The 56,080-nt window shown below is 61.2% G+C and carries 57 protein-coding genes and 3 tRNA genes (1 of these 60 cut by a window edge); 21 read left to right on the top strand and 39 right to left on the bottom strand.

Going from position 1 to position 56,080, the window contains the following annotated elements:
- On the bottom strand, positions 1-328 hold the 5' portion of the coding sequence (locus BAUR9175_RS15390; RefSeq protein WP_096179023.1) for a cupin domain-containing protein. The gene continues 17 nt to the left of window position 1, outside the view; the window shows 328 of its 345 coding nt (coding positions 1-328); it begins with the start codon at positions 326-328; its stop codon lies beyond the left edge, outside the window.
- A 158-nt stretch (positions 329-486) separates the two neighbouring features.
- On the opposite strand from BAUR9175_RS15390, the gene BAUR9175_RS15385 reads away from it, so the two are divergent.
- A complete protein-coding gene (locus tag BAUR9175_RS15385) occupies positions 487-1,086 on the top strand; it encodes a DUF2249 domain-containing protein (protein WP_009882385.1) in 600 nt (199 codons plus the stop codon).
- Between the two features lie 42 nt (positions 1,087-1,128).
- Here BAUR9175_RS15385 and BAUR9175_RS15380 read toward each other — a convergent pair whose 3' ends face one another.
- Together BAUR9175_RS15380 and BAUR9175_RS15375 are read right to left on the bottom strand one after the other, a co-directional pair.
- Positions 1,129-1,557, bottom strand: a complete 429-nt coding sequence (locus BAUR9175_RS15380) for a DUF1801 domain-containing protein (RefSeq protein ID WP_009882387.1) — start codon at positions 1,555-1,557, stop codon at positions 1,129-1,131.
- A 27-nt stretch (positions 1,558-1,584) separates the two neighbouring features.
- Positions 1,585-2,061, bottom strand: coding sequence for an Lrp/AsnC family transcriptional regulator (locus tag BAUR9175_RS15375; protein WP_101584321.1), 477 nt, complete (start codon positions 2,059-2,061; stop codon positions 1,585-1,587).
- A gap of 70 nt (positions 2,062-2,131) precedes the next feature.
- Between BAUR9175_RS15375 and BAUR9175_RS15370 the strand changes: the two genes are divergently transcribed.
- Together BAUR9175_RS15370 and BAUR9175_RS15365 are read left to right on the top strand one after the other, a co-directional pair.
- Entirely contained in the window at positions 2,132-3,352 is a 1,221-nt protein-coding gene (locus BAUR9175_RS15370; RefSeq protein ID WP_502799281.1) for a trans-sulfuration enzyme family protein, read from the top strand.
- Between the two features lie 93 nt (positions 3,353-3,445).
- Positions 3,446-4,210 (top strand): MerR family transcriptional regulator, encoded by a 765-nt coding sequence (locus BAUR9175_RS15365; RefSeq protein WP_101584319.1) that lies wholly within the window; start codon positions 3,446-3,448, stop codon positions 4,208-4,210.
- 6 nt (positions 4,211-4,216) lie between these two features.
- On the opposite strand, the gene BAUR9175_RS15360 is transcribed toward BAUR9175_RS15365, so the two are convergent.
- Genes BAUR9175_RS15360 through BAUR9175_RS15350 form a run of 3 tightly spaced genes read right to left on the bottom strand, consistent with a single transcriptional unit; the run spans position 4,217 to position 5,587 of the window.
- Entirely contained in the window at positions 4,217-4,621 is a 405-nt protein-coding gene (locus BAUR9175_RS15360) for an HIT family protein (protein WP_009882392.1), read from the bottom strand.
- Between the two features lie 55 nt (positions 4,622-4,676).
- Positions 4,677-5,147 carry a peroxiredoxin gene (locus tag BAUR9175_RS15355; protein WP_009882393.1) on the bottom strand — a complete coding sequence of 157 codons (471 nt, stop codon included), beginning with the start codon at positions 5,145-5,147 and terminating at the stop codon, positions 4,677-4,679.
- On the bottom strand, positions 5,144-5,587 hold the full coding sequence (locus BAUR9175_RS15350) for a DUF3052 domain-containing protein (protein WP_029416782.1): 444 nt from the start codon (positions 5,585-5,587) through the stop codon (positions 5,144-5,146). The genes BAUR9175_RS15355 and BAUR9175_RS15350 overlap by 4 nt, the downstream gene beginning before the upstream one ends.
- A gap of 262 nt (positions 5,588-5,849) precedes the next feature.
- On the opposite strand from BAUR9175_RS15350, the gene aceE reads away from it, so the two are divergent.
- The 6 genes from aceE (at position 5,850) to BAUR9175_RS15320 (ending at position 13,594) form a co-directional block, all read left to right on the top strand.
- Entirely contained in the window at positions 5,850-8,612 is a 2,763-nt protein-coding gene (gene aceE / locus BAUR9175_RS15345) for a pyruvate dehydrogenase (acetyl-transferring), homodimeric type (RefSeq protein ID WP_009882396.1), read from the top strand.
- 120 nt (positions 8,613-8,732) lie between these two features.
- Positions 8,733-9,932, top strand: coding sequence for a PucR family transcriptional regulator (locus BAUR9175_RS15340; RefSeq protein ID WP_009882397.1), 1,200 nt, complete (start codon positions 8,733-8,735; stop codon positions 9,930-9,932).
- Positions 9,933-9,987: 55 nt separating this feature from the next.
- Positions 9,988-10,893: an ACP S-malonyltransferase gene (locus BAUR9175_RS15335; RefSeq protein WP_069600113.1), complete on the top strand. Its 906-nt coding sequence runs from the start codon at positions 9,988-9,990 to the stop codon at positions 10,891-10,893.
- Between the two features lie 19 nt (positions 10,894-10,912).
- Entirely contained in the window at positions 10,913-11,914 is a 1,002-nt protein-coding gene (locus BAUR9175_RS15330) for a beta-ketoacyl-ACP synthase III (RefSeq protein WP_069600112.1), read from the top strand.
- A gap of 118 nt (positions 11,915-12,032) precedes the next feature.
- Positions 12,033-12,284, top strand: a complete 252-nt coding sequence (locus BAUR9175_RS15325; RefSeq protein WP_009882400.1) for an acyl carrier protein — start codon at positions 12,033-12,035, stop codon at positions 12,282-12,284.
- Between the two features lie 65 nt (positions 12,285-12,349).
- Positions 12,350-13,594, top strand: coding sequence for a beta-ketoacyl-[acyl-carrier-protein] synthase family protein (locus tag BAUR9175_RS15320; RefSeq protein ID WP_096160837.1), 1,245 nt, complete (start codon positions 12,350-12,352; stop codon positions 13,592-13,594).
- Positions 13,595-13,905: 311 nt separating this feature from the next.
- On the opposite strand, the gene BAUR9175_RS15315 is transcribed toward BAUR9175_RS15320, so the two are convergent.
- The gene (locus BAUR9175_RS15315; RefSeq protein ID WP_069601345.1) at positions 13,906-14,397 is read right to left on the bottom strand and encodes a DUF3145 domain-containing protein; all 492 of its coding nucleotides are present in this window, start codon (positions 14,395-14,397) and stop codon (positions 13,906-13,908) included.
- 230 nt (positions 14,398-14,627) lie between these two features.
- On the opposite strand from BAUR9175_RS15315, the gene BAUR9175_RS15310 reads away from it, so the two are divergent.
- Complete coding sequence (locus BAUR9175_RS15310) at positions 14,628-15,140, top strand: immunity protein CdiI family protein (protein WP_135447022.1); 513 nt, start codon at positions 14,628-14,630, stop codon at positions 15,138-15,140.
- An 18-nt stretch (positions 15,141-15,158) separates the two neighbouring features.
- On the opposite strand, the gene BAUR9175_RS15305 is transcribed toward BAUR9175_RS15310, so the two are convergent.
- The 6 genes from BAUR9175_RS15305 to BAUR9175_RS15280 form a co-directional block, all read right to left on the bottom strand.
- Positions 15,159-15,659, bottom strand: coding sequence for a GNAT family N-acetyltransferase (locus BAUR9175_RS15305; RefSeq protein WP_101584317.1), 501 nt, complete (start codon positions 15,657-15,659; stop codon positions 15,159-15,161).
- A gap of 18 nt (positions 15,660-15,677) precedes the next feature.
- Positions 15,678-15,754: transfer RNA gene (locus BAUR9175_RS15300), tRNA-Ile, on the bottom strand.
- A gap of 103 nt (positions 15,755-15,857) precedes the next feature.
- Positions 15,858-17,117: an EAL domain-containing protein gene (locus BAUR9175_RS15295; protein ID WP_009882405.1), complete on the bottom strand. Its 1,260-nt coding sequence runs from the start codon at positions 17,115-17,117 to the stop codon at positions 15,858-15,860.
- A gap of 84 nt (positions 17,118-17,201) precedes the next feature.
- Complete coding sequence (locus BAUR9175_RS15290; RefSeq protein WP_101584315.1) at positions 17,202-18,680, bottom strand: MFS transporter; 1,479 nt, start codon at positions 18,678-18,680, stop codon at positions 17,202-17,204.
- A 122-nt stretch (positions 18,681-18,802) separates the two neighbouring features.
- Positions 18,803-19,855, bottom strand: coding sequence for an LLM class flavin-dependent oxidoreductase (locus BAUR9175_RS15285; protein WP_096158709.1), 1,053 nt, complete (start codon positions 19,853-19,855; stop codon positions 18,803-18,805).
- Positions 19,856-19,975: 120 nt separating this feature from the next.
- Positions 19,976-20,048, bottom strand: a tRNA-Asn gene (locus BAUR9175_RS15280).
- Positions 20,049-20,272: 224 nt separating this feature from the next.
- Here BAUR9175_RS15280 and BAUR9175_RS15275 point away from each other — a divergent pair.
- Both BAUR9175_RS15275 and BAUR9175_RS15270 read left to right on the top strand, forming a co-directional pair.
- On the top strand, positions 20,273-21,184 hold the full coding sequence (locus BAUR9175_RS15275) for a DMT family transporter (protein WP_240689160.1): 912 nt from the start codon (positions 20,273-20,275) through the stop codon (positions 21,182-21,184).
- Positions 21,185-22,417, top strand: coding sequence for a glycosyltransferase (locus BAUR9175_RS15270; RefSeq protein ID WP_307722858.1), 1,233 nt, complete (start codon positions 21,185-21,187; stop codon positions 22,415-22,417). It abuts the gene before it with no gap.
- Between the two features lie 5 nt (positions 22,418-22,422).
- Here BAUR9175_RS15270 and gluQRS read toward each other — a convergent pair whose 3' ends face one another.
- The 13 genes from gluQRS to BAUR9175_RS15205 form a co-directional block, all read right to left on the bottom strand.
- Positions 22,423-23,352 (bottom strand): tRNA glutamyl-Q(34) synthetase GluQRS, encoded by a 930-nt coding sequence (gene gluQRS / locus BAUR9175_RS15265; RefSeq protein ID WP_009882430.1) that lies wholly within the window; start codon positions 23,350-23,352, stop codon positions 22,423-22,425.
- 47 nt (positions 23,353-23,399) lie between these two features.
- Positions 23,400-23,717, bottom strand: a complete 318-nt coding sequence (locus BAUR9175_RS15260; protein ID WP_009882431.1) for a GNAT family N-acetyltransferase — start codon at positions 23,715-23,717, stop codon at positions 23,400-23,402.
- A gap of 93 nt (positions 23,718-23,810) precedes the next feature.
- Positions 23,811-24,653, bottom strand: a complete 843-nt coding sequence (locus BAUR9175_RS15255) for an amino acid ABC transporter permease (protein WP_101556355.1) — start codon at positions 24,651-24,653, stop codon at positions 23,811-23,813.
- Positions 24,650-25,312 (bottom strand): amino acid ABC transporter permease, encoded by a 663-nt coding sequence (locus BAUR9175_RS15250; protein ID WP_009882435.1) that lies wholly within the window; start codon positions 25,310-25,312, stop codon positions 24,650-24,652. The genes BAUR9175_RS15255 and BAUR9175_RS15250 overlap by 4 nt, the downstream gene beginning before the upstream one ends.
- 67 nt (positions 25,313-25,379) lie before the next feature.
- Positions 25,380-26,279: a glutamate ABC transporter substrate-binding protein gene (locus tag BAUR9175_RS15245; RefSeq protein WP_009882436.1), complete on the bottom strand. Its 900-nt coding sequence runs from the start codon at positions 26,277-26,279 to the stop codon at positions 25,380-25,382.
- Between the two features lie 76 nt (positions 26,280-26,355).
- The gene (locus BAUR9175_RS15240; protein WP_050773352.1) at positions 26,356-27,105 is read right to left on the bottom strand and encodes an amino acid ABC transporter ATP-binding protein; all 750 of its coding nucleotides are present in this window, start codon (positions 27,103-27,105) and stop codon (positions 26,356-26,358) included.
- A 153-nt stretch (positions 27,106-27,258) separates the two neighbouring features.
- The gene (locus BAUR9175_RS15235) at positions 27,259-28,953 is read right to left on the bottom strand and encodes an AMP-binding protein (protein WP_101584313.1); all 1,695 of its coding nucleotides are present in this window, start codon (positions 28,951-28,953) and stop codon (positions 27,259-27,261) included.
- 33 nt (positions 28,954-28,986) lie between these two features.
- A complete protein-coding gene (locus BAUR9175_RS15230; RefSeq protein WP_096145520.1) occupies positions 28,987-30,663 on the bottom strand; it encodes an ABC transporter permease in 1,677 nt (558 codons plus the stop codon).
- A gap of 57 nt (positions 30,664-30,720) precedes the next feature.
- Complete coding sequence (modA, locus tag BAUR9175_RS15225) at positions 30,721-31,479, bottom strand: molybdate ABC transporter substrate-binding protein (RefSeq protein WP_035278442.1); 759 nt, start codon at positions 31,477-31,479, stop codon at positions 30,721-30,723.
- Positions 31,480-31,595: 116 nt separating this feature from the next.
- The gene (locus BAUR9175_RS15220) at positions 31,596-31,997 is read right to left on the bottom strand and encodes a TOBE domain-containing protein (RefSeq protein ID WP_096145519.1); all 402 of its coding nucleotides are present in this window, start codon (positions 31,995-31,997) and stop codon (positions 31,596-31,598) included.
- On the bottom strand, positions 31,994-32,416 hold the full coding sequence (locus tag BAUR9175_RS15215; protein ID WP_069600103.1) for a molybdenum cofactor biosynthesis protein MoaE: 423 nt from the start codon (positions 32,414-32,416) through the stop codon (positions 31,994-31,996). The genes BAUR9175_RS15220 and BAUR9175_RS15215 overlap by 4 nt, the downstream gene beginning before the upstream one ends.
- Positions 32,413-32,883 (bottom strand): cyclic pyranopterin monophosphate synthase MoaC, encoded by a 471-nt coding sequence (gene moaC / locus BAUR9175_RS15210; protein WP_009882445.1) that lies wholly within the window; start codon positions 32,881-32,883, stop codon positions 32,413-32,415. The genes BAUR9175_RS15215 and moaC overlap by 4 nt, the downstream gene beginning before the upstream one ends.
- The gene (locus BAUR9175_RS15205) at positions 32,880-34,145 is read right to left on the bottom strand and encodes a molybdopterin molybdotransferase MoeA (RefSeq protein ID WP_226839038.1); all 1,266 of its coding nucleotides are present in this window, start codon (positions 34,143-34,145) and stop codon (positions 32,880-32,882) included. The genes moaC and BAUR9175_RS15205 overlap by 4 nt, the downstream gene beginning before the upstream one ends.
- Positions 34,146-34,187: 42 nt before the next feature.
- On the opposite strand from BAUR9175_RS15205, the gene moaA reads away from it, so the two are divergent.
- Together moaA and BAUR9175_RS15195 are read left to right on the top strand one after the other, a co-directional pair.
- Entirely contained in the window at positions 34,188-35,276 is a 1,089-nt protein-coding gene (moaA, locus tag BAUR9175_RS15200) for a GTP 3',8-cyclase MoaA (protein WP_096145518.1), read from the top strand.
- Positions 35,277-35,522 carry a MoaD/ThiS family protein gene (locus BAUR9175_RS15195; RefSeq protein WP_009882448.1) on the top strand — a complete coding sequence of 82 codons (246 nt, stop codon included), beginning with the start codon at positions 35,277-35,279 and terminating at the stop codon, positions 35,520-35,522. It begins immediately after the preceding gene.
- 47 nt (positions 35,523-35,569) lie between these two features.
- On the opposite strand, the gene BAUR9175_RS15190 is transcribed toward BAUR9175_RS15195, so the two are convergent.
- Both BAUR9175_RS15190 and BAUR9175_RS15185 read right to left on the bottom strand, forming a co-directional pair.
- Positions 35,570-36,685, bottom strand: coding sequence for a ThiF family adenylyltransferase (locus tag BAUR9175_RS15190; RefSeq protein ID WP_096145517.1), 1,116 nt, complete (start codon positions 36,683-36,685; stop codon positions 35,570-35,572).
- Between the two features lie 20 nt (positions 36,686-36,705).
- Positions 36,706-37,887 carry a molybdopterin molybdotransferase MoeA gene (locus BAUR9175_RS15185; RefSeq protein ID WP_101584311.1) on the bottom strand — a complete coding sequence of 394 codons (1,182 nt, stop codon included), beginning with the start codon at positions 37,885-37,887 and terminating at the stop codon, positions 36,706-36,708.
- Between the two features lie 87 nt (positions 37,888-37,974).
- Here BAUR9175_RS15185 and BAUR9175_RS15180 point away from each other — a divergent pair, with 87 nt between their 5' ends.
- On the top strand, positions 37,975-38,823 hold the full coding sequence (locus tag BAUR9175_RS15180; protein WP_257944345.1) for a CPBP family intramembrane glutamic endopeptidase: 849 nt from the start codon (positions 37,975-37,977) through the stop codon (positions 38,821-38,823).
- A 77-nt stretch (positions 38,824-38,900) separates the two neighbouring features.
- Here BAUR9175_RS15180 and BAUR9175_RS15175 read toward each other — a convergent pair whose 3' ends face one another.
- Both BAUR9175_RS15175 and BAUR9175_RS15170 read right to left on the bottom strand, forming a co-directional pair.
- Positions 38,901-40,370: a peptide MFS transporter gene (locus tag BAUR9175_RS15175; protein ID WP_096145514.1), complete on the bottom strand. Its 1,470-nt coding sequence runs from the start codon at positions 40,368-40,370 to the stop codon at positions 38,901-38,903.
- 142 nt (positions 40,371-40,512) lie between these two features.
- Positions 40,513-41,775, bottom strand: coding sequence for an MFS transporter (locus tag BAUR9175_RS15170; protein ID WP_096145513.1), 1,263 nt, complete (start codon positions 41,773-41,775; stop codon positions 40,513-40,515).
- A gap of 317 nt (positions 41,776-42,092) precedes the next feature.
- On the opposite strand from BAUR9175_RS15170, the gene BAUR9175_RS15165 reads away from it, so the two are divergent.
- Together BAUR9175_RS15165 and BAUR9175_RS15160 are read left to right on the top strand one after the other, a co-directional pair.
- A complete protein-coding gene (locus tag BAUR9175_RS15165; protein WP_096145512.1) occupies positions 42,093-42,506 on the top strand; it encodes a phage holin family protein in 414 nt (137 codons plus the stop codon).
- A 110-nt stretch (positions 42,507-42,616) separates the two neighbouring features.
- Complete coding sequence (locus BAUR9175_RS15160) at positions 42,617-42,850, top strand: hypothetical protein (protein ID WP_009882457.1); 234 nt, start codon at positions 42,617-42,619, stop codon at positions 42,848-42,850.
- Positions 42,851-42,956: 106 nt separating this feature from the next.
- Here the strand turns inward: BAUR9175_RS15160 and BAUR9175_RS15155 are convergent, their stop codons facing one another.
- The gene (locus BAUR9175_RS15155; RefSeq protein WP_009882458.1) at positions 42,957-43,826 is read right to left on the bottom strand and encodes an alpha/beta fold hydrolase; all 870 of its coding nucleotides are present in this window, start codon (positions 43,824-43,826) and stop codon (positions 42,957-42,959) included.
- Positions 43,823-44,722 carry a universal stress protein gene (locus BAUR9175_RS15150; protein ID WP_069600095.1) on the bottom strand — a complete coding sequence of 300 codons (900 nt, stop codon included), beginning with the start codon at positions 44,720-44,722 and terminating at the stop codon, positions 43,823-43,825. The genes BAUR9175_RS15155 and BAUR9175_RS15150 overlap by 4 nt, the downstream gene beginning before the upstream one ends.
- Positions 44,723-45,572: 850 nt before the next feature.
- Between BAUR9175_RS15150 and BAUR9175_RS19205 the strand changes: the two genes are divergently transcribed.
- Together BAUR9175_RS19205 and BAUR9175_RS15145 are read left to right on the top strand one after the other, a co-directional pair.
- Positions 45,573-45,800, top strand: coding sequence for a hypothetical protein (locus tag BAUR9175_RS19205; RefSeq protein WP_125178134.1), 228 nt, complete (start codon positions 45,573-45,575; stop codon positions 45,798-45,800).
- A gap of 157 nt (positions 45,801-45,957) precedes the next feature.
- A tRNA-Ala gene (locus tag BAUR9175_RS15145) sits at positions 45,958-46,030 on the top strand.
- A 436-nt stretch (positions 46,031-46,466) separates the two neighbouring features.
- On the opposite strand, the gene BAUR9175_RS15140 is transcribed toward BAUR9175_RS15145, so the two are convergent.
- The 3 genes from BAUR9175_RS15140 to BAUR9175_RS15130 all read right to left on the bottom strand — a co-directional run bounded on the left by BAUR9175_RS15140 (position 46,467) and on the right by BAUR9175_RS15130 (position 50,213).
- Positions 46,467-47,072: a hypothetical protein gene (locus BAUR9175_RS15140; RefSeq protein ID WP_101584306.1), complete on the bottom strand. Its 606-nt coding sequence runs from the start codon at positions 47,070-47,072 to the stop codon at positions 46,467-46,469.
- 61 nt (positions 47,073-47,133) lie between these two features.
- Positions 47,134-48,323, bottom strand: a protein-coding gene (locus BAUR9175_RS15135; RefSeq protein ID WP_101584292.1) for an IS3 family transposase whose coding sequence is annotated in 2 segments (ribosomal slippage) — positions 47,134-48,036 and positions 48,039-48,323 — 1,188 coding nt in all. Because the reading frame shifts where the segments join, the coding sequence is not laid out codon by codon here.
- 696 nt (positions 48,324-49,019) lie between these two features.
- On the bottom strand, positions 49,020-50,213 hold the full coding sequence (locus BAUR9175_RS15130) for a hypothetical protein (protein ID WP_096147181.1): 1,194 nt from the start codon (positions 50,211-50,213) through the stop codon (positions 49,020-49,022).
- 549 nt (positions 50,214-50,762) lie between these two features.
- On the opposite strand from BAUR9175_RS15130, the gene BAUR9175_RS15125 reads away from it, so the two are divergent.
- Positions 50,763-51,344: a recombinase family protein gene (locus BAUR9175_RS15125; RefSeq protein WP_009884202.1), complete on the top strand. Its 582-nt coding sequence runs from the start codon at positions 50,763-50,765 to the stop codon at positions 51,342-51,344.
- 339 nt (positions 51,345-51,683) lie between these two features.
- Here BAUR9175_RS15125 and BAUR9175_RS19200 read toward each other — a convergent pair whose 3' ends face one another.
- Positions 51,684-52,007 carry a hypothetical protein gene (locus BAUR9175_RS19200; RefSeq protein WP_141322640.1) on the bottom strand — a complete coding sequence of 108 codons (324 nt, stop codon included), beginning with the start codon at positions 52,005-52,007 and terminating at the stop codon, positions 51,684-51,686.
- 56 nt (positions 52,008-52,063) lie between these two features.
- Positions 52,064-52,303: a DUF6968 family protein gene (locus tag BAUR9175_RS19960; RefSeq protein WP_371860658.1), complete on the bottom strand. Its 240-nt coding sequence runs from the start codon at positions 52,301-52,303 to the stop codon at positions 52,064-52,066.
- 500 nt (positions 52,304-52,803) lie between these two features.
- Here BAUR9175_RS19960 and BAUR9175_RS15120 point away from each other — a divergent pair, with 500 nt between their 5' ends.
- The gene (locus BAUR9175_RS15120; protein WP_164513812.1) at positions 52,804-54,390 is read left to right on the top strand and encodes an IS1634 family transposase; all 1,587 of its coding nucleotides are present in this window, start codon (positions 52,804-52,806) and stop codon (positions 54,388-54,390) included.
- A gap of 237 nt (positions 54,391-54,627) precedes the next feature.
- Here BAUR9175_RS15120 and BAUR9175_RS15115 read toward each other — a convergent pair whose 3' ends face one another.
- The gene (locus BAUR9175_RS15115) at positions 54,628-55,374 is read right to left on the bottom strand and encodes an ATP-binding protein (protein WP_009884450.1); all 747 of its coding nucleotides are present in this window, start codon (positions 55,372-55,374) and stop codon (positions 54,628-54,630) included.
- The gene (locus BAUR9175_RS15110) at positions 55,371-55,943 is read right to left on the bottom strand and encodes a Mu transposase domain-containing protein (protein WP_373270370.1); all 573 of its coding nucleotides are present in this window, start codon (positions 55,941-55,943) and stop codon (positions 55,371-55,373) included. Before BAUR9175_RS15110 ends, BAUR9175_RS15115 begins: the two co-directional genes overlap by 4 nt.
- Positions 55,944-56,080 lie beyond the last annotated feature (137 nt).

Below are 56,080 nucleotides of genomic sequence, written 5' to 3'. Positions count from 1 at the left end.
GAATGATCAGCAGGAAAGCAGAGTCCTCATGTGCCTGCACGGAGTGTCGCTCCGGAGGAATCGTCATAATGTCACCGGCGCGCAGGTCCCACGACTCCTCGGCTGACGACAAAGCCACACTCCCCTGCAGTACCTGCAGTGTCGCCTCTGGCGGAGAATCGTGTTCGGCCATCGTAGTTCCTGCCGTCAAGGTCAGCAGAGCCTGTTTGAGATAGCGCCCACTATAGACACTGTGGGCAGCCCGCCCACTGCTCGCGCCTCGAGCCTTCTGCAGAAGCTCCTCGGCCAACTCGCGGAGGTTCTGGATGTGTGGATTGTCAGTCATCATCTGTCCTGTCCTGCTCGTTCGACTTCTGCTGCTTCGACACCGTCCGTGACGAGTGGCCTGTGCTGTCATGCTCTGCCGAGAGGAAATCATGCATCGACCCGGTAGTCCTGATGCTAACTTGTAGTTGATCGATGTGTGACTGACTTTGGAGGTTGACCATGGCCGATGGCCCAGTACCCGAAACCGTTGACGTTCGGACGATTCCCAAGCCTGAGCGACATCCGCTCTTCATGGCGGCCTATCAGAAACTCGACGTCGGCTCCGGTCTGGTCCTCATCAACGACCATGAACCCAAGAATCTCAAGATCGAGATGGAGGCAGAGTTCGCCGAGGCGATGGCCTGGGAACCACAGTCCTCAGATGACGAGGACTTCCGGGTTCTCATCAGCAAACGAGCAGCAACGCCTCTCCCCCGCGTCCTTGCCGATGTGGGGGAACTCGGCGGGGTGGCGGAGACCTCAGGTTCTGTGTGGCAGCTCCAGCCTCAACAGCGTGATCTCGATGCGAACATCATCGCACTCTCGCCAGGGGGTGAGATCAAGGAACACGTCGGGCCGGCCCTCGATGTCCTCATCCACATCCTCGACGGCGGTGGAACCCTGGAGACAGAGCTGACCACGATTCCACTCGCGCCGGGTCAGATAGTCTGGTTGCCGTGTCTCTCTCGTCGACGCTTCCTCGCCGACGAGGCTCAGGGCCTGCGGTACTTCTCGGTCCATCAGCGCAAACAGGGACTGACGATCACCAGTCGACACTGACTCAGACGAAGCAGACGTGCGACGCTGCAGTCCAGGCTGCGGTCAGGACGCGGACTCGGGATCGTCGGGGCGCTCAAACGCAATGGTGATGAGTCTGCGCAGCACCGACTCGTCAATGTCTTCCAACTTGCGCACATACACGCACCCAGCGCCTTCGGTGTACGTGCCGAGGCTGGTCAGCAACGCCGCTCCTGCTGGTGAGTCCTTGAGCCCGTAAAGCGACAGCTGAGCCTTACGAGGTGAGAATCCAGTCTTGGGCCAGTGGCCCCGGTTGCGCGGATTCGACGGTGAAATGTACTGGTACTGCCCGTAACCCACGATCGATGGGCCCCACATCACCGGCTGCGTGCCAGTCACCTCGGTGAAGATCGCTGCGAGCGTGAACCCGTCCTCGCGGCGCTTGTTCGGAACGGCAGCTGCGAGGAACTCGTTGACGTCGACGTCGGTGGGCTGAGTCTTCTGACTAGTCATGGCTCAATTATGGGCTCTCGGCGGCGTTCAGGCACCGTCGGGAATCCAGGCGAAGCCGTCCTGAACCTTGTAGATGAGGTTGGTTCGCGTATGGGCGACTGCCGGATAACGAGTGAGGTAGTCCAGAACAAAGGACTGGACCGCCTCGGTGTCGGTGGCGACGATGTGGAGCAGATAGTCGTCAGCTCCTGCCATGTGGTACATCCGCACAACCCCGGGAAACTGCGGTGCTGCAGCGGTGAAGGCATCGATCTCCGCCCGGTCATGTTTGGCCAGACGGATGGAGATCAGGGCCTGCAATGGGATGCCCACAGCTGCGGCATCGATGTCGACGCGAAAGCCTCTGATCACGCCCAATGTCTTGAGGCGCTTGAGGCGAAGCGAAACCGTCGACTCCGAGATGCCCACCATAGATGCCAAAGCGATACCGGATGCTCTGGCATCTTCACTGAGAGCTTTGAGCAGCTGTCGATCAACATCATCGAGTTCCACTTTCTGCGACATGACTCACAGTCTGGCATATGTGATTCAAGAAGCTTCGATAGGAGTACACAAAATCACGGATTCTTGACTGATGATTGCAGTTAATAGCAGGAATAGCTTGAATGCTGATATGACCTCACTGCACCCAGAAACGCTCATGGTCCACGGCGGAATGAAAGGCCTCACCGAGGCAGGAGTCCACGTACCGGCCATCGACCTCTCGACCACCAACCCAGTCAACGATGTCGCCACCGGCGGTGACTCCTACGAATGGCTCGCCACCGGCCATACGCTCAAGGACGGCGACTCGGCCGTCTACCAGCGCCTCTGGCAGCCCGGTGTCGCACGCTTCGAGACCGCGCTGGCCGGGCTCGAACACGCTGAGGAAGCAGTCGCCTTCGCCACGGGCATGGCCGCAATGACTGCCGCACTTCTCGCGGCCGTCAGCGCAGGAACACCCCACATCGTCGCAGTGCGTCCCCTCTATGGCGGAAGCGACCACCTCCTCGAAACCGGACTGCTGGGGACAACAGTCACATGGGCAAAGGAAGCCGACATCGCCTCGGCGATCCAAGATGACACCGGACTCGTCATTGTCGAGACCCCGGCAAACCCCAGCCTGGACCTTGTTGATCTCGACAGTGTCGTCTCAGCCGCCGGCAACGTGCCTGTGCTGGTGGACAACACATTCTGCACACCTGTTCTCCAGCAGCCCATCTCCCACGGAGCGGCCCTCGTACTGCACAGCGCGACAAAATACCTCGGCGGTCATGGCGATGCCATGGGCGGCATCATCGCCACCAACGCCGACTGGGCGATGCGCCTGCGACAGGTCCGAGCCATCACAGGAGCCCTGCTCCACCCCATGGGCGCGTATCTCCTTCATCGGGGCTTGCGCACTCTGGCCGTGCGCATGCGCGCGGCTCAGACCACCGCCGGTGAGCTCGCTGAGCGCCTGGACGCGCACCCTGCCATCTCCGTCGTCCACTACCCGGGACTGAAAGGCCAGGACCCACGCGGACTGCTCGGACGCCAAATGTCCGGTGGTGGTGCGATGATCGCGATGGAGCTCGCCGGTGGATTCGACGCCGCCCGCAGCTTCGTCGAACACTGCAACCTCGTCGTCCACGCGGTGTCCCTGGGCGGCGCTGACACTCTCATCCAGCATCCGGCGTCACTGACTCACAGGCCAGTTGCGGCCACGGCGAAGCCCGGCGATGGTCTCATCCGACTCTCTGTGGGACTCGAACACGTCGATGACCTGGCAGACGATCTCATCGCTGCCCTCGACGCGAGTCGGGCCGCTGCCTGAGCCGGCCGACCCCGGTCCGCTGCCTATCCAAATTGGCCACGTGCTCACTGCCCTATTGACATTGACGCGACGTCAACTTCTAAGCTGATTGTCATGGACTGGTCCATACAGGAAACAGCGCGGATGACGGGGACGACGAGCCGAACACTGCGTCACTATGACGCGATCGGCCTCTTGCCACCGACGTACATTACCGACAACGGATATCGCTGCTACGACGAGACAGGGCTGGTGCGCCTGCAGCGCATTCTCCTTCTCAAGGAGCTGGGCATGCCGTTGAACCAGATCGCCGAGGTGCTCGAGAGCACCTCGGACCCGATTGCGGCACTGGGCGAACACGTGCACAGCCTCGGACGCGAGCGTGCACGGATCGAGCGGCAGATCGCCGCCGTCACCGCGACCATCGCACGATTGGAAGCAGGTGAACCTCTCATGGCAGAGGAAATGTTCGACGGTTTCGACCATCGCAAGCACAAAGAGGAGGTGACGCAGCGCTGGGGCCCTGAGGCCTATGAGTCGTCTGCGCATTGGTGGGAGTCCCTGAGGCCCGATGACAAGCAGTCATGGAAGGCGGCAGTCGACCAGCTGAATCAGGATTGGGCGAACGCCGCCGAGGCAGGGGCCGACCCCGAATCGGATCGCTGCCAGGACCTGGCTCACCGTCACGTTCAGTGGCTGAGAGCTGTTCCGGGGACTCCAGCGAACGATCCCAGCGGTGACATCGACGGATATGTCCGCGGGTTGGCCGACATGTACGTCAGTGACGCGCGCTTTGCCTCCAATTACGGTGGCACCGAGGGCGCGGAGCTGGTCCGAGACTCACTCAATCACTACCTCGAGGCGAACGCGGACCGCTGAGCGTGATCAGGACTGCTGCTCCAGGGCTTGCCGAATCTTCTCGGCAGGCCCTGCCAGCTGTTCAGCAGTCTGCATCTCAGCCCGATCAGAGATATCGAAGTCGGCGATCTTATTCGTCGGCCAGACATGGATATGCAGGTGCGGGACCTCATAGCCCTGGATCATCACGCCGATGCGCTCACAGTCGAAGGCCTCCTGCTGAGCACGTCCCACCTTGCGACTGACGGCCATGAGATGGTCCAGCAGGTCCTGGTCCGCGTCGATCCAGTGCGAGATCTCTTCCCGGGGTACGACCATGGTGTGGCCCTCGGTCATCGGCGACACATCGAGGAATGCAACGCACAGGTCGTCCTGGTAGACGAAAGTGCCCGGAATCTCTCCGTTGATGATCTTGGTGAAGATGGTGGCCATGTTTCATTCCTCCTTGCTGATCCGATGATCACGCTGATCCGATGATCACATCGACTCAACCGCGAAGTGCTCGCGCTTGAGCGACATCAACGGAGAAGTCACGCGTCTCGGTTCGTGCGACCTGTCGACTGGTCACGATCGTACCCGTTTGCGAGATGACGAAGACTCCGCGTTCGGCCACACCGTGATCGGCATCGAAGACTCCGTAGGACTTCGCCACCTCGCCATGGGGCCAGAAGTCAGAACCCAGATCGAGTCGAAGCCCACGCTCGCTCGACCATGCGGCGAGCGTGTACTTCGAATCCACGGACATGCCGATGACCTCGATCGGTGCGGACTCTGCGGCCAGAGTCTGCCCCAGGTCGTCCAATGCTCTGACCTCGTCACCGCACACGGGTGAGAAGGCGAACGGAAAGAAGACGAGGATGACAGCCGACCGGCGAGACACCTCGGCGAGGTGGATCGTGGACCCGAACTGATCGGGCACACGGAAATCAGGGGCCCGGTCTCCGGGCCGAAGGATCATGAGAAGTTCTTTTTGCCTACCAAACGGAAGCCTGCCCAGTGCTCGGCTGCGCTGACCGTCGAGGTCACGTGCATGCCTGCTGTGGGAGCTGCCTCGGAAATGTCGGCCGGGCTGATGTGGCCGGGGCGACTTGCCTTGGGAGAGAGGAGCCAGACGACTCCGCCTTCCTTCAATGTGACCTGCGCGTCGACGAGACCATCAATCAGGTCATCGTCGTCAGAACGCCACCACATCAGGATGGCGTCGAAGACACCGTCTTCATCGCCGTCCGCGATTTTCTCACCAATGATGTTTTCGATCGCCTGGCACAGGTCCAAGTCGACGTCATCGTCGTAGCCGATTTCTTGCACATAGTCTCCCGCAGCCAAACCAAGGTTGTGGCCCAGCTCGTTGAGGAGGGTCGACGTGGAAGATGTCCTTTCGGAAGAGGAGTTACTCATGCCCTTATTGTTCCGTCAAGTGTGCCGGAGGCGCAAATGGCGGCGCGTCAAGACGATGCAATCGGCTGCAAAGAGCATCCAAGACTATGAACTCGTCATTGAGATCACAAGATTTCGCCCCAGCGAAGATCGCGCGGGAGGACTAGGCTGATGGAAGTATCTGGTGGACCCTGGGCTCAATCATGATTTGACCGCCCATTCCACCTGACCCACCGGATCTTGACACCAACGAAGATCGTGGAGCTGAAGAGAGGACCACACCGTGGACAATCGGAAACAGGGCGGACCGATTCTCAATGGGCTGCCCAGCCAGGTGCCCGACATCGATCCCGAAGAGACTGAGGAGTGGCTGGCGTCGCTGGACGGCCTCATCGACGAGGGCGGACGATCACGCGCACGGTACGTCATGCTGCGGATGCTCCAGCGTTCGCGAGAGAAGCAGATCGGCGTGCCCAGCCTGACAGCCACCGACTACGTGAATACGATCGGTCCCGAGAACGAACCGTGGTTCCCCGGCGACGAAGAGGTGGAGCGACGCTACCGGCGTTGGAACCGCTGGAACGCCGCGATGCTCGTCCACCGCGCTCAGCGGCCCGGAGTCGAGGTCGGCGGTCACATCTCGACCTATGCCTCATCGGCCACGCTCTACGAAATCGGCCTCAACCACTTCTTCCGGGGCAAGGATCATCCCGGCGGCGGTGACCACATCTTCTATCAGGGCCACGCCTCACCGGGTATGTACGCTCGCGCCTATCTCGAAGGCCGGATGAGCGAACAGGACCTCGACGGATTCCGTCAGCAGCAGTCCCATCAGATCGACGGCAAACCCAGCGGACTGCCCTCCTATCCCCACCCGCACCAGCTGCCTGACTTCTGGGAGCACCCGACGGTGTCGATGGGCCTGGGACCGATGAACGCGATCGCGCAGGCACAGTTCGACAAGTATCTGCAGAATCGCGGCATCAAGGACACCTCGCAGCAGCAGACTTGGGCGTTCCTCGGCGATGGCGAGCTCGACGAACCGGAGAGCCGCGGCATGCTCCACGTCGCCGCCTTCGAAGAACTCGACAACCTCAACTTTGTCATCAACTGCAACCTGCAGCGCCTCGACGGACCGGTGCGCGGCAACGGCAAGATCATCCAGGAGCTCGAAGCCTACTTCCGCGGTGCCGGATGGAACGTCATCAAGGTCGTCTGGGGCCGCGAATGGGACGAACTCCTGGCCAAGGACCGTGACGGCGCCCTCGTCAACCTCATGAATGCCACCCCGGACGGTGACTACCAGACGTACAAGGGTGAGTCGGGTGGATTCGTCCGTGACAACTTCTTCGGTCGCGACCCTCGCACGAAGGCCATGGTCGAGGACTACAGCGACGAGAGGATCTGGAACCTCAAGCGCGGTGGACACGACTACCGCAAGGTCTACGCAGCGTACAAGGCCGCCGCCGAGCACACCGGTCAGCCGACAGTCATCCTCGTCAAGACCGTCAAGGGCTACTCCCTGGGACCGCACTTCGAGGCCCGCAACGCCACACACCAGATGAAGAAGCTGACGATCGACGATCTCAAGCTGGCCCGTGATCACTTCCAGATTCCGATCTCGGACAAGGATCTCGAGGAGAACCCGAAGCTGCCTCCGTACTACCACCCCGGGCAGGATGCTCCGGAGATCAAGTACATGCAGGAGCGACGTGCGGCACTCGGCGGGTACTCCCCCGAACGGCGCAGCAAGCACATCGATCTCAAACTGCCCTCCGACAAGGCCTTCGACGCCGGCAAGCGCGGTTCGGGCAAGCAGACGATCGCCACCACCATGGGATTCGTCCGCGTGCTCAAGGACCTGATGCGCGAAAAGGAGTTCGGCAAGCGCATCGTGCCGATCATCCCCGACGAGGCCCGCACCTTCGGTATGGACTCGTTCTTCCCGACGGCGAAGATCTACAACCCGCACGGCCAGAACTACATCTCGGTCGACCGCGACCTCTTCCTCGCCTACAAGGAAGCCACCGACGGTCAGCTGCTCCACGTGGGCATCAACGAGGCCGGCGCCACCGCAGCTCTCACCGCCGTCGGCACGTCCTATGCCACCCACGGTGAGCCGATGATCCCGTTCTACATCTTCTACTCGATGTTCGGGTTCCAGCGCAGCGGCGACTTCTTCTGGGCCGCAGGAGACCAGATGGCCCGCGGGTTCATCCTCGGCGCCACCGCCGGACGGACCACGCTCGTGGCAGAAGGACTGCAGCACGGAGACGGTCATTCCCATCTGCTGGCCTCGACCTACCCGTCGATCGTGTCCTACGACCCGGCGTACACCTACGAGATCGCCCGCATCGTCCGTGACGGCATCCACCGCATGTACGACCCGGCCGATGAACGCGACCCCAACGTCATGTACTACCTGACGATGTACAACGAACCGATGGTCCAGCCTCCTGAACCCGAGGACCTCGACGTCGACGGTGTGCTCAAGGGCATGTACCTGCTGTCAAAGGGACCGGACAACGGTGGCCCGAAGGTTCAGCTCATGGCCTCCGGAGTCGGTGTTCCGTGGGTCCTCGAGGCCCAGGAGCTGCTGGCCGAGGACTGGGGCGTATCCGCCGATGTGTGGTCGGTGACGTCATGGACCGAACTGCGTCGCGATGGGCTCAATGCCGAAGATGACCGGCTGCTCAATCCTGACGCCGAGGCCCGTGTGCCCTACGTGACTCAGAAGATGTCCGAAGTCGAGGGTCCCGTGGTGGCAACCTCGGACTTCATGCGTGCGGTACCGGATCAGATCCGGCAGTACGTGCCCAGTCACTTCACTTCGCTGGGCACCGACGGCTACGCGATCTCGGACACGCGTCCGGCCGCTCGCCGCTACTACCACGTCGATGGACCCTCGGTCGTGACTCAGGCCCTGATCTCCTTGGCCGATACCGGGGCGATCTCGATCGATAAGGCCGCCGAGGCGGCTCGGAAGTACCAGCTCGACGATGTCACCGCTGGTACTTCGGGTTCAACCGAAGGTGCGGGCGCCTAAGCACACCGTGTCAGGCGGTATGGCCGGAGTCTCCAAGACTCCGGCCATACTTGTCCCCAACGACAAAAACTTGTGTGTCGTGTACAAGCGAATTGTGTTGAAGCGTTTAAAGTGGAGTCCATGACAACAGACGCCGAGACGCTCCGGCGCCGCGCAGAGACGGCACGTCGTCTCCGGGCCGGAGTGGGAGTTCTTTCCACTGTGACCCTGCAGAGACTCGAAGCTCGGCTCCCCTGGTACCGCAGCATGTCGCCCTCGGATCGCTCCTGGGTCGGACTCTTGGCCCAGTCAGGCATCTCGTCCTTCATCGACTGGTATCGCAAACCCGATACGGATCTGCGGGTCGTCAGCGAGATCTTCAAGTCCGCCCCCCGCGACCTCATCCGAGCCATCAGCCTGCAGCAGACGCTGCAGCTGCTCAAGGTCGTCGTCGAGGTCGTCGAAGAACGAGTACCCGACATTGCGCGTGCGGTAGAACAGCCGGCCCTGCGGGAAGCCGTCCTCGTCTACTCCCGTGAGATCGCCTTCGCCGCAGCAGACGTCTATGCCCGAGCCGCCGAAGCCCGGGGCAGCTGGGACGCCCGCCTGGAGGCGATGGTCGTCGATGCCCTCGTCCGCGGTGACTCCGTCGACGAGTTGGCCAGCCGTACGGCGGCCTTCGGTTGGCAGTCCGAGGGACCTGTCAGCGTCCTCGTCGGACGGGCCCCGCAGCGGTCGGCCAAACGCGGCCTCGACGTCATTCGTCGCAAGGCCCGCAAATGGGCCGATGATGCACTCGTCGGCATTCACGACAACCGACTGCTCATCGTCCTCGGCGGTGCCACCGAACTCGACACCGCCGTCGAAGACCTCTCCGACTGCTTCGGACCCTCCGAGGTCATCGTGGGTCCCAGCGTGTCATCACTGGCCGAAGCCGCCACCTCGGCGAAGGCAGCGATCATGGCGCTCAAGGCCGCCACCGCCCGCCCCGACTCCCCACGCCCCGTCAGGGCAGAGGAGCTCCTACCTGAACGTGCCCTGGCCGGGGACACCGTCGCACTGGGAGAACTCATCAGCCGCTACTACGAACCGTTGACCTCGGGGACTGGACAGCTGCTCAAAACAGTCAGCGCCTACGTCGAATTCGGTTCGTCCTTGGAAGCCACGGCCAAGGCGCTGTCCGTCCACCCGAATACGGTGAGATACCGGCTGCGGAAGATCACCTCGGCGATCTCACTCGATCCCACAGTCTCCCGCGACGCATTCGTCATCCACATCGCATTGGTCTACGGGCGACTGTCAGATGCCGGGCTATTGTCGAACACCGACAAAACACACTGATCTGTACGATCCATCCACTAGATTGAACACCGAAGTCGAGCGAAAAGAGAACTGAGTGCTAGCAATCACCTGCCCGGGCCAAGGTGCCCAGAAGTCGGGCTTTCTGAGTTCCTTCCTGGAACTTGACGCCTTCGCCGCACAGATCGACGAACTCTCCTCCGCATCCGGGATCGACCTGCGAGAGCACGGAACCGAATCGGATGATGAGACCATCAAGGACACAGCTCTGGCGCAGCCGCTGCTCGTCGCGTCAGCAATCGCGTGCGCAGCGGAACTCGGAGTCAAGGCCGACTATGTCGCCGGACACTCCGTCGGTGAGATCGCGGCAGCACAGATCGCTGGGATCTTCACAGCGTCTGACGCCATGCGCTTCGTCTCTGTCCGTGGTGCCGGCATGGCATCCGCCGCCGCCCATACACCAACGGGAATGTCAGCCGTCGTCGGCGGCGACCCCGAGGACGTTCTGGCCGCGATCGAAGCTGCCGGGGCAAGCCCGGCCAATGTCAACGGCGGCGGGCAGACCGTGGCAGCAGGATCGAAGGAGAGCCTCGGCAAGCTAGCCGAGAACCCACCGGAGAAGGCCCGAGTCATCGCCTTGCCTGTGGCCGGTGCCTTCCACACCGATTTCATGGCTCCGGCAACCGCTGAACTGGCCGCCACCGCCTCGGCGCTGGAGATTGCCGACCCGGGCACGAAGATCCTCAGCAACTCCGACGGCACCGTCGTCGAGGACGGACAGGACTACGTCGGCCGTCTCGTCAAACAGGTCACCAACCCGGTCCGCTGGGACCTGTGCCAGGAGACCCTCCTGAACGCGGGCATCACCGGAATGATCGAACTCGTCCCCGGTGGAACTCTCACCGGCATTGCACGACGCGCCATGAAGGGCGTGGAGACATTCGCCATCAAATCCGCCGCAGACCTCGACGGGGCGCGTGAGTTCGCCGCGGCCCACGCCTGATCATCAAAGGAAGACCACCATGCCAACACTGAAGACCGCAGAGCCCGGAAGCTTCTCCAAGATCACGGGCATCGGCGCCTACCGCGCCGAGAACCTCGTCACCAACGACGACATCGCCGGCCCCATCAACTCCTCCGATGAGTGGATCCGCCAGCGCACCGGCATCATCACCCGCAGGCGGGCCAGCAAGGACGTCGGCGTCCTCGACATGTGCGAGGAAGCAGCCCTCGAGGCAATCGCATCTTCGGGCCTCAAACCCGAGGACATCGGCGGCATCATCATCGCCACCGTCACCTTCGAGTACTTCACACCGTCAGCGGCAGCGGCACTGACCGATCGCCTGGGAACCGGCCACATCCCGGCCTGGGACATCAGCGCCGCATGCGCCGGCTACTGCTACGGCATCGGACAGGCCGACGCACTGGTCCGCTCCGGAGCCATGGACAACATCCTGGTCATCGGCGCTGAGAAGCTCTCCGAGGTCATCGACCCGGAGGATCGTTCGATCTCCTTCATCCTCGGTGACGGAGCCGGCGCTGTCGTCGTCTCGTCCTCCGACGAGCCGGGCATCTCGAAGACCGTCTGGGGTTCGAAGGGTGAGAACTGGTCGACGATCCGTATGACCGAGTCCCTCTATGACGTCCGCGACGACCGCGAGACCCCATTCCCGACCCTTCGCCAGGACGGGCCGACCGTCTTCCGTTGGGCCGTCTGGGATGGTGCCGAAGTGGCCAAGGAGGCCCTTGCCGAATCCGGCATCGAAGCCTCTGACCTGGCTGCCTTCATCCCCCATCAGGCGAATATGCGCATCATCGACGAACTGGCCAAGCAGCTCAAGCTGCCCGAATCAGTCGTCATCGCTCGAGATATCGCAGACAACGGCAACACCTCCTCGGCGTCGATTCCCTTGGCCACCGAGCGTCTGCTGCGCGAACAGCCCGAACTCAGCGGAGGATTGGCACTGCAGATCGGTTTCGGAGCCGGTCTGGTCTTCGGTGCACAAGTGATCCGTCTCCCTTAAACGGGTTCATTCACGGAAAACTCTCCGTGAATGTCCTAAGATATTCGGCGGGACACTCGTCGAAAAGTTCCTCAACCAGTCGACCAACCCTCGGCTGACACTAGAAAGTAGGAAAGTAATGGCATTCACCGAAGCTGAAGTCCTCGCTGGACTGGCAGAGATCGTCAACGAAGAGACCGGTTTGGCTGTGGAAGCAGTCGAGGCCAACAAGTCTTTCACCGATGACCTCGACATCGACTCCATCTCGATGATGACCATCGTCGTCAACGCTGAGAAGAAGTTCGGCGTGAAGATTCCGGATGACGACGTCAAAGACCTCGTCACCGTCCAGGACGCTGTTGACTACATCAACAAGGCTCAAGAGGCCTGAGAAACTAGCCGTACACGGCCCGTCCACCGACGGGCCGTGTCCACACTATCGACGAGGTTTGTACCATGACACCTAAAGTTGTCGTCACCGGGATTGGTGCGGTAACCCCATTGGGCGCGACGGCCGATGCCACGTGGCAAGCCATCCTGGCCGGCAAGTCCGGCGTCCACACAATGGACAATGATTGGTCCGAGAAGTACGGCCTCGCCGTCGACTTCGCAGCACAGGTCGACCCACAGGTCGTTCCCGAGAATCTCAAGCGCGTCCAGGCCAAACGCCTCGACCCCTCCTCCCAATTCGCATTGATCTCCGCCCGAGAGGCCATGGCCGACGCCGGCCTCGAGGAAACTGACCCAGACCGCACCGCCGTCTCCTGGGCGACCGGAATCGGCGGAGTCTGGACTCTGCTCGACGCCTGGGACACACTCCAGGAAGAGGGCCCTCGCCGGGTCATGCCTCTGACCGTGCCGATGCTCATGCCCAACGGGCCAGCCGCAGCCATCGGCATGGAGTTCAAGGCCCGTGCCGGAGTCCAGACCATGGTCTCCGCTTGCGCCTCGTCGACCGAGAGCCTGGGCCACGCCTACGACGTTGTAGCCTCAGGTCACGCCGACATCGTGATCGCAGGTGGCTCCGAAGCCGCGATCCACCCGATCACGATCGCCTCATTCAACTCGATGCAGGCGCTCTCACGTCGGACAGACTCCCCTGAGACTGCGTCACGCCCATACGACACCGGCCGCGATGGTTTCGTCATGGGTGAGGGTGCAGGAACTCTCATCCTCGAGACCGAAGAGCACGCCAAGGCTCGTGGTGCGAAGATCTACGCCGAGGTCTCCAGCTGGGGCATCTCAAACGACGCCTACCACATCACCGGTGGTGAGCCAGGCGGTCAGTACGCGCTGCGTGCGATGCAGAGTGCGCTGGACAACGCGGACCTGAGCCCCGCAGACGTCAAGCACGTCAACGCGCACGCCACGTCGACACCAGTGGGCGACATCCCGGAGTCCTTGGCGATCAGCCAACTGCTGGGCTCTCACGTCGGAGATGCTCTCGTGAGTGCGACCAAGTCGATGACCGGTCACCTGCTGGGCGGAACCGGCGCAGTCGAGTCGATCCTCACCGTCAAGGCCTTGGAGACTCGCACGGCTCCCCCGACGATCAACATCGAGGAAGTCGACCCGGACGTCGTGGGCATCAACATCGTGCGCGACAATCCTGCAGAACTTCCCGCCGGAGATATCGCAGCGATTACGAACTCGTTCGGCTTCGGTGGGCACAACGCCGTCGTCGCCTTCAAGTCGGTATAAATCAGCGATAGAGCTTTGTGATGCGATAGCACTTCACGAGGCGGCGTTGCTCCTGCACTGGTTCATCGAAACCAGTACAGCCTCTGAGCAGCGATCAGATCGGGGCCCCAGCAATTATGCTGGGGCCCCGATCTGTATCTGGAGCACCCTAGAACGAGACTGCGGCAGCAGCGTCGAACTCGAGGCATTGCAAACTCTCACACGTGAATACGACTATGGGCACACCCGAGGTAGGAAGGTGTGCCCATAGTCGTTTACCGCAGCTTCAGGGACGTCATCGGATCAACGTCGCAGGAAGCTGTGTGAGAGTCTCAGCCGACCTTTGTCAGCCAGCGCACTGGTGCGCCCTCGCCAGCGTGGCGGAAGGCATCAAGCTCCTCGTCCCAGGCTTCGCCCAGGGCCAGCGCCATCTCAGTGGAAAGTTTGATCGGATCACCGGAGGCGCGTTCCATGACGGAGCGGATGCGATCTTCGGGAACCAGAATATTGCCAGCAGAGTCGGTGACCGCGTGGTAGATACCGAGCTCCGGAGTGTGACTCCAACGGCCTCCGTCGACTCCGGCAGATGGCTCCTCGGTCACCTCATAGCGCAGTGAGTCCCATCCGCGAAGTGCGGATGCGATGCGAGCACCAGAACCCGCTGGCGCTCGCCAGCAGACCTCGGCGCGCACAAGACCTGGCGCTGCCGGCTGGGGTGTCCAGTCGAAGCGTGCCTGTGCACCGATTGCCCCGCCCGCTGCCCATTCAATATGCGGGCAAAGCGCGCGAGGTGCTGAGTGGACGAATAGTACGCCCTGTGTCATATCCATTTGTGCCTCCTACCTCGGATACGTCTTCCCCTACGATCCGAAAGGAGGTGCTAGAGCCTATGATAGACGAGTTTTTCCTGTGCGCCAAGCACCGAAAGACCTGGTGGCGTCGCGTGTAGCCGAGATCTGCACCAGCACAGGAAGGGAGCCGGTCAGCTCAATGCCAGCTTCCCGGACACGGAAGGTCGTTGGGGACCAGCCACCTTGTGCTCTACGATGGCGGCATGACGGATGAGAACTGCACAACCACCACCGTGCGCATGTTCCCGGACTATGCAGACACTGTCCTGTGGCTCGTCTTTCCAATTGACTATGAGGACACCGGCCTGTCCCCAGACCTGATTCATCAGCTCGACGCGTGGGAACAGTCGTACTACGAAGCGTTGGATGCCGACTTCAACTGGAAATCAGCGGAAGAAGCTCGAACCTTCACGCAGACAGGCATCGATCTGGCCGGGCAGGTCGCGAACGAACTCGGCGAGGAATTCGTTGTCGAATTCGCCTCGTACGAACATCACGCACCGACGTACACGGTTCAGAGCCGCAGCCCAGCAGACAACGACGAGGCTTTTGCCGCATTTTCCACCATCGTTGCTGAACTCGACGCTGAGGACGAACGCGCGGCACAGCTGGTGGCTGAGGCCGGTCCCGATGGCGAGTGGACGGCATACGCGCCGCTGTCGGGAGAGACATTCACTCCGGGAAAACACGTTCCTCGAACAGAAGACGTTGACTGACACACAGCGGCGAAGACTCTATCGGGATGGTCGGATCATCCGGATCTCGGTGACACCATCATCATCGTCGGTGCTGCGGGAACCGTCAGGAGCGAATCCCATCTTGCAGTAGAACGCCTGCGCCCGCGGGTTGGGGTCAGCGACCCACAAGGACACAGACTCATCTGGTGCAACGACTGCCTCCAAGAGCTTGGCACCTGCACCTTGGCCGTGGACCGATTCGTAGGTGTAGAGGACGAACAGCTCCGACTCCCCCTGACGGTCTTCGTCGTCAGATGGCCCAGACATAGCAATTCCGACCAGCTGACGATCGTGTTCAGCGACCGCGATAGTGAGTTTGCCTGAAGTGCCGCCAGCCAGAAGTGAGTTCCACATGTGTTCTCGGCGCTGGAGAGAATCTGGTGCGAAGAGGACGTCATCGGGCATAGTGCCCTGGTACGTTTCCAGCCATGTCTCGACATGGACCTTGGCCATGGCCGTGGCGTCTTCGATGACTGGGGTACGAACGACAATCGTCATGCACCGATGCTATATCAGTGGTGCCCCCGGTCGGACTTGAACCGACGACCAAGGAATTATGAGTTCCCTGCTCTGACCAGCTGAGCTACGGGGGCGAGCAGAAATAAGATTAGCACCAACTGACGGCCCGGACCCATTCGGCTCACACGCAGCGCAGCCGCTGGAGCCCCAACGTTTGCCCGACGGGGGTTGAGTCCTTCAGCTGGTTGAGGACACCGGCGAAATGCGTGTCAGCGCACTGCGCGCGGCGTCGACGCAGGTGTAGCGTTCCGTCGTGATGTAGACGTCGAAGACAGTCTGACCATCACTGCCGGGATCGTTGCGTTTAGACGCGGCAACCAGACCCGACCAATCGGGACCGACCACGACGACACCGTGCTCATTGCGCATGGGATCCGACGCATCGACGACGCCTGTGCGTACACCAGAGATCGGCGGTTCGGTGAACCCACCGGAGAACATCGCGGTCAGTCCCACCGTGTCGCGGATGCGTTCATAGCGATCGCGGGTGGCTTGGGAGAAGGTCTCGTCTTCGCCGAAGACTCCGAGGGTGATTGTGGCGGCACCTGAAGCCAGGGCGCGTTCTTCGAGGGCAGCGATCTGAGCGATCAGCAGCTCACGATTCATCACCAGAGGTTCACGCCGCAGACCCTGGGCGATCGAATAGGGAGTGCCCAGTGCCGGAAGGTTACGCGAATGGTGATCGACCAGACCGTCCTCGATCGGTTCTGCGAATGGTTCGGGTTCCTTGGTCGCGGGGCCGAAGTACGGTCCTGACATGAAGCGTGCGCCCAGAGCTCGCACCCGGTCGAGATCATCCTCGGTGGTGACCCCTTCTGCAAGGATCACGGCTCCAGTGCGTTCGAGGTGAGCATGAAGAAGTCGATTGAGCTCGGCCAGATGCGATTCGCAGTCGATGCGAAGAACGTCCGGGTGAAGACCAACGACAGACGGATTGACCAAAGGCACGAATGAGGTGCTCCGCAGGTCAGCACCGACCGAGGACATTCCCACGCCCCAGCCCATCGACCGGGCCTGACGGACCGCGCGGAGGACGGACGCTGGTGAGGACGACACGCGGGAGGCATCGAGCTGCAGGATGACTGAGCGGTCGGGTTCTTCGGTGCGATCTTCAAGGGTGGCGAAGGATTCGCCTTCTGCGTGGAGGAAGAGCCGGTTCGACTTGGGCAGTCCCGCCGCCTCGGCAGTCCTCAGAGCTGTTGCCCGAAGTGAAGCATCGATATCGCCGATCATCGCCGAGGCATGCATCTCGCGGCGCAGATTTTCGGATTCAGCGTGCCCGAGTGCCGGGTCATCGATGGGGGCCTGGAGGATCTGATATCCCACTTTGTCGAAGGTGTACGCATCGACGACAGGGGCGAAATAGGTTTCGATCCCACCTGAGCGCACCAACTCTTCGAGAGCCAGGTCCAGATCGTGTACCGCCTCAACCACCATATGTCCTTCCATGGGCAAACATGCGTTCACAGTCTTCCACATGAGAACAGACGCGATTGTCTAAATTCCGTAACATTATTGCGCTCAGAGCTGACGGCGCCGGCCTCGTCTGACCTCGGCCAGACCGACGATTCCGGCCAGGATCACGATGAGCGCAATGGCCGCGAACGAGGCGATCATGCCGATGTTCCAATCGCTGATCGCCGTGACGGCGAAGGCCAGCGCGGTCATGATTGCCAAGCCCATCGACGTGCCGATGCGTTGGCCCGTCTGCAGGACTCCCCCGGCCGATCCCGCATACTTCAGCGGCACTTCCTGCAGCGTCAGGGTCTGGTTCGGGCTGATGACCATTCCCTGGGCAGCTCCGATGAAGCTCAAAGTCAGCAGCATCCACCATTCGCTGCCGATGCCCTGTGTGAGGAGGAAGACGACGCCGATCGTCGAGACGAGGCCCACCAGGCAGGTGACGATCCCCCAGACGACGAGTCGGCGTCCGATCTGGAACACGAAACGTCCGGACACATCTGCCGACACAGCCGACAGCAGGGCGGCCGGAAGGCCGATCATGCCCGCCGCCAGCGCGGTGTGGCCCAACCCCTGTTGCATGTACATGGCGATGAGCACCCAGACGCTCGTCACGCCCATGAAGTACAGGGTGATGATGATCGAACCGTTGCTGAAGCTCCGAATGCTGAACAGGTTCAGATCGACCATGGGAGCGTGTCCACGGGCGGAGTACCGGCGCTCCCACCGGGTCCAGAGCCAGATCGTGATGAGTCCCAGAGGTAGGCCGAGCCAGATGAACCAGCCGACCGAGGACTCGACGAAGGGCAGCAGCACAAGGAGGACTCCGACACCGAGGAGGATGACTCCGACGGGATCGAGGTCGCGCTCCCTGTTCGGGACGTGTCCCCCGTTCGCCGAGGCGGCCGTCGGGTTCGCATCGGACCCGTCGTTGGCGGCGATAGGGTGCCAGGCTGATTTCGGCAGCCAGCTTTTGGCGAGTATGAGGGAGATGACTGCGAAGGGGACATTGACGAGAAAGGCCGCACGCCAGCCGAGCTCAGGGCCGAAGAGAGCGAGGAAGACACCGCCGAGGATCGGACCTGTTGCGACGGAGAGGCCGACGGTGGTGCCCATAAGTCCGAAGGCGCGCCCGCGCTGCGGCCCTTGAAAGTACTGCTGCAGCAGTCCCACGACCTGCGGATTGAGCAGACCTGACCCGAGCCCCATGAAGACGCGAGCAATATTGAGAGTCAGTGCACCGGGGGCGATGCCGGCAACGAGTGAGGCGAGGCCGAACAGGCCCACTCCGATCATGAACAGTTGGCCGCGGCCGAAGACGTCTCCTGCTCGTCCTGCTGCCACGAGCACGACGCCGAAGGACAGGGCGTAGCCGGTGAGGACCCACTGCAGGGCAGAGGACGAGGCCTGGAGATCAGTCTCAATGGCCGGCAGGACGACGTTGATGATTGAGACTGAGAGCAGAGACATGAAGAGCGGGACGAGACCGATGAGGACGATTCGTCTCTGAACCTGATTCATGCGCTGGCCGTCGCTCACCTGATCACCTCTGCTCGGACCGAATTCCGCACAGAGGTCACCGTGCGGAACCTAGTCGATTCGACAGTCCCCTTTGTGGGAACTGTTTCATCATACGTGTCCGTGCTCGCGCCCCGGGGAAATCACATCGTCGAGCCGGTCACCGGACCAGAGGTGTTGGGCTGCCATCCCAGGGCCGGAGCGACGTAGCTGGCGAAGGATTCCAGGATGTGGAGGTTGTAGTCGACTCCCAGTTGGCTCGGGATCGTCAGCAGCACCGTGTCTGCGGCTTCGACGGCAGGGTCGGCCTTGAGCGCTTCGATGAGTTCGTCGGGCTCGCCGGCGTAGGTCTTGCCGAAGGTCGAGCGGGTGCCGTCGATGATGCCGATCTGATCACCTTGCCCGTCGGAGCGACGGCCGAAGTAGAGGTCATCGAGGTTTGTGGTGATCGGAAAGATGCTGCGGCTGACGGACACGCGCGGAGTCCAGTCATGGCCGGCGGACTTCCACGCTGCACGATAACGATCGATCTGATCGCGTTGCAGTTCGCCGAATGAAGCGCCGGTCGCCTCGGTCAGCAGGGTCGAGCTCATCATATTCACGCCCTGAGCAGCCGCCCATTCGGCGGTCGCTGCGGTTCCGGCGCCCCACCAGACACGTTGGTCAAGACCGGGCGAATGAGGTTCGACACGCAGCTTCCTATCGGGTCCGAACTGCATCGGATCCGCAGGCGCGATCTCATCGCCCCTGATGGCGGACAGGAATCGTGCGAACTTGTCGCGGGCCATGTTCGCCGCTTTCGCATCATCGCTGTCGCTGTAGCCGAAGGATTCCCAGCCTTGGTCGGCTGGTTCCGGTGATCCGCGGCTGATGCCCAGTGCCACACGCTGATCCGAGAGCAGGTCAAGGGCTGCGGCTTCCTCTGCCAGATAGAGAGGGTTCTCGTAGCGCATGTCGATGACACCGGTACCGACCTCGATTCGAGAGGTCCTGGCCGCGATCGCTGCCAACAACGGCATCGGCGAAGCCGCCTGCTCAGCGAAGTGATGGACTCGGAAGTAGGCGCCGTTGACGCCGAGATCGTCGGCTCCGACACCGATCTCGACTGCTTGCTGCAGCGCTTCCTTCGCCCCGTACTCCCCTGGAGCACTTCCCGACCCGTAGTGACCGAAACTCAAGAACCCGAATGCCTTCATACCCGAGACAACCTGCTTGATCGATCAACTATTCCCGTTCCTCGCGAGCGCGCCGACACTGACTGCTTCAGAATCGAGGGCACGACAAAGGCCCCGTCTAAACGGACGGGGCCTGAGCTGCTCCCCCGGCTGGGCTCGAACCAGCGACCCTTCGATTAACAGTCGAATGCTCTGCCAACTGAGCTACGGAGGAATGTCGCAGTTGCCTGCGCACGTTGTGTCAGCTTAGCAAAGACCCAAGGTCTGCGACAAAGCGGACAACAGTGCTTTAGCTCACAGTTCCGGTTAACCCCACCACCAGATACCGTGGAATCCGTACAGTCAGGACAAACCCAGTCAACAACCACCTCGGCGAGGTGACCGCACTGTAAAATCAAAGGGATTCCTCTCCCCATCCATGCAGCGGAAGAAGAGCACGTGACCTTAGTGGCAATCGCCCTCGCCGTCCTGGCGGCGGTGGCTCTGGCCTATGGAGCGCTGTACCAACATGAAGCCGTCGCAGGTCAGAATAACTCCCACAACGGGCTGAGCTGGGCTCATTTCAAAGAGCTGCTGAGCAACAGGAAATGGCTGATCGGACTGGTCATCACCGGCCTGGGCACTGTGGGCAATATCGTCGCTCTGGCGCTTGCCCCGGTGATGGTCGTCCAACCTGTCGGTGCCTTCTCCCTCATCGTGTCTGTACTTCTGGGTGTGCGCCATCGTGGACTCAAGGTCAATCGGCGTCTTGTCCAGGCAGTCGTCTGGTGCACCGTGGGTGTGACCATCTTCGTAGCGCTGTCAGCCACCACCGCTCGTACAGAGGTGCATCTGGGCTCCGACGCGCTGCCGCTGGTCTGGATCACCGCTGTCGTCGTCGCTGCCGGCCTGTCCATCATGGTCTTCTTCCGGAGCGCGCCCCAGCTCGTCCTCATCATGGCCGCAGGCCTGCTGTTCGCGTGTGTGGCCACGAATACCCACCTCGTCAGCGTCCAACTGCTGCGGGCAGGACTGGACCAGGTCACATGGCTCAACGTCGTCGGCCTCATCGTTGCGACGGCGCTCGGGTCCTGGTTCGTGCAGAATGCCTATGCGGCCGGCCCCCCGGAGATGGTCATCGCCGGCCTGACTGTCGTCGACCCGATCGGTGCTGTGGTCCTCGGCTCGGTCGTCTTGGGCGAAGTATCGGCCGCTCCGGTCTGGCTCATCGTCGTGATCGCAGCCACCGGATTGGTCGCCTGTCTGGGCGTCGTTGTATTGTCGCGGTATCACCCCGATGTCAAAGATCGAGAACACCAGCGTCGAGTCGCTCGTCGCACAGACCAGTTGACCGACACCGAGGAGAGTTGAATCCTGTCCGCCCACAGCCACACCCCAGCCCGCCGTATTCTCATCCCGACGGAGACCTACGCTCCCGAGGTCAATGGTGCCGCGAAGTTCGCGGAACGTCTGGCTGCTGGGCTCGCTGCCCGCGGCAACGATGTTCACGTCGCCTGTCCCTCTGCAACAGGCAAGGCCTCAGTGAGCACCGAGGATGGTGTCACCGTCCACCGCATGACCTCACATCGGTGGCTCCTGCACCCCACCTGGACCATCTGCATGCCGTGGGAGACGAAACCGGAGCTGTCCCGCCTCCTCGACACTCTTCAACCCGATGTCGTTCACACACAGGCACACTTCGTCATCGGGCGCTACGCATTCTCTGAGGCGAGCAGGCGCGGCATTCCCGTAGTCGCCACGAACCACTTCATGCCCGACAATGTTCGCCCGTATCTGCGGGCGCCGAAATCGCTTCTCGACGGAGGCACCGCTGTCGCCTGGTGGGATCTGCGCAGAAAATTCCAGTCCGCGGACTTCATCACCGTGCCGACGCAGCTGGCCGCCGACCTTCTCACCCAGAATGGGTTCACCTCCCCCATCCGAGCAGTCTCGTGTGGCATCGACCTGGAGCGCTTCGCGCATCTGCGCGACGATGAAGCCGTTCAGCCTGCGACAGTGCCTGATCCCGTTTCGGGTTCAGCGCCACCGCGAGTCCTCTTTGTGGGCCGACTCTCCTCAGAGAAGCACGCCGCCGACATCGTCGAAGCGCTCGCGAAGACTGATCCGGCGCTCGGACTCGAAGCCGACATCGTCGGTGGCGGGGACCAGGAAGAGCCGCTCAAGGAATTGGCTGCCGAACTCGGCATCGCCGACCGCGTCCATGTCTTGGGCAAGATCAGCGACAAGGAGCTCATGGACGCCTACCAGCGCTGCACGTTCTTCTGTATGCCCTCGACCGCCGAGCTTCAGTCGATCGCGACGCTGGAGGCGCTGGCCTCCCGAAAGCCAGTCGTCCTCGCTGACGCGGTGGCCCTGCCGCACCTCGTCAGAGACGGGATCAACGGTTTCCTGTTCCCGCCAAGGGATATCGAGGAGTTGGCTTCGCGCTTCACGCAGATCTGTGAGCTTTCCGAGGACGACCTCGACACGATGGCCAGGGCCTCACTCGATGTGGTGGCCAAACACGACATCGAGTACACGCTTGACACCTTCGAATCCATCTACAGCAAGGTCATCGACGAGAACATCGTCTCCGCGGCCTGACCCTGTCAGCCGAGTGCTTCAGAGGGCGGAACGAACATCGTCTCGTCGGTGCGAATCCGATCGAAGTCGAGTCCTGCCACCATGTCGTCGATGGTTGACCATGATCCCTTGGCGCCGATGACACCGAGGGACGTGGCGATCCAGGAATAGACATCATCTGGTGTCCATCCCAGTGCTCGCAGCTGCTGATAGGTGACCGCGCCATCGCGTTTGGCCAATCGGCTGCCTGCGGTGTTCACCACCAGTGGAACGTGCAGCCACGACGGCTGCGGCAGTCCCAGCAGGTCGGCCAGATGAGCCTGACGTGGCGCCGAGGTGGCCAGATCGTCGCCCCTGACCACTTCGTCGACACCGCTGGCAGCGTCGTCGACGACGACGATGAGGTTGTAGGCGAAGACCCCGTCACCGCGTTTGAGGACCAGGTCATCGACCGGGGCCGTGATCTCACCCAGCAGTCGATCCTCGACGGTGACCTCGACATTGTCAGTCCGCAGACGCAGCGCTGGGCTGCGTCCCTGCTGTTGGAGGCGCTGTCTGTGCTGTTCTCGTTCGGACTCCAACAGATCACGACAGGTCCCCGGGTACGACCCGGGCGGAGAATGGGGTGCAGACGGCGCCTGCTGGATGTCCTTGCGGGAGCAGTAGCACTCATAGACAAGCCCGCGCCCCTCGAGGCGATTCAGCGCTTCGGTGTAGATGCCGAGCCGTTCGGACTGGATGAGCGGTGGCTCGTCCGGTGCGATCCCCAAATCGGCGAAGACCTCAAGCTGTGATTGCGCCGCACCGGGCTGGACCCGGTCGAGGTCTTCGATGCGCCAGAGAAACCGTCTCCCGGTCTGCCGCGCACGAACATATGCCAGCAGTCCTGAGCGGATGTTGCCGATGTGCAGGTCCCCGCTGGGGCTGGGAGCGAAGCGACCTGCCCCAAGCTGCACAGAGTTGAGCCCTGCGGCCCGTGGAATCGAGTCTGTGTGTGGTGTGCTCAAGCTTTCGCCACGAGGTCGGCGTACTGCGGGAATCGTTCAAGGTAGTCCTGGACGTAGCTGCAGGTCGGGACGATGCGACCGCCTTCGTCCCGGATCTGATCAAGAGCACTGGTGACCAGTGTGCGAGCGAAGCCGCGACGTGAGAAGCCTTCGGAGATGATGGTGTGCTGGAGCTCGACCGTGTGTTCGTCGATGACGCGATAGGCAAGGAAGCCTGCGAACTGTACGGGATCCTCGGCGGTGAAGATCTCGAAGCGTTCGCGACCGGGGTTCTTGACCACCGTGACGGGGGTGGAACTGGGTTCGGGCTGCATGTGGGACTCCTTGTCAACGGCATCGTCCTTGTCACGAACATTACAGGGTGGCGCCGGTATCTTCACTCACCGACGCCACCCGTCTCAGCTCGTCTATGCGACAGTCTTCGCCGACAGGCCTTCCGCTCCGACGGGAGCGGTGGCCTTTCGCTGGAGACGCTTCTCCAACCACCGGGCGATGCCGGCGACGTTCATGTTGATGATGATGAAGAGCACGGCACCGACGAGGAATGTCGGGAGCAGATTGTTGTACTCACGGCCGATGAGATTCACCTGGTACAGCAGGTCCTGATAGGTGACGATGAAGCCCAGGGCCGAGTCCTTGAGCAGCACGACGATCTGGGCGATGATCGTAGGCATCATGGCACGCAGCGCCTGCGGCATGAGCACCAGGCTCATCACCTGTCCCGGGCGCAGACCGATGGCCATGGCGGCTTCTCGCTGACCCTTCGGAACGGCGAGGATACCGGCACGGATGATCTCGGCCAGAACCATCCCGTTGTAGAGCGTGAGGCCGATGACGACTGACCAGAATGCTCCGATGGTGTTTCCGAAGATGAGGAACATCGCAAAGATCAGCAGCAGGACAGGGACTCCGCGGAAGAACTCGAGGACGATGGTTCCCGGTACCGAGATGACCTTCTTGCTCGAGAGCCGCAGCAGCGCGAATACGACTCCGACGACCAGAGCCAGCAGGGAGGCGACGACCGCGACCTTAAGGGTTGCGGCCATGCCTTGGAGCAGGACCAGCTGAATCTGGGAGAACGTGAATGGATACCATTTCGCCGCGTCCAGCTGTCCGGCGTCGGCGAACTTCCAGATGATGAAGGCGATGAGTCCGGCCAGCACAAGGGCCGAGACGATCGAGAGGATGATGTTGTTGCGACGAGCCTTGGGACCGGGTTCGTCGAACAGGACCTGTGTCGGTGCGCTCATCGCAGGATCACCAGTTTCCTCTCGAGGTAGTCGAAGACGCGACCCAGGATCAGCGCCAAGATCAGGTAGGCAAGAGCGGTCCCGAACAGCAGCGGGATCACCAGGTCGCCCCGGACCTCGATGGCATTGCGCATGGCCGAGATGAGTTCACGGTTGTTGAACGCCGAGGCGATCGAGGTGTTCTTCAGCAGCGCGATAATGACGCTGCCCAGAGGCGGGATGACGGTGCGAAACGCCTGAGGCAGAATGACCTGGCTCAGGGTCTGGCCGAACGTGAGCCCGACGGCCCGAGCTGCTTCGGCTTGGCCGACGGGAATCGTCGAGATGCCCGACCTGAGAGTCTCGGCGACGAAGCATGCCGTATAGGCAGTGAGCGCCAGCGTTGCGTAGATGAAGGAGTTGAAGGAGCTGGTCGAGCCGAAGCGGATGTCGAGGAACGGCAGTCCGAAGGCACAGAAGAACATCACCAGCGTCAGCGGTGTGTTCCTGACGACGTTGATGTAGGTCGAAGCCGCGATCCGCAGGACCGGTGTCGGTGAGACGCGCATTCCGGCCAGGATCGTGCCCAGTACGAGGGCGCCGATCAGGGCGACGGTGAAGAGTTTGACGGTGCCCCAGATGCCTGAGAGGAACATCTCGAGAAGTTGCAGAAAATCCATTCCAGATTCCTTAATCGATGCGAGGGCACCGTTGGGTGCCCTCGCATCATGTCAATCTGAAGGCTGGTCAGTAGCGGTCGATTTCAGGCATTTCGACATCATCGGCGGAGCCGAGGGTGTATTCGAATGCCTTCTTCCAGTCCCCGTCGTCCATGCCCTTCTGCAGGGCATCGTTGACAGCATCGCGCATCGCGTCATCACCCTTGGGCAGACCAACACCGTAGGGCTCTTCGGTGAAGGGCTTGCCGACGACCTTGAACTCGCCTTCGTACTGCTTTGCGTAGCCACGCAGGATCGCGTCGTCGGTGGTCACCGCGTCAACGGAACCTGACTGCAGGTCAGTGACACACTTCGAGTAGGTGTCATAGGCCACGAGCTCTGCCTTGTCGTATTTCTCTTCGATGTTCTGTGCCGGTGTCGAACCGTCCACCGAGCAGACCTTCTTGCCGTCCAGATCGTCGGGGCCGGCGATGTCGGAATCTTCGGCGACGAGCAGGTCCTGACCGGCAACGTAGTACGGTCCGGCGAAGTCAACGACCTTCTTGCGTTCGTCGTTGATGGTGTAGGTAGCCACGACCATGTCGATGTTGCCCTGCTGCAGGAAGGGCTCACGGTTGGCAGAGACGGTCTCGGTGTATTTGATCTGGTCTGGGCTGAAGCCCAGCTGCGCGGCCACCATCTTCGCGATTTCGATGTCGAAGCCTTCGGGCTGTTCGGATCCGGCCTTGACGTTGCCGAGTCCCGGCTGATCGTACTTGACGCCGACCTTCAGCTCGCCGGCGTCTTTGGCGGCCTTCCAGGTCTTGGAGTCTTTGAAATCGGCGCTGTCGTTGACTGTGTATTCGGGTGCTTCCGCCTGGGCGCCGTCGCCTTCGGCAGGAGCATCAGGGGTTCCACCTTGGCCGCAACCGCTGAGTGCGAGCAGTCCGATCGCGACAGATGCGATTGAGAGTCTGAGCTTCTTCATCGTTTCTCCTTGTGAGTGTGGTGCTGTGTGAGGTGGTGCAGGACTGTGCGGTGACGAACGACTTCGTTCGCTGCGATCAGCGGGTGAGGATCTTGGACAGGAAGTCCTTGGCACGTGGGGTCTGGGGGTTGGTGAAGAACTCTTCGGGCTCGGCGACCTCGACGATCTCCCCATCGGCCATGAAGACGACCCGGTGTGCGGCTTTTCTGGCGAAGCCCATCTCGTGGGTCACGACCACCATGGTCATGCCTTCTTCGGCGAGTCCGACCATGACGTCGAGGACTTCGTTGATCATCTCCGGATCCAGCGCCGAGGTGGGCTCATCGAAGAGCATCACCTTCGGTTTCATCGCCAATGAACGGGCGATGGCGACTCGCTGCTGCTGCCCGCCCGAAAGCTGTGCGGGGTATTTGTCGGCTTGGTGAGCGACCCCGACGCGTTCGAGCAGGGCCATGGCCTGTTGTTCGGCTTCGGCTTTGGACAGTTTGCGGACCTTGATCGGTCCGAGTGTGACGTTTTCCAGGATCGTCTTGTGGGCGAAGAGGTTGAAGGCCTGGAAGACCATTCCCACGTCCGAGCGCAGGTGCGCCAGAGCTGCGCCTTCCGCAGGAAGTTCCTTCCCGTCGATCGTGATCGAACCGGAGGTGATGGTCTCCAAACGGTTGATCGTCCGACACAGGGTCGATTTGCCGGAGCCGGAGGGACCGATGACGACGACGACTTCGCGTTCTTTGATGTTGAGGTTGATGTGCTTCAGGGCGTGAAAATCACCGTAGTGTTTCTCGACATCTGTGACGGACACCAACGGTTGTGATTCAGCTCTCATAAGAGTTGATCTTAGTGAATAAAGGTCTCACATGAAAAACGTGGATGCTTGCCAGAAAAACTGCAACCGACTTGTGACCTGGGCCAATCGTCGGTTGCAGTCTTTCACGGACGTGCGGGTGCGGCCCTCACCGAGGACTATCGCACCGATTCCTCAGACGAGGCTCGTCTTCTGGATGATCTTCTCGCCTTCTTCACGCAGCTCGATCTTGCGGATCTTGCCCGACACGGTCATCGGGAATGACTCTCGGACCTCCACGTAGCGCGGGATCTTGAAATGGGCGAGTTTGCCGTTGCAGAATTCCCTGACCTCCGCTGCGGTCAAAGAGTCGAAGCCGTCTTTGAGGATGACCCAGGCCATGAGCTCTTCACCGTACTTCTCGTCGGCGACCCCAACGACTTGGACGTCCCTGATCGACGGATGGTGGTAGAGGAACTCTTCGACCTCACGGGGGTAGACGTTCTCTCCGCCGCGGATGACCATATCCTTGATCCGTCCGGAGATGTCGACGTAGCCGTTATCGTCCATGATGCCCAGATCACCGGTGTGGATCCACCGGGATGCATCGATCGCCTCGGCGGTCTTCTCCTGATTTTCCCAGTACCCGAGCATGACCGCGTAGCCGCGGGTGCACAGTTCGCCCTTCTGTCCGCGCGGGACAGCTTGCCCGGTGACCGGGTCGGCGATCTTGATCTCGAGGTGGGGCATGACGCGGCCGACGGTCTGAGTGCGGGCTTCGAGGGTGTCGTCGACGCGGGTCATCATGGACACCGGCGAGGTCTCCGTCATGCCGTAGCAGATGGCGACCTCGTCCATATTCATATCGGAAATGACGCGCTTCATGATCTCGACCGGGCAGGGAGAGCCGGCCATGACGCCGGTACGCAGCGAGCTGAGGTCGTAGCTCGAGAAGTCCGGATGCTCGAGTTCGCCGATGAACATCGTCGGCACCCCGTAGAGCGAGGTCGCCTTCTCCTCTGAAACTGCGCTCAGCGCCGCACCCGGGTCGAATCCGGGCGAGGGCAGAATGATGGCCGCGCCGTGGCTGAGAGCCGCGAGGTTTCCGATGACCATGCCAAAGCAGTGGTAGTACGGAACCGGCAGGACGACAGAGTCCTTCGCAGAGTACGACAGCAGCTCTCCGATGAAGAAGCCGTTGTTAAGGATGTTGTGATGGCTCAGCGTCACCCCTTTGGGGAAACCTGTGGTGCCCGAGGTGTACTGAATGTTGATCGGATCGTCCATCGCCAGTTCGCCCGCAAGCTTCTCCAGCCGCACCGAGTACTTGGCTGCGCCGTCGTCGAGCAGGTCACGACCGGTTCCGATCAGGTGAGCGAAGGATTCGCGTTCGCCGATCACCGCATCGCCGAGGAGGTCGGCAGGAACCGTGTCGATGAAGACCAGTTCGAGGCCCGCCACTTTTCCGGCAACCTCGGTCGCGATCGCATAGAAGTCCGAGTGCGGAGGTGCCGAGATCTGGGAGATGAGCATCGACATGCCCGACTGCTCGGCGACGTATTCGAGCTCGTGACTGCGGTAGGAAGGATTGACGTTGACGAGGATCGCGCCGATCTTCGCAGTGGCGTATTGTACGAGAGCCCATTCGGCGACGTTCTGCGCCCAGATTCCGACCCGCTCGCCCTTCTTCACTCCGCGCTCAAGCAGTCCGATCGCCAAGGCGTCGGTGTCGCGGTCGAACTCGGCATAGGTCCACCGCCGCTCGGAATGCCGATCCACCAGCGCCAGCTCTTGGGCATGTGCGGCAACTGTGGCCTTCAGATTTGCGGGAATTGTCTGCCCCAGCAGAGGTGTCTCGGATGGTCCTGAGGAATAGGAAAGTTCTGCCACGACGCTGTGCTCCTTAGTGCAGTTTCAAAGTAACTACTGTGTCGTAATGCACATTATTCCTTCTGCGTCCGTGGCGCAAAAACTGGTCAGGAACTCGTGACCTGGCATGTCTGGGCCTGCGTCGGAGATACGCTGCCCGATCTGCTCCACCGGTGCCACGGTGGCCACAGACCCGGAGTCGATGTGCACCAGGGTGGTCGCCAGAACGGTGACATCGGCGGCGTCATGCGTGATGATGACGGCGCTGCGGCCAGCGAGAGCCTGTGCCAGAACTCGCCGGGTTTCGACCTTGACGTCGACGTCGAGAGCAGCCAGGGGCTCGTCGAGCAGCAACAGCTTCGGATCGACGACAAGGGCCCTGGCCAATGCGATCCTGGCCGCCTGTCCACCAGAGACTGCCTCTGGTGCCCGACCGGAGCAGTGGCCGACTCCGAGCCTGGTGAGCATGTCCTGCGCACGGGAGCGTGCTTCCGTGGTGGTGAGTCCTTGGGCCTTGAGCCCGAAGGCAACGTTGTCGATCACATTCAGATGCGGGAATAGGAGAGGTGTCTGTGCGAGGTGGACGATTCCGCGCGAGTGGACAGGCGGCCAGCTGCCGTCCGCGATGTCGAAGATGGTGTCCTTCCCGATGTGCAGGGAGCCTGAGTCGGCGGGGATGGCGCCGGTCATCAGCTGGAACAGGCTCGACTTGCCTGCCCCGTTCCGGCCGATCATCGCCGTCGTCGACGAGCCGGGAATCGACAGGTCGATGTCAAGGCCACGATCGGGAACGGATGCTCTGAGGCGGATCGTGGCTGCGCTCGCCGTCGTCGGCCCGAGACCGTCAACGGGCAGGGGTTCACCGGCTGGCAGCGTCTCATTGACCGAGCGTGTCGTCGACTGCGGTTCGTGGGGTTTGGGTGCCCGGAGTCTGGGGGCGTGAGGGGAACGATAGGCGAGGACGATGATGACCAAGGCGACGACAATGAGGAGCAGGGACAGGGCGATGGCAGACTGTGGGTCGGTTTCGCGGACCAGGTAGATCTGCAGCGGCATCGTTCGGGTGACCCCGGAGAGGGAGCCGGCAAAGGTCAGGGTGGCACCGAACTCCCCCAGCGCTCGAGCGAAGCAGAGGATGGCGCCGGTCATGATCCCCTGCCGCAGCAGCGGAAGGGTGATGTGGAAGAACACCCGGTTGGGTGCGGCACCGAGCTCAGCGGCGGCAAGTTCGAAGTCATGTCCGCGTGCGGCGACGGCAGTTTCGACGGACATGACCATGAACGGCAGAGCGACGAAGATCTGGGCGAAGACCACTGCCGCGGATGTGTAGGCCAGCCCGAGTCCCATGTCCGTGAGCAGGGATCCGAGTGTCGCGGTTCTCCCCCAGGTGTAGAGCAGCGCCAGACCGCTGACGACCGGAGGCAGCACGAGCGGAAGCAGGATGAGGGTGCGCACGACTCGCTGCCCGCGAAAGGTGCGCGTCGCGAGCAGGTATCCCAACGGTAATCCGATGACCACACAGCACAGCGCCGCAATCAGAGCAGTCAGCAGCGACAGCCCCATCGCCAGCCGTGATTCAGGTGCCAGGATGACCTCGCCGAGGTGGCCCGGATCGATGCGTGCGACCAGCCCGATGATCGGGACCAGGAGGAAGGCGATGCCGAGAACTGCGGGGATCCATAGCCACACCGGTATCGCCGGATGGGCGTTCCGTCTGCGCGTCTTCGTCATCTGCGCACCGTCATCTCATCACGGTGGTCTGCGAGGAGTGCCCTCGGGAATGTTCTGTCATGGGGTCGAGAATCCTGCGTCTTTGAGTCTTTTCGCTGCCACGTCTGACTGCAGGAATGTCACGAATGCATCGGCCGCGTCCTTGTTCTCGCTGGCGTCGACAGTGGCCGCAGGGTACTTGTTGATGACCTTATCGGCTCCGTCGAGTTCGACCTCTTCGACATCGCCGTCGGCACGTGCCACGTCGGTGACATAGACGATGCCGGCGTCGGCCTGCCCTGCGCTGACCTTGCCGAGCACATCGGTGACGGAGTTCTCCTCGCTGGCAGGGTCAAGTGTGACAGCGTTCTGCTTCGCCCATTTCTGGGTCGCGGCCCCGCAGGGCACCTGCGGGGCGCAGACGACGAGATCCTTACCGGCGAAGTCCTGCGATGAGGAGATGTCTCCTGGATTGCCTTCGGGGACGGCCAGAGTCAGCGTGTTCGATGCGAAGTTCGATGGTTCTCCGGCCAGCAGGTCATCCGCTGCGAGTGTGTCCATGGTTGTTTCATCGGCGGTTGCGATGACGTCTGCCGGCGCTCCTTCGGAGATCTGGGCGACCAGGTCTGAGGATCCTGCGAAGGAGAACTTCACGTCGACGCCTGTCTCTGTCTTGGTGAAGTCTTCCGCAATGTCTTCGAACACCTCGGTCAGAGAGGCTGCGGCGAAGACGGTCAACGTCGTCTTCTCCCCCGATTCCGAGTCTGATTCTGTCCCGGAAGAACAGGCGGTCAGTGAGAGCACTGCGACGATGCAGGCTGCAGACAAATACTTCATTCGCCCATTAAACCCGCATCTGCGCGTAAATGGCTAATCTGACTCAGTGTTTGCGGAACTGATGTGGCTTGTTTGGAGAGCCTCGGTCCCGGAGAAAAGCAGCCGGTGAGCAGTTTTCAGCGAGTACCCGGGGAGTCGATGGAGACCATTGTGGCCTTCACCGAGGCGGTGGCCAGGCTGCCTGGCTCTAGTTCGAGCTGCCGGCAGGCCTCAGCCGACATCAGCGACACAACCCGGAACGGGCCGCACTGGAGGCTGACCTGGGCCATCACGCCGTCGATGACGACGTCGGTGACGAGACCGGCGAATCGGTTGCGGGCGGAGCTGACGACACCCGTCGGATCCTCGAGGGCACCTGAACCCGTCTGTGCCAGGGCAGCCAGTTCCCGCCCCTCGACGACTGCCCGGTTGGAGGCGTCCTTGTGCTGGGTGAGTTTCCCGTCGCTGATCCAGCGGCGGATGGTGTCGTCGCTGACTCCGAGGAACCGGGCCGCGTCGTTGATGCGCAGTTCGGTCATTCGAGAGCCCCGACCCACTCGTCCTCACCGTCGGCGAAGAACTGGTGCTTCCAGATCGCCACACGCGCCTTGACCTCGTCGACCAGCTCGGAGCAGGCGGCGAAGGAGTCGTGGCGATGTGGTGAGGCGACGACCGCGGCCAAGGCCACATCTCCGATCTCGAGGGCACCGACGCGATGGACGACGGACAGACGTACGGCCGGGTGTTTGGCTGCGATCTCAGCGGCCACCTCGGCGATCTGCGCGCTTGCCACCGGATGGGATTCATAGGTCAGTCGATGGACCCCGCGACCCTCGTCGTGGTCGCGGATGACACCGGAGAAGCTGACCACAGCACCGCAGGTGTCATCGAGGACATCCGCCTCAAGTGCGGCGGTGCTGATCGGGGTCTCGACGATGTCGGTGTGGATGACGCTCATGTGTCCCGGCTCCAATCGCCGCTGCGGCCACCGGACTTCTCGATGACCTTGATGTCGCCGATGATCGCCTGGTTGTCGACGGCCTTGATCATGTCGAAGATGGTCAGGGCGGCGATGGACACTGCGGTCAGCGCCTCCATCTCGACACCCGTCTTCGACACGGTCTTGACCGCGCCCGTGATGCGAACGGCGTCGTCGAGGAGTTCGAAGTCGACATCGATGCCCGTCAGCGGCAGCGGGTGGCACAGTGGAATCAGGTCACTGGTGCGTTTGGCGCCCATGACTGCGGCGATACGGGCCACGGGCAGGGCATCGCCCTTGGGCAGGCCCGCTTCGGCGATCATGTCGATCACCTCGCTCCGGGTGGTGATAAGTGCGGTGGCGACGGCGCGACGTTTGGTCACGTCCTTGTCTCCGACGTCGACCATATGGGCGGCGCCGTCGTCGTCGATGTGCGTGAGTGTCATGTGATCTTCCACGTCTTCAGCCTATCGTCTGCGCCGGGGGCGAGCTCATTCGTGTGCGCACCTGAATCGGTTGGCGGGATGAAGACCAGATGCGAACTCTGAGCATAGTTGTGGAGCAGATGCGAGCGGGTACCGCCGACGAGCTCAAGGCCGTCGGGGCCCATCACGGCACGCCGCACCTGCAGCTTTCCGCTGGGCGGAGCCTCGTCCAGGCCACCGAGCAGACGGTGGTATTCCGTTTCGCGAGGTTCCTCATCGACGTCCAGACCCAGCAGTGCAGGGCGAATGAACATCTCAAAGCTGATCAGCGCACTGACGGGATTGCCGGGCAGTGCCACCCATGCGGTGTCGGCGAGGCGTCCGCATCCCTGCGGCCCGCCGGGCTGCATGGCGATGGGTTCGAAGACCATGCTCGAGCCTTCGTCGAGTTCGGCGGCGAGCTTGACGACCTCGTGGGCGCCTTTCGAGATCCCGCCGGTCGAGACGACGAGCTCGCAGTCGGCTGCTCTGACTGCGTCGAGCAGAGCCTGGGGATCGTCGGGCACGGTGAGGAGGGTCGTTTCGGCGCCGAGGCGGCGCAGGCTGGCCCCCAGGGTGATCGAGTTCGCGTCGTGGATTCCGGCTGCGGCAGCGGCGGTGATCTCATCCCCTGTGCTCACGATGAGCACGCGCGGCAGGGTTTGAACCTCGAGTTCGGTGATTCCGCAGGCGGCAGCGACGCCGAGGTGGGCCGGCGTGAGCATCACTCCGGCGCTGAGCACTGTGGATCCGGCAGCAACGTCGCTGCCGCGCGAGCGGACGAAGGCGCCCGGCTCAGCGCCTGCATCCGTGGCCGGCAGGGTGATGGTGATCTCCGGGGATTCGAAGCGCCCGGGGTGGGTGTCCTCGATCTTGATCACCGTGTCGGTGCCGGCAGGCAGCGGAGCCCCGGTCATGATCTCCACTGCGGTTCCGGCCGCCACCTCGCTGCCACGGGCTCCAGCCGCAACCCGGCCGTGGACCGGAATGGGGCCGTAGACTGTCTGTGGTCTACCATTGTCGTCGGTGGCGTGACTCTGCTTCGCATCGCGAAGCGTGGTGGCGGCGACGGCATATCCGTCCATGCTGGAGTTGTCGAAGCCGGGAACATCGATCGGTGAGCTCAAAGTGGTGCTCAGGCGACGAGGTGTATCGAGGAGTTCGCCGATCGGAATCGTCTGCGATTGAAGCAGCGGGCCGATCGTGTCGAGGACACGACGACGATGCATGATGGCGGTAGTCATGGGACGATGATAACGAAGAAGTTGATCAAGGAGGATGGCAGAATGCGCAAGATCAGCCTGCCCACACCCGTTCTGAGAACCCCGACAGTGGATCCGGGCGAGACGTTCACAGCCCATCAGGAGGATTCGCTCCTGGACACCTTCGGTCGACGTGCCCGCGATATGCGCATCTCACTGACCGACTTCTGCAATCTGCGCTGCAGCTACTGCATGCCCGAGGAGGGTGTGGAGTTCATGTCCCGCGATGCGGCCATGACAGCCGATGAGATCATTCGCTTCGTGCGCATCGGCGTCGAGAAGTTCGGCGTCGACCAGGTCCGGTTCACCGGTGGCGAACCGCTGACCCGAAAAGACGTCACCGACATCATCGCCGGTGTCGCCGCCCTTGAGCCCCGCCCCAATATCGCACTGACCACGAACGCGATCGGCCTCGACAAGCGGGCGCCGAAGCTGCGGGACGCGGGCCTCGACCGCATCAACGTCTCCCTCGACACCGTCGATCCCGAGACGTTCGCGACGATCACTCGCCGCCCGTTCCTCAATCGGGTGCTCGACGGGATCAAGGGCGCCCAGGCCGCCGGTATGGATCCGGTGAAGATCAACGCCGTTCTGCTGCCAGGTGTCAACGACCATCAGGCTCCCGAACTGCTGGCCTGGTGCCTGGAGCGCGGGCTCAAGCTGCGCTTCATCGAACAGATGCCGCTCGACGCCGGGCATTCCTGGGAACGCGGCACCATGATCACGGCCGCTGACATCTTCGCCCTGCTCGAACCCGATTTCGTCCTCACCCCCGACTCCGCTCCCCGCAACGGTGCGCCAGCGGAGAAGTTCCTGGTTGCAAGCAGGAACGATCCGGACACGATCATCGGCGACGTCGGCATCATCGCCTCGGTGACCCGGCCTTTCTGTGCCGACTGCACCCGCACCCGTCTGACGGCAGAGGGACGGGTTCGGACCTGCCTGTTCTCGCACACGGAGGTGGATCTGCTCTCCGCGATGCGCGGTGGTGCCGGCGATGAGGCGATCGCGAACCTGTGGAAGGGCGCGCATTGGAAGAAACTGGCCGGACACGGCATGGATTCCGAGAGCTTCGAACAGCCCCAACGTCCCATGAGCGCCATCGGAGGATAAGTGCCCCAGATCAGAGTCCGCTTCTTCGCAGCCGCACGAGAGGCCTTCGGAACCAAGGAATCGACCGCGGCCGCGTCAACCATCGACGAGCTGATGACGACCCTGACGAAGGACGCCAGCACCGAGGCGACAACAGTCATCTCCCGTTCGAGCTTCCTCGTCAATGCGGTCGCCGCCACAGACCCGCAAGCGCCCCTGAGCGAGGGTGACACCGTCGACGTTCTCCCGCCCTTCGCAGGCGGCTGAGACCGGCTGGTTCCGTATTGCCGATGTCGCCAGTTCGGCTGAGTTTGTCAGTGCGGCAGTGACAGGTATGCGAGGTATCCCCCGGAGACCGAGCTGACCTCAGTACCCTGCGCGCGCAGTTGGGCGCACGCCCGTGACGACCGCACGCCCGAACGGCAGTAGAGTGCGACCAGTTCGTGTCCGGCGAGCTGTCCGGGATCCTCCAGGAGAGCGTCCATCGGTATGTGCTGGGCTCCCGGGACCATGCCCGCCGAGACCTCGTCGTCGTCTCGGATGTCGACGAGGTGCGTGCCGGGTGCCAGCGACGCCCATGTCACGCTCGGATCCGTCCCCTCGGACGTCCCGGCGGCGCTCTCATCACCATGGCTGCCGAGTGTGTCACCGTAGTCGCCGAGGTGGCTCTCCAGGTCCGTGATCGGCCGGCGATTCGGTATCCGTCCGACCGGAACGGTCTCCCAGCTGGCGTCGAGGCTGCTGTGGATGGAGACCGCGTTGCAGAGCGGCGTGCCGATGCCGGTGAGGACCTTGATCGTCTCCATCGCCATGGCAGCACCGATACTTCCGCACAGTGCGCCGAGGACACCGGCTGTTGCACAGTCCGGGACCGACCCGGGTGCTGGCACGACGGGGTAGAGGTCGCGCAGAGTCGCCCCCTGCCTCGTGTCGAAGACGGCAACCTGGCCGTCGAATCCGAGAATCGTGCCCCAGACGAGGGGCTTCTCCAGAATCTCGCAGGCGTCGTTGGCAAGGTATCTGGTCGCGAAGTTGTCGCTTCCGTCGATGACGATGTCGGCAGCACCGATGAGTTCGAGGGCGTTGTCCGGCGTCAGCAGCACCGGGTGGGTGGTGATGTCGATGGCGGAATTCAGCTCGCCCAGCCGATGTTTCGCGGATTCGACCTTCCGCTGCCCCACACCTGTCTCGGAGTGGATGAATTGGCGGTGCAGGTTGCTCAGTTCCACTGTGTCGGGGTCGATGATGCTGATGTGTCCGACTCCGGCGGCTGCCAGGTAGGTGAGTACCGGTGCCCCGAGTCCTCCTGCGCCGATGACGAGCACATGGGAATCCAGGAGCGCGGATTGGGCCTGTGGTCCGAAGCCGCTGAGGCGGATCTGACGGGCATAGCGTGCCGTGTCCGCGGAGCTGAGGGTTTTGCCTGACATGCATCCCAGTCTAGTTTGCTTCAGCAGTCAAGGACCCTGATGACCTCACCGTGGCGAATGATCCCGGGCGCTCGAGGGACCCGGATGATGACCTCGGCCCCGGCGAAGTCTCGCAGTCGTGACCGGTCGAACGCTGCGATCTCTCCCCCAGCGGTGAAACGACCCGGCACCAGGCTGACCGCTGTGCTGTGGCCCGTGATTTCGGGACCGGTGTACACGGCCTTCCTCCACCTCGATGCGAGGGGCCGCGCAGCGATGACCGAACGTGCAAAGAGGTGGAAGGACAGAAAGGCCCCTGTCGGTGTGCCCGGGAAATGCAGCAGCGGTACGCCGGCGATGCGTCCGTGCCCCTGCGGCCCACCCGGTCGCATCGACAGACGCAGGAACGTCGAATGGTCATCGCCCAGTTCCTGCCTGACGACCTCGAAGGCACCGGCGCTGATTCCGCCGGTGGTGATGATCAGGTCAACGCTGTCGCGCAGTTCGTCGACGATCTGTCGAAAGACTGCTGGGTCGTCACCGCAGCTGCGTTCGACGGGGATCGCGCCGGCAGCGGCGATCGCGGAACTGAGCATGGGCAGGTTCGAGTTGTGGATGAATGGCTGCGACGAGGTGGCGGAATCGGTGACCAGCTCATCTCCGGTGACGATGAGACCGATGTTCAGCGGCCGGCGCACGCGGATGGTCTCGCGTCCCATCATCGCCAGCGTGCCCACACCGGCGGAGTTGATCACCTCACCGGCGGTGATGACGGTATCTCCGCTCCCGGCGTCCTCCCCCACTGCTCTGATGTTCCAGCCTGGTCGCGCGCCCTTGGGCCAGGAGGAGATGCGGATTCGGTCCGGGGCCGGCCCCGTGCGTTCGGCATCGGTGTACTCGACGGGAACGACCACCTCGGCGGTGGCGGGCACCTGGGCCCCGGTCATCACCCGCACGGCGGTCCCCGGTGTGATGTCCACGGGCCTGGCACCGGCGGGGATGTCACCGCGCACATCCACCTCGGCGCCGGTTCTGGCACTGGTCAGAGCCGTCTCGTCGAGTGCAAAGCCGTCCATCGCCGAGGTGGCGAAGCCGGGAATGGGGGAATCGGCGATCACGTCTTCCGCGGCGATTCTGCCATGGCCTGACATGGTGGGAATCGTCTCTTCGGTGCGCTGGGGAGCCGAAGCGAGGATGAGTCGGCAGTATTCCTCTGGTTCCACGGGTGTCCTTTCGTCTGTTGGGAATCCTACGAGGAGTTGCCGCTTCGGGCACTCGCGTTCGGACAGTGGTGACTTAGAGTGGCAGGCGTGGACACTCAAACACGATTCGACACTGATTCTCGCCGATTCGACCTCGTTTCCTGGCCAGGCTTGGCCGCGACGCTGTTGGCACTGTCCGCTTTCGTCCTGTTCGGACTGGGAACCACGTTTCCTGAGGTGAGAGCCTTCGGGTATGTACCGATGGTAGCCTCCCTCATCGTCGCCTGGAGCGCCGACCGGGAATTCGCACGCGACCTCAGCGTCATCGCCGGCTGCCTGGGTCTGATCTCCTCGATCTCGGTGGCCGCCGATATCTCGTGGTCCAATATCGCTCGCATGGGGGTCGTGCTCTCTGCCGTAGTGATCGGGCCCTGGCTGATCACCCGCTACGGATTCAAGGACCGCACCATCGTCTTCCCGCTGCGTCGGGGGCAGCGATGGTCGCGTCTGGAGTGGGCGTGGCTGCTGTTCGTGATCGTCGTCGCCTGGCTCGTCCTCCCCCAGTACTTCATGCGCACTGGGGTCTATCTCAACTGGCCGCCGGTGACGCAGTGGGATGAGATCGTCCGTCTCTTCTTCGGCGTCAACGCCGTCGGCATCTGGGATGAGCTGTTCTTCATCTGCACGGTCTTCGCTCTGCTGCGCAAGCACTTCGCCTTCTGGACCGCGAACGTATTCACCACCGTCATCTTCGTGTCCTTCCTCTGGGAGCTGGGCTATCGGTCGATCGGACCGGTGCTGACGATTCCGTTCGCACTCGTCCAGGCCTATATCTTCACCCGGACGAAGTCGCTGCCATACACCGTGACGGTCCACCTCCTCTTCGACGCGCTCGTCTTCCTCACGATCGTCCATGCCCACCATCCCGACGCGCTGCCCATCTTCATCGGAGTATGAGAAAACTCCCCCGCTCACACTGTGTGAGCGAGGGAGTTCGCTGCAGCTCGAAGGAGCCACGATGGGACTGCTAAGGGTCAGCGGATGCCGCGCAGAGCCTTGAGCATCGGCTTCGTCAGGGTCAGAGCCAGCAGACCGAGAACGATCGACGCCGCGCCGATAGATGTCCAATACGGTGTCTGATTGTCGGCCGAGTAGTAGCCGCCCAGCACACCGGACAGAGCCGTTCCCACGCCCGAGGCGAGGAAGAAGACGGCGATCATCTGTGACTGGAACACCTTCGGGGCAACCTTCGAGGAGAAGGACAGACCGATGGGTGAGATGAGCAGTTCTGCGAAGACGAAGAGCAGCAGGATGAATGCTACCCACAGCAGCGGTGTCTCATGCTCGCCGGCATTCGCATACGGCAGGAACAGCAGGAATGCGATGCCGATGAGGATGAGCGAGAGCCCTGCCTTGACCGGAGTCGAGATCTGACGTGCGCCCAGCTTGAACCAGATCGCCGAGAACACCGGAGCGAAGGCGATGACGAAGATCGGCGGGATGAGTTGGAGCCAGTTGATCGGCATCTCCCAGCCGAAGATCTCACGGTTCATCTGCGTGTCGGAATAGGCAGTGAGCGTTCCGAAGATCTGCTGGTAGAGGGACCAGAAGACAACGCAGGTGATGAAGAAGGGAATGAATGCGAGCACCCGTGAACGCTCATCGGCATTCGTCTGCGGGCTGACACCCATGACGATGAAGTAGCAGGCCGCTGCACCGGCTGAGATTCCCGCAATCCACCAGTCGAGATTGTCGGGGTTGACGACACCGGAGAACCAGAGAATCACGATGAGGATGACTGCGACGACGATGGCCGCCAGGAAGAGGTAGAGCTTCGAGGTCGCCAGCGGGTTGACCGCACCCCGCGATTCGTCGGGCAGGTTCTTACGACCTGTCGCATAGATGATCAGACCCAGAGCCATACCGATTGCTGCGGCGCCGAAGCCGAAGTGGAATCCGATCTCCTTCTGCAGAAGGCCGGTGATCAGCGGTCCCAGGAGGGCCCCGATGTTGACGCCCATGTAGAAGAGGGTGAATCCGGCATCCCTGCGCGGGTCCTTCTCGGTATAGAGCTCACCGACGAGAGCGGAGGCGTTGGCCTTGAGACCACCGGATCCGAGTGCAACGAGGATGAGACCGGAGGCGACGCCGCCGAATCCGGGGATGAGCGCCAGGCAGATGTGGCCGACCATGATGATGATCGCCGAGTAGAAGAGGATTCGCTCCGCACCGAGGATCCGGTCGGCAACCCATGCACCGAGGATCGTCGCCAGGAACACGGCGCCGCCGTAGGCGCCGACGATTCCGATGGCGGTTGGCTGCGGCATTCCCAGTCCGCCCTCGGAGACCTGGAAGTACAGGTAGAGGGCGAGGATGCCGTTCATGCCGTAGTAGGAGAACCGTTCCCACAGTTCGAGGCTGAACAGCTGCATGAGCGGAAGCGGGTGCCCGAAGAATCGGGTATCGTTCCGCGCGGCCTCAGTGGTTGAGGTGCTTGATGACATATCGTGCTTTCCGTTGTGGCGTGCAAACGCGCACTGTCGTTCTGGTGCGCGATTCACTGTGAACAACCGGCAATGCTACTCCCGGATATTGCTCAGGTCACACGCTCCCAATGCTGGGACACGCTGTCCCAATAAGCGGAAACTACGAGTGAACCAGGTCTCTTTTTCGGGCTTTTCTGCCGCAGAGGAGGTTGAGCAGGCCCGCGACGAGCACAAGTGCGGAAGCCGCCATCGGGACAGCCATTGCGGCCGAGGTTCCGGCCTCCTCGGCGAGGATTCCGTTGACTGCCGATGCCACCGACTGACCGACGATGATCGCGGACCCGGCCATCGACATGACCGTGGCAGAACGACCGAGCGGACTGCGTTCGGCGGCGAGGCTGAACAATGTCACCAGCGTCGGCCCGACCGCGCAGCCCATGAGCAGAAGCGCGATGACCACGGTGACCATCGAGGTCGAGGACGCCATGATCACGGAGCCGATGAGCATCAGCGGTGCAAAGGACAGCAGCCTGGCCCAGAGGGCGTAACGTGGTGAGAACAGCGCGACGGTGATGGCCAGAATCGCTGAGCCGATGCCCATGACGCCGTAGACGATTCCCGCTTCCTCGGGACGTCCGAGATCGTTCGTCAGCGAGGTCAGCGCCGTCAGCGTTGACCCGAAGACGAGTCCGATGCCGAAGACGCCGAGGACGACGACGAACACGCCGAAGGTGAACAGTTCCTTCGCCGGTGCCTGGGCACGAGGCTGTGTCGACGTGCTCACGTGCGCACGGCCTGTGGGGTGGATGGCGAATGAGGTCACGAAGACCAAGGTCATGATCACCGCGCCGATGATCGGCGCCACCGGGTGGAGGGTCGTGGCGAGGAGACCGACGATGAAGGGACCGAAGACGAAGACGAACTCATCGGCGGCCGACTCGTAGGCCATCGTCGAGTTGAGCGTCTTCTGCTGTCTGGGGCCCGCGAGCTTGGACATGATGATCTCGACGAGACGCGAGCGTGACATCGGGGCGACCTGCGGGGCGGTGGCACCGATGGCGAAGGCGGCGATGAGCACCACGGAATCGGGCAGGGGGCTGAAGACCACCCAGGCCATGAAGATCAGTGCGATGCTGTTGAGCAGGCCGATGGTCAACAGCACGCGGCGCTGGCCCCAGCGGTCGGCGGCGGCCCCGATGAAGGAGCCGAAGATCGCCGTTCCCAGTCCGACCATGGCGGAGTTGATTCCGCCGAGGCTCAGCGAGTCTCGGCCGGCGACGACAAGGGTGAGGACACCGATGACGACCATGGCGTAGGGCAGGCGGGCCACGAAGGCGATCGGAAAGTAGCTGGGGCCCACGATCTTGAGCAGCTTCGGTGCTGCCGTCTCGTCAGGTCTGATGCGGGTTTCATTGCTGGGCATATCAATCCAGTTTCTCCCCCATCATGGTGATGGGGATCGGTGCCGCCGTGGTGACCTGGATCAAATCACTCGGTAGATGCACGCTGCTGTCACTGTCAGCGCTCAATAGGCGCTCCTCCCAGGCTACCGGGATCGGACCGCGTGCACGAGGGTCCATAGGCACTTAGTCACTTGAGCTTGCTCACCATCGGCATCACACGGTGTGCAATCCTGTCGCCCCCACGCCTCGGCGAAGACCAGGAGACAGGCCGCCGGCACGGACCTCATTCTCACCCGTGACTCAGAAAGAATGCAGACGAGAATGCGACGATATCTCTATGAATTTCCTCTTGAGAGTTGTCGTCAACACATGTGCGATCTGGGTTGCGGCTTGGATTCTGCCTGGCGTCGCCATCGAAGGAAACCAGGTTGTCGAAGACCAGACCGGCACGATCGCCGCCACGATCATCTCCTACCTCGTCGTCGGGTTGATCTTCGGTTTGGCGAATGCGTTCATCAAACCCATCCTCAGCTTTGTCTCGGCACCGATCACGTGTCTGACCTTGGGTCTGTTCTCGATCGTCATCAATGCGGTCATCTTGGCTCTGACCAGTTGGCTCAGCGGCTTCACCCCATTCGAGTTCACCATCGACTCCTTCTTCCCCTCGGCCATCATCGCCGCAGTCATCGTCTCGATCGTCTCCGCTCTGCTGGGTTGGCTGGTCCCGGAGCGAAGCACCGAACGCGACTGACGGATAATCGCCGCGACTTCGGCGACTGCCAGCTCCGGAATCTTCTCTACGACATGTAGACTTACGTGCAGTGTGTGTGAGCCTGCACCCAATGACCGTCGGAGGAGAATATGTCCAATATCGCCACAACGAAGAGAACTCGGAACTCAGCATCGTTCGCTGACGTTATTGTCTTCATCGTTTCGTTCGCCCTCTTCATCTTCGGGCTGTATCTCTTCGGCGCAGGATTCTTCGGAGCACCTGGCACCGAGTTCTGGCTCTTCTGGGCTGGACTGCTCGCCTCCTGCCTCGCCTTCCTCGTACCCATCGTCTACCACTGGGTCAGCGACCGCCCCCAGATCTGACGGCACGAGCAAAAGGGCCGATGCGTTGATTCGCATCGGCCCTTTTCTCTGCCATTTCTCAATGCGCTGCCGTTGTCGGGCTCATCGTCGAGGCTCGGTGACAGGTTCAGTCCCGACCGCGACAGAAATCCATGATCGCCGAGGCGGCTGCATCCGGTCGTTCGTAGTGCACCAGGTGCCCGACCCCGGAGAGTTCGACGAACTTGGCATCGGCCAGGTCTGAGACGAAGCGGCGAGTCGCCGCGATCGGTGCGATGGCATCCTTGTCCCCGGCGATGACGAGCATGGGCATCGACAGCTGCCCGGCCACCTCGGTGACGGTGTGAGCGACCGAGACGTCGAAGGCCTCTGCCAGCGAGGTCCGATCGCTGAAGGTGGAGAAGTGACGAGCATGCTGATCATGGATATAGCGTCGCAGCCCGCGGTCTCGTGTCGTGGCCATGACCTCGCTCATCGCACGCACGATCACAGGGTTGGCCAGCAGCTGGTGCCCGATCGTCTCCGGCAGCCGAGCACCGAGACCGTAGTACAGACGGGTCAGGGCAGTCAGCACCTTGGCCGAACCCTCGAGAGCGGGCGTGGTGATCGGATTGATGAGGATGAGCTCAGGCGCCGTGGACGGTTGGCGAGCGGCCATGTGCGCGACAAGGATGGAGCCGAAGGAATGCCCGAGAACGATCGGGGCAGCCTGCCACCGCCGAGTCACCTCGGCGACGAGGCCAGCCAGGTGATCGCAGTAGGCATCGAGGCTCAGACCGGACGCCAGCGGAGGCGTGAGCCCGAAACCGGGCAGGTCACCGACGATGACATCACGGTCTCGGATGGCGCCTGCGATGAGGTCCATTCCGTGGTGGTCGCCGCGGAAGCCGTGGACCATGAGCACAGGACGGGCGCTTGAGCCTGAGGAGTGCACCCATGCTGCGGTCGGGTGACCGTCGACGGTGAAGTTCGTGCGCGTCGGAGCTGAGGGACTCACGGCGGAGTGATAGCGCTGACGGCTCTGCGGGGCACGACGACCACGGGGACTGGCAGAACACGCAGCAGTCGGCGGGCTCGTGCGCCGATGAAGACGCGCCCGCCTCGCCCGAGCCGACTCGATCCGATGAATGCGATTTCGCCCGGTTGGAAGTCGACGTGGGCGGCGGCGTCTTCGATGTCGGCTCCGGCCTGTGATTTGACCACGGCTCGGCCCGATTCGAACATCTTCGCGGCACGTGCAGCCAGCACCGCTCCCCCGTATTCTTCGGCGAATTCCTGAATCTCCGCGGTGTCGTCCTCGCCGAGACCATCGTTTTCGATCAGAGACAGGAGACGGAGATCTACGTCGAGGGCATCGGCGGACTGCACGGCCGCACCGATGAGCGCCGCAGCGCCTGGTCGGGCGCCGAAGAGGGTTGTGATGCGTGAGATCGGGCCGATGTCCGAGTTGCCGGCTGGCGCCAAGACGACAGGGACCTCGGACGAGTGCAGCAGTGAGGTCGCGACAGTCCCGATGCGGAACGAGCGCATCAATGTGGTGGCTCGCGCACCGATGACGATGGCCAGTGCACCTTCGGCCTCAGCAACCTCCATCAGCCCTTTGGACTCGTTCGACGAGGTGTGGATGACGCCTCGAGCCGTGACATCGTCCGGCACCAGTGCGAGAGCTTCGTCGAGCCAGTCCTCGAGCTGCTGTGAGACGATCCCGGACCCATCCTGCGGAATGGAGTTGCCGGCGGTGAAGGTCGAGGCTTCCGGACGGACAATCGTGATGATGAGTTCGGTGCCGGCCGATCGTGCCATGGAGATCGCCAGAGCGATGGCGTCACGTCCGCGGTCGGTGGCGATGTATCCGACGACCAGTCGTCGAGCAGTAGCAGGTGCCTGTGACATTGTCTTCTCCCAGTAAGTCGCGAGTCTGAGAAGATTCTACGTCGCTGCCTGGGGATTCCTCGACTGCGCACCCCGAGTCTGGAAACACTGGGCTGGAGATCAGATCTCCCCTCCCCATAATCCGCGATTAGGCCACCGTGCTCATTAGTCGCAGAAGTTTCACAAAAAGAATGCCCAGAAACCACACAGAGTTCTTCATTTGTGATAAATTCGAGATTGCAATTACGGATTCGCACAAACCCCACAATTGCAACCATTCATTCTGAGCGCTGACGCCGCTCAAACGAGATCCAAGACCAAGAAAGGAGCGCAGGAGAATGTTGAAACTCATCGCATTTCCCAACCCCCAGCATCGCTGGATCGGAATCACTGCCTGCTTGACTGGCGGACAAGGACTCGTCGGCTGAATCCAGCCGCATCTCTCGTCTTTCTCCACCGGTCACGTGAACACCGGTACGTTTCTCCCGCAGGGTCGTCCTGCCTCCACGCCGCACTGACGCCACCGTTGGCGCTAATCCGCAGCATCGAGGCATGAGCCGAGCTCGCGTAGGACACTGGAGTTCTACAGGTACGTGCTTTCACGAACCTCACCGACCCTTTGGGCTCTGGACCCATTTCACTGATCACATCTGCCGACGGCAGTCGCCGTGACATCGCCGGAAACTTACTCGCGCCACAGGCGTGCCTCGGGCGAGTTTTCATCGACTGTGTTCGGCAACAGCAACGGATCCAGATTCCGGACGTCGCTTTCACTCGGTTCATTGAGTTGTTCTGCAGCTCTTTGATATCGGACATTTTCCCTAACTCTCATTTGGGCATTTCCCCTGCCCGAAAACATTAAGGAATCGTTTTGTCTACGGCATTTCCATTCACATATCCACGGCGTATTGCGCTGAGTGCTGGGCTCAAGCTGATCCAATGGGCCCGCCGTCCACCAGAGACCACCAAGGATCACGATCGGATCGCGTTGGAGCGTCGCAACGCGCGGTTCCGCAGGCTCGCTCGAGATGAGCGGCTGCAGGAGCAGCGCGAACGTGAAGTCACGAGATACCTCTATCTGGTGCGCCCGATGATCTGATGATCGCTGACAGATGACCGGGGCCGGGATCACATCCGACCCCGGTCATCGTCAGAGACCACGCGCTTGGCGATGCTCACTAGAGTCAATGTGGTCAGCGTCACTGTCGCCCGATTTGTCGTCGTGGGTGCACCTGAGTAATATTGATCGAGCAAGCGGGGGTATGGCGCAGTTGGTAGCGCGTCTCCATGGCATGGAGAAGGTCAGGGGTTCGAATCCCCTTACCTCCACCGCACGAAGGACCCGGTCTCATAAACATGAGGCCGGGTCCTTCTTCGTGTGCACCGGATCCTTCTTCGTGTGCGTGGGTCTGCGGATGATCTCTCCGCGACTGGTTGCTCCGAGGCTGTTCTCTCAGTGGCTGTGTGAGCTTCAGCGATAAATGGCGGTCTTATGACAACACTCAGTGGCGGGGCGAATCTCATTGACTGCGTGTTTGAGCTCCAGCCGCAAGGAGTCTCGCATGACATGGGTTTTAAGACAGGTAAGTTATGAGACAGGCTGAGGCTGCGAATCGCCCACTTTTGAGAACTAACAACGAGCCAAGTGATCCCGCTATGCAACGCGCACCATTTCGGACCGATGTCAATGGCCACGGCGTAACGAAAGTCCCGCCGCTCCGATGCTTCTGACAAGCGACGGAACCTTCATTTCGCTTTCGGATGACTACTCTCCTGCGTCCCTAAGGCTCTGAGCTTTGAGCGCCTCAAAGTCCGGATCCCCCATTCCGAGGGTGAGAGCACCGGAACCACTGTAGAACTCGGGGTTTTCATCGTCGCTTTTCGCCTTGGCCGACGTCATTTTCAAGACTTCAGGTTCGGTAACGACCGATGGCCACACTTGGATGAGTAAGTGGTCTCTTGCGGGAAGGTTGGGTTCGATCAGCTCGTCGGTTCCCGAATCATCTCGGCCACGCACATGAATGCGGACGCGATATTCTTGACCGCCTTCGAGCACTGCCGCGCCGGTGTCGTTCTCGTCGACTTCAACACTATCGCTGAAGATTCCAACCAGCGCCAACGGTTCGGAGTCAGTTGCTCGTGCACCCAGCTCGACAACGTCTTCCCATGCACCGGCTGATTCCCCTGGCGATTGATCAAGCAATTCGAAGCTTGCGCTAACCGGCCCATACATCGCTCCGGTATGGAGTGTAAGCGTTCCCTCGCCATCGGCTGAGACTGTCCCGCCCAGAACTGTCTCAGCAATGGAAGAAGCCACCAAAGGGATGAGGCGGAGCCGCCAGTTCTCAGTTTGAACTACCTGCGTGTACATGTCAGTCAACTGTCTCTCAAAGAATTTGGGACTGATGCAAAGAAGGGTGACAGCGTGAGTGTCATGCTGCGAGAGCAGCTGGCTCTATGATTGCTTCGTACTCCACTGGTGTCAATCGACCCAACCGGGCTTGTCGACGACGTCGGTGATATGTCCGCTCGATCCAGGTCACGATCGCGATTCTCAACTGATCCCTGGTGGCCCACCGGCGACGGTCGAGAACGTTCTTCTGCAACAGAGCGAAGAACGATTCCATCGCGGCGTTATCGCCAGCCGCGCCGACTCGTCCCATCGATCCGATGATGCCGTGGCGGTCCAGTGTGCGAGTGAATTTCTTCGATCTGAACTGTGAGCCTCTATCGCTATGCGTCACACATCCGGCCACGTCACCCCGCCTGGTCACAGCCATCTCGAGGGCATCGACAGCCAGCCGAGCCTTCATCCTCGAGCTGATCGAGTAGCCAACGATCCGCGCCGAGTAGGCGTCCTTGACCGCGCACAAGTACAGCTTGCCCTCATCGGTATGGTGCTCCGAGATGTCGGTCAGCCAGAGCTGATTCGGGGCATCGGCTCGGAACTCGTGTCTGGTCTTCCCATCGGCGTCGACAACCGCGCACAGATCGTCGTGGACGGGCGGGCCGGATTTCTTCCCGTTCTTAGCCCGGCCCTTGCCGAAGGCCGAGAACCAGGCATTGGTCGAGCACAACCGCCACGCGGTGCGCACCGCCATGGGCTGGCCACTCGCTTCGGCTTCGTCAGCGAGGTACCGGTATCCGAACTCCGGGTCATCACGGTGGGCATCAAAGAGGGCGTTGGCCCGATACGCCTCGGTGACGTCGGCTTCGGGAATCGGTGCTTCCAGCCACCGGTAGTAGGGCTGGCGGGAGAGCTTCAAAACCCGGCACGACACCGCAACGGGGATTCCGTCGGCGGCGAGCTCTCTCACGAGCGGGTAGAGCCTTTTGACGGCAGATTCGCCTGCGATAGATAAGCGGCGGCACGGCGTAGGACCTCGTTCTCCTGCTCCAGCAGGCGGGTCCGCCGACGCAGTTCTCGCAGTTCGGTTGATTCCTCGGTGGTGTTGCCGGGTTTGTTGCCGGCATCAATCTCGGCTTGGCGGACCCATTTGGTGATGGTGGCTTCGTGGACGCCGAAGTCCTTGGCGATCTGGGCAATTGTTGTGTTCTTGTCGCGGCCCATCACGACGCGGACGACGTCATCGCGGAATTCTTGTGGGTAGGGCTGTGGCATGGTGTCTATCCTTCCAGGCTTGCTTGTGTACAAGCCAGATTAGATGTCACCAAACCCTGCATCAGTCCCTTTGACACTTGTCATGTGTATTTTGATCCTTTACGTGGGGTGATGGCTTCGAAATTCTATAGTTCGATTACCTCGTTGACATCGCACGAACGAGGTAGATTCCCAACTTGATTCTGAAGCCATTCACACGTGCCTAGTGTTTGCTACGGCCGATTACTAGTGGGGTGCAGTGTCGGGGACAGCCCCCTGAACTCAGCAGCGTAGAGGACTGTCGCGTATCCCTAGGGTTTGTAGACAGATCTTGTTGAGGCTATTTGAAGAATCGAACTAAGCGATATCCAGCGACGCACAACGAAGCAAGGAGGCAACCGCTTGCAAGAATGAACAGGAAGAGAGCTGGGCCGAGCCAGTGGATTTCAACCTGGTCGAAAGTGGCGGTTGCACTATTGACTACCTGGTGGCATGCAGCCGCAGGAGGCAACGGGTTCATCGTGACACCATATGAAGCTACTTCAGTACCCGGTGGCGGTGTGGCGCAACCGCGCCCACCCGCAATCCCATTCAACATGTGAGTCTGAATGTAACCAGCGACGTATGAGCAGACAAGAAATGCAATTCCGATTCCAGCCAGCGGCCATGGGGAAAAGAGGTGCTTCCACCTTGCTGATTGATGTTCCAAGGCTTTGGTCATTTCAGTGCTTTCGGTCGTTTATCAGCGTACTCGTCCCACGAGAAGTGGGTCGGTGTCCGCCAGTTGCGGTTAGCATTCAGCAACAGCATGTCGGTTGATTTAGGCCCTCCGAGGCTGGCTGGCCAGTTTCGCGCTGGGTTGAGGCCAAGGCCCATGCATTTCGTTCCTGCGGGCTGGGGATTGCAGTTGTTCTGCACATACTTAGTCGCAGCCGATACGTGGCTCCATGAGTTCTTTCCCGGCTTGAGCCTCATGTCGACATACACGGTCTGGTGAGTTGTCGTCTTCCCGTTCTTAAACTTCATGTCGGGCATGGCCGCTGGTTTGCCGATGCCGAACCCGATTGCTCCTTTAGAGCACTCATCCGACGAGTGCTCTTTGTCGATGTATGTCTCCATTTTCTTCAGGGAGCTGTCTCCCGTACCGTCGTTGACGACCATGGTCATTGACGCGCCTTTAAGGCGAGCGTCGGCCCAAAACCGATCGTCTGTATCAGCAGGGCAAAATGGGCGGACCTTCTTGGATGACAGTTTCTTGTTGTGCTGGTAGAGCTGAGTTTCGGATCCCCACCAGAAGGGCGCTTTCTTGGCGTTGGATGAATTGAGCCAGCTCTCCATGACGATGAGTTGCCTTTTGCCTTTTACATTGTCCTTGGTTTGGAACCAAGTCACATTGGGGTGTGCTCGTGTGGAGGGCTTGTTGGGGTCGGCCGCTGCCTGGGCTTCTGCTTCGGCTGCTTCCTGAGTACCAATCTGTGCGTCTCGAACCTTGGCAAGATCAACATCTCCCGCGTCCTGTTCTTTCTCCTGTTCCGCGTCTTCGGCCACTGACTCGGTCAGATCTTTGTCAGGAGTGGTAGAGCGCGCATGGGGGCTTGAGTCTTGCTCTGGGATCTCGAAAGTGATCTCTGTAATCGCTGGGGTACCGCCGGGAGCTTGGTCCGCGAGATTTTCAAGTGCCAGGGATTCATTGGCTGAGAGTGAGAGGTCGGAGTCGTAAATATAGTGACCAATACCGTTGCCGATCATGAACTCGAAAGATTCGACGGTGGCCTGATGATCGGTAGCAGAGTCTTGAGCAATAGTCAAAGCACCGCCGAACGCTATAGGGTGGTCGAGATCAACAGTGACTTGAGAGCTGTCGTTGTTCGCGTTCTCTGTCGACGATGCCTGAGCGGGAGCAGAACTCATTACACCTGATGCAAGAACAAAAACATGCCAAAGGTGAGTGCCCTTCGGTAGGGCTTTGTGAGCCGATCGCTTGCTAGGGGTCTATCGGAGGGGATCAAACGAGAAGCCTTTCCAGAGGGGGAGGGGACGAATCTTAATGCTACCTGAGAGTTCGTCGGTGGTTGATATGGGCGGTCGCTGGGTTAAAATCTCGTCACCCCGCGGTACCTGATGGCGCCAGACAAAGTCGGTCGTCCTTGAGCCGGGAAGCAGGTTCGTGTGTGCAGGCGAGGTCTGAACTCTTTGCAGCCCACTTCTGAAACTGACATAGAAATCGCGGAAATCGGTTCACCGTGAAAGCGCAAAGCTACGACGCCGGTGAGACGTCTCGTATTCCTAGGGATACGCGACGTCTCATCAATACACCGATTCTGAGCTTTCGGGCCGAACTGAGTTCCGCGAATTCTCAGCTGTGTTGGCCAGGTGAGAAATTCTTATAACTATGTCTTGTAACCTGAGTGATGAATCGGTGTACTGACCGTTAGTTATGAGACACATTGGAGCACTCGTATGGCGAAACTCATTGGATACGCGCGCGTATCAACCCGCGATCAATCTACCGACCGACAACAAACCGACCTCCTCGCCGCCGGCGTTCGCCGCGATGACCTCTACGTCGACCACGGCGTCTCGGGCGCACGCGCTTCACGACCCGAGTTCAATCGAGCCCTCGACGCGCTCATTGACGGTGACACTCTCGTTATCACCACGCTCGACCGCTTAGGCCGCTCGACGCAGAATATGCTGACCTTCGCCGAAGAGCTCCGAGGCCGTGGTGCCGGTTTGCGGGTGCTCAACCTCGGCGGCGGAGATGTGGACACTGCGACGCCGATAGGATCGATGCTGTTTACGATCATGGCCGCTTTGGCACAGATGGAACACGAGATCAAACGCGAACGCATCACTGACTCCATCAAGAAACGCCGTGACGCCGGCCTTGATCTGGGCGGCCGACCCCGCCGTATCACCGATAGCCAGGTCCGCAACGCTATCCGTCTCATCGAAGGCGGTGAACCGGCTGCGCAAGCGGCGCGAGACCTCGGAATGTCCAGGGCAACTTTCTACCGACGGGCACGCTCGCTCGTCGAATAGCAGGAACACCCATTGTTCACAACGGCGTCCGTTCCCTGCGGATGACGGGGGTGCGCCCGGCTCTGCCATCACACTTCGACTGGGCCAGAGGGTCGAAAGTTCTGGCGGCTTGCCGATGACGGTACAAGGTTGCTCTCGACCAGCCGAGAAGACAGCTGCGCCTTCGGCAGTGCGCCCTTAAATATGGTCGCCTCTTTGCCAACTCTGGTGCTGCTGATCGCTCATCCTCGAAACTTACCAGGACACGCCGGGACCATATAGTGCCTGCACCGCCACTGTGCGATGGAAGGGTGCCGCCAATTATCGCCGAAGCTCACAGGCCCTATTTATGAAGAGTCATTAATCCGCACCCTTAAGGCAATCCGCATAAGCTCTCATTGCATTCGAATAACATTGCGCTCGGTCTTGTTTTGCAGTATTAGTATTCCCCGGAAAGCGCTTTTTGCAGCTATCGATATTGTAGTTATATTCGTTCTCGCAGGTTTCTTTCGCTGTCATCGGCTTGACGTCACCCGCTGCCGCAGCAGCCGTTCTAACCTCTGAGCAGATTAAATTGGAAGCGTTAGAGCTGGAAGAGGCACCTTGAGGCGATGCCGAACCCCCAGCGCCACCGAAAATCAGTAGGATGCTGGCTGCGGTGGAAATAATTGGCATGAAACTCATTATCTCTCCAAACTAAGTTGACGCTCGAATAATTAGCGGAGTCTTAAAGGGGTTGCTTAGCTAACAATAAGTTCAGGATCCATGTGCTTCATCTGAGCGCGAGCAATAGTGACAGCAGCTTCGATCGCCTGGAAGGGGTCAACGCCGTAAGCATTCATTGAAGTGTCAACCTCTGCTTTGGCGCATTGGATATTCACAGTGCAATAATAGTCACCATCATGCTGTTGCTGCGGGCGATCCATCGAAACACGAACTGAAGCGCCGTGAAGATGAGAATAAAATATATGAGTAAACACAACGCAACTTCCCTAAGTGTAACGAATAGAATATATTGAGACTATCCTTAGAGTGTATTACTCTAATCTATCAGCTATCAGCTATCAATGACAGTGTCGATGGATTGATTCGAGGAAATCTGCGTAAAAAGCGAGGGGCCATGCGGCGTCGCCCACACAACCGCCATCGCGGCCATCCTCCGGGTCGCCGCAGGCAACTTCTTCCTCGTGGACTGACTGCTCACTCAGATCTAGCGGGTGCAGACCGTGATCGACCTCGACGAGTTGTCACCCGAGGCTGTAGAGGCAGCTCGGCAGGCTCCCCCTCATCGGCCACTAGGTGCCGCGAAAAACGTGCCATTTACCGCTGCGACTCACATCGCTCAGGACAGCTCGCCGGTGGCCCTAAAACCTGAGTTCCACAACTGAGTGACGTTTTGGCGAGTTGTGTTGCGTTCGTCCTGGTCACAGACTCGTAAGGTCCGTTTGTGGGACACTAACCGGCTGTCTACGATAGGTTCATGTCGCCTCGCCTGCGGAAAGTCACCACCGGATCTGGAGCTACGGCCGTGCAGATCGTGCGTAAACACCGCGGGAAGGTCTCCGTTCTCGAACACCTCGGATCTGCTCATACACCAGCAGAACTGTCCGCGCTGCTGGCGGCTGGTGAAGACAAACTCGCCTCCTACGGTGCAGCCCAACAGCTCGAACTCGAACTGGGGTTGCCCACTGAAGATGCCACGCCCCCGCGAGCCAGAACTGTTGTGGGCTCACGCTCTTCCATGCTCATCGACGCGATCGCCGAGTCCTGGAAGCGACTGGGCTTCGGCGAGGTCGTCGATGATCAGGCGTTCTTCGACCTCGTGCTGGCGCGTCTGGTGGAACCGACGTCGAAGGCCGATAGTATCCGTGTCCTTGCCGAGCTCGGCATTGATCCGCCTCATCACAACACATTCCTCAACTGTTTAGCCCGAGCACGCGACCGCGATTACCGGGCGCAGATCGCTGGCAAGTGTTTCGACCACAGTGTCGCAACGACAGGGATCAGCCTCCTCCTTTATGACGTCACGACTTTATATTTCGAGGCTGAGAAGGAAGATAACCTGAGGCAGGTTGGGTATTCGAAGGAACGCCGTGTCGATCCTCAAATCGTTGTCGGCCTGCTGGTTGATCGGACCGGGTTCCCACTCGAGATCGGCTGCTATGAGGGGTCGAAAGCCGAGACTCACACGATCATTCCTGTCATCAAGGCGTTCCAGGACCGGCATGGTGTCACCGATATGGTCGTCGCCGCCGATGCCGGCATGCTGTCGGCAAAGAACCTTACCGAACTCGACAAGGCCGGGCTGCGATTCATCGTCGGGTCGAGGCAGACGAAAGCACCGCACGATCTGGCGACGCACTTTAGGTGGAACGGCGAGTGGGCTGCTGACGGGCAGGTCATCGACACCATCACCCCGAAAGGGGCCAAGCGGCTCGATCCGGAGAGGGTGAAGAAGAAGCGAGAGCCCGTCTGGTCGGCTGAAGCCTTCCCAGATGCGTGGCGGGTGGTGTGGCAGTACCGGCGCAAGCGAGCGATGCGCGATGAGCAGACTCTGAACCTGCAGAGGAACAAAGCACTGGAAATCATCGAGGGACAGAAGCCGGCGAAGAAGGCCCGGTTCGTCAAAGTCACAGACGAGGAGAAGGCCTTCGACGAGTCCTCGTACAAGCGGGCGATGAAGCTATCAGGCTATAAGGGATACGTCAGCAACATTCCCGCCGACGTCATGTCGGCAGTCGAGGTCATCAGTAGTTATCACGACCTGTGGCATGTGGAGCAGTCGTTTCGGATGTCGAAGACCGACCTCAAAGCCAGGCCGATCTTCCACCGCACCAGGGACGCTATCGAGGCTCACCTGACTGTCGTGTTCACGGCGTTGGCGGTAGCTAGGTTCATGCAGGACGAGACTGGGGTGTCGTTGAAGAAGATCATCACGTCCCTGCGGCCGTTGCGCGAGTTCACCGGGCGTGTGGGTGGCCAAGATATTACGTTCGATCCCGAGGTCACCGGGCCGGCGAGACTGATCGCGGCCGCGTTACTGCCGGGCCGTTTTCCGGGGCACTAAAATTGTGGAACTCAGGCGAAAAACGTGCCATTTACCGCTGCGACTCACATCGCTCAGGACAGCTCGCCGGTGGCCCTAAAACGTTCGTTATCTTGGGTCTTCTTGCGCGGAGAGCCTCTTGACTGAGTATTTGAAGCTTTGGGGGCCACCCGATCGTGCGGTTGGGGGCCACCGATATTGCCTGTGGGGGCCAGCAGCCGTGGACGTCGGGGCCACTGGCCGCCCATCAGCTCATCGTCACTGGTTCAAAGCAGCATGTTCTCGCATATTGTGACTGCCGGTCTCGACCCAGACCGTGTTGTGCACGATCCGGTCCATGATCGCATCCGCGTGGACTCCGGACCCGAGTCGTTGATGCCAGTCCTTCTTCGCATACTGGGTGCAGAACACCGTCGACGCACAGTCGTAGCGGCGTTCGAGCAGTTCCAACAGCATGCTGCGCATCGACTCATCAGGATGATCGAGCAACCATTCGTCTATCACGAGAACGCTGAACGCGGCGTACTTCTTCAAGAACTTCGTCGTGCCCATCGGTTTGTCCAACGCCTGCGCCCAAGCTTCTTCAAGATCAGGCATGCGAATATAGTGCGCACGGATCCGGTGCTGGCAGGCCCGTTTGGCCAAGGCGCACCCCAGGTACGATTTCCCGGAACCGGTGAACCCTTGGAAGACGACGTTCTGTCCCCGATCGATGAAGCTGCAGGTCCCCAGCTGGGCGATCACATTCTGATCCAGGCCGCGTTCATCGACCTTGTCGAGTTGACGCAGGTCGGCTGCCGGGTAGCGCAAGCCGGCCCTGCGGATGAGTCCCTCGATTTTGGCGTGATTGAATACCGAATGGGCTTCATCGACGACCAGTCGCAACCGTTCGTCGAAGCTCATTCCCATGGTCAGGTCCTCGTCTTGGGACTCGAGTGCCTCCAGCAGGGCCACCGCGCCCATTTCGCGCAGTTTGCGTTTAGTCTCTGTATCGATCGAGGTCACCGAGTGCCTCCTGCGTAGTAGGACGCACCGCGGACGTAGCCGCCGTGCTCGACAGGCTCGGTCCGGGCTGGTCTGGCCTGGTCCTGACCGGTGGCAAGGATCGGTTGCACATGCGCATACCGTGGCGACCGCACCGGCCCCGCCAGCGTAATCCGGCAAGCGGCTTCGACCCGCTCCGCTGAGTAGCGGCGGGAGAGTCTCAACACCGCCAACGCCGGGTTGAGTCCTTGCTCGTCGATGGCTACGGACTCGAAGATGCGATTGATGACGACCAGCGTCGACGCCCCGATCCTCTCGGCCCATTGGCGTATCCGGGCCGCGTCCCACGGATGGTATCTGTCCCCAGCAGGAAGGTCAGCATCATTCGTGCGATACTCATTGACCGCAGTCTCTGGCAGCAGCAGGTGAGTCGTGACTCGCTGGTCCCCGCGGTAGACTTCGAGGCTGCGGTCGGTGATGCGCAGATCGACTTTGGATCCGATGTGCTCAAACGGCACCGAGTAATAGTTGCGCGCCCAGCTGACATGCCCGTTCCTGGCCACACGCCGCCCATAGATCCACTGACTGATCTCGTAGGCCTGTCAAGCACCGGGTTTCGTAGAGGCTCCTTTTCTTGGTTTCCTAAGCAGCCGCGGGTTCAATCGCGGACTGGTTGATCCATTCCGAATGGACCTCGAACGGCGGGCGGTAGTCAATCGCTGAATGC

The sequence above is a fragment of the Brevibacterium aurantiacum genome (assembly GCF_900169065.1).
GTDB classification, from domain to species: domain Bacteria; phylum Actinomycetota; class Actinomycetes; order Actinomycetales; family Brevibacteriaceae; genus Brevibacterium; species Brevibacterium aurantiacum.
This window is presented reverse-complemented; position numbering and strand designations above follow the sequence as displayed.

Coding starts and splice junctions, on each gene's coding strand:
- BAUR9175_RS15385 (WP_009882385.1), top strand. CDS start 487: ATGGCCGATGGCCCAGTACCCGAAACCGTTGACGTTCGGACGATTCCC.
- BAUR9175_RS15380 (WP_009882387.1), bottom strand. CDS start 1,557: ATGACTAGTCAGAAGACTCAGCCCACCGACGTCGACGTCAACGAGTTC.
- BAUR9175_RS15375 (WP_101584321.1), bottom strand. CDS start 2,061: ATGTCGCAGAAAGTGGAACTCGATGATGTTGATCGACAGCTGCTCAAA.
- BAUR9175_RS15370 (WP_502799281.1), top strand. CDS start 2,132: ATGATTGCAGTTAATAGCAGGAATAGCTTGAATGCTGATATGACCTCA.
- BAUR9175_RS15365 (WP_101584319.1), top strand. CDS start 3,446: ATGGACTGGTCCATACAGGAAACAGCGCGGATGACGGGGACGACGAGC.
- BAUR9175_RS15360 (WP_009882392.1), bottom strand. CDS start 4,621: ATGGCCACCATCTTCACCAAGATCATCAACGGAGAGATTCCGGGCACT.
- BAUR9175_RS15355 (WP_009882393.1), bottom strand. CDS start 5,147: ATGATCCTTCGGCCCGGAGACCGGGCCCCTGATTTCCGTGTGCCCGAT.
- BAUR9175_RS15350 (WP_029416782.1), bottom strand. CDS start 5,587: ATGAGTAACTCCTCTTCCGAAAGGACATCTTCCACGTCGACCCTCCTC.
- BAUR9175_RS15340 (WP_009882397.1), top strand. CDS start 8,733: ATGACAACAGACGCCGAGACGCTCCGGCGCCGCGCAGAGACGGCACGT.
- BAUR9175_RS15330 (WP_069600112.1), top strand. CDS start 10,913: ATGCCAACACTGAAGACCGCAGAGCCCGGAAGCTTCTCCAAGATCACG.
- BAUR9175_RS15325 (WP_009882400.1), top strand. CDS start 12,033: ATGGCATTCACCGAAGCTGAAGTCCTCGCTGGACTGGCAGAGATCGTC.
- BAUR9175_RS15320 (WP_096160837.1), top strand. CDS start 12,350: ATGACACCTAAAGTTGTCGTCACCGGGATTGGTGCGGTAACCCCATTG.
- BAUR9175_RS15315 (WP_069601345.1), bottom strand. CDS start 14,397: ATGACACAGGGCGTACTATTCGTCCACTCAGCACCTCGCGCGCTTTGC.
- BAUR9175_RS15310 (WP_135447022.1), top strand. CDS start 14,628: ATGACGGATGAGAACTGCACAACCACCACCGTGCGCATGTTCCCGGAC.
- BAUR9175_RS15305 (WP_101584317.1), bottom strand. CDS start 15,659: ATGACGATTGTCGTTCGTACCCCAGTCATCGAAGACGCCACGGCCATG.
- BAUR9175_RS15295 (WP_009882405.1), bottom strand. CDS start 17,117: ATGGTGGTTGAGGCGGTACACGATCTGGACCTGGCTCTCGAAGAGTTG.
- BAUR9175_RS15285 (WP_096158709.1), bottom strand. CDS start 19,855: ATGAAGGCATTCGGGTTCTTGAGTTTCGGTCACTACGGGTCGGGAAGT.
- BAUR9175_RS15260 (WP_009882431.1), bottom strand. CDS start 23,717: ATGCAGCCCGAACCCAGTTCCACCCCCGTCACGGTGGTCAAGAACCCC.
- BAUR9175_RS15255 (WP_101556355.1), bottom strand. CDS start 24,653: ATGAGCGCACCGACACAGGTCCTGTTCGACGAACCCGGTCCCAAGGCT.
- BAUR9175_RS15250 (WP_009882435.1), bottom strand. CDS start 25,312: ATGGATTTTCTGCAACTTCTCGAGATGTTCCTCTCAGGCATCTGGGGC.
- BAUR9175_RS15245 (WP_009882436.1), bottom strand. CDS start 26,279: ATGAAGAAGCTCAGACTCTCAATCGCATCTGTCGCGATCGGACTGCTC.
- BAUR9175_RS15240 (WP_050773352.1), bottom strand. CDS start 27,105: ATGAGAGCTGAATCACAACCGTTGGTGTCCGTCACAGATGTCGAGAAA.
- BAUR9175_RS15230 (WP_096145520.1), bottom strand. CDS start 30,663: ATGACGAAGACGCGCAGACGGAACGCCCATCCGGCGATACCGGTGTGG.
- modA (WP_035278442.1), bottom strand. CDS start 31,479: ATGAAGTATTTGTCTGCAGCCTGCATCGTCGCAGTGCTCTCACTGACC.
- BAUR9175_RS15220 (WP_096145519.1), bottom strand. CDS start 31,997: ATGACCGAACTGCGCATCAACGACGCGGCCCGGTTCCTCGGAGTCAGC.
- BAUR9175_RS15215 (WP_069600103.1), bottom strand. CDS start 32,416: ATGAGCGTCATCCACACCGACATCGTCGAGACCCCGATCAGCACCGCC.
- moaC (WP_009882445.1), bottom strand. CDS start 32,883: ATGACACTCACGCACATCGACGACGACGGCGCCGCCCATATGGTCGAC.
- BAUR9175_RS15205 (WP_226839038.1), bottom strand. CDS start 34,145: ATGACTACCGCCATCATGCATCGTCGTCGTGTCCTCGACACGATCGGC.
- moaA (WP_096145518.1), top strand. CDS start 34,188: ATGCGCAAGATCAGCCTGCCCACACCCGTTCTGAGAACCCCGACAGTG.
- BAUR9175_RS15190 (WP_096145517.1), bottom strand. CDS start 36,685: ATGTCAGGCAAAACCCTCAGCTCCGCGGACACGGCACGCTATGCCCGT.
- BAUR9175_RS15175 (WP_096145514.1), bottom strand. CDS start 40,370: ATGTCATCAAGCACCTCAACCACTGAGGCCGCGCGGAACGATACCCGA.
- BAUR9175_RS15170 (WP_096145513.1), bottom strand. CDS start 41,775: ATGCCCAGCAATGAAACCCGCATCAGACCTGACGAGACGGCAGCACCG.
- BAUR9175_RS15165 (WP_096145512.1), top strand. CDS start 42,093: ATGAATTTCCTCTTGAGAGTTGTCGTCAACACATGTGCGATCTGGGTT.
- BAUR9175_RS15160 (WP_009882457.1), top strand. CDS start 42,617: ATGTCCAATATCGCCACAACGAAGAGAACTCGGAACTCAGCATCGTTC.
- BAUR9175_RS15150 (WP_069600095.1), bottom strand. CDS start 44,722: ATGTCACAGGCACCTGCTACTGCTCGACGACTGGTCGTCGGATACATC.
- BAUR9175_RS15140 (WP_101584306.1), bottom strand. CDS start 47,072: ATGTACACGCAGGTAGTTCAAACTGAGAACTGGCGGCTCCGCCTCATC.
- BAUR9175_RS15130 (WP_096147181.1), bottom strand. CDS start 50,213: ATGAGTTCTGCTCCCGCTCAGGCATCGTCGACAGAGAACGCGAACAAC.
- BAUR9175_RS15125 (WP_009884202.1), top strand. CDS start 50,763: ATGGCGAAACTCATTGGATACGCGCGCGTATCAACCCGCGATCAATCT.
- BAUR9175_RS19200 (WP_141322640.1), bottom strand. CDS start 52,007: ATGAGTTTCATGCCAATTATTTCCACCGCAGCCAGCATCCTACTGATT.
- BAUR9175_RS15120 (WP_164513812.1), top strand. CDS start 52,804: ATGTCGCCTCGCCTGCGGAAAGTCACCACCGGATCTGGAGCTACGGCC.